The organism is Streptosporangium nondiastaticum (assembly GCF_003011965.1).
In the GTDB taxonomy this organism is placed as follows: Bacteria; Actinomycetota; Actinomycetes; order Streptomycetales; family Streptomycetaceae; genus Streptomyces; species Streptomyces nondiastaticus.
Genome location: NZ_PXWG01000010.1, coordinates 57,672 through 108,066 on the forward strand (window position 1 = coordinate 57,672; position 50,395 = coordinate 108,066).

At 73.3% G+C, this 50,395-nt stretch carries 43 protein-coding genes and 1 riboswitch (1 of these 44 running past the window's edge); of the genes, 31 read left to right on the forward strand and 12 right to left on the reverse strand.

The features are described 5' to 3' along the window. Positions 1-649: the start of a sensor histidine kinase gene (locus B7P34_RS07095; RefSeq protein WP_106674949.1), read on the reverse strand. The gene continues 980 nt to the left of window position 1, outside the view; 649 of the gene's 1,629 nt are visible here — the first part of the coding sequence; the start codon lies at positions 647-649; its stop codon lies beyond the left edge, outside the window. A gap of 230 nt (positions 650-879) precedes the next feature. On the opposite strand from B7P34_RS07095, the gene B7P34_RS07100 reads away from it, so the two are divergent. The 3 genes from B7P34_RS07100 (at position 880) to B7P34_RS07110 (ending at position 3,768) form a co-directional block, all read left to right on the forward strand. Then, positions 880-1,731, forward strand: a complete 852-nt coding sequence (locus B7P34_RS07100; RefSeq protein WP_106674950.1) for an ABC transporter ATP-binding protein — start codon at positions 880-882, stop codon at positions 1,729-1,731. Then, positions 1,721-2,590: an ABC transporter permease gene (locus tag B7P34_RS07105; RefSeq protein ID WP_106674951.1), complete on the forward strand. Its 870-nt coding sequence runs from the start codon at positions 1,721-1,723 to the stop codon at positions 2,588-2,590. Before B7P34_RS07100 ends, B7P34_RS07105 begins: the two co-directional genes overlap by 11 nt. A gap of 119 nt (positions 2,591-2,709) precedes the next feature. Then, entirely contained in the window at positions 2,710-3,768 is a 1,059-nt protein-coding gene (locus tag B7P34_RS07110; RefSeq protein WP_106674952.1) for an ABC transporter substrate-binding protein, read from the forward strand. On the opposite strand, the gene B7P34_RS07115 is transcribed toward B7P34_RS07110, so the two are convergent. Both B7P34_RS07115 and B7P34_RS07120 read right to left on the reverse strand, forming a co-directional pair. Next, positions 3,752-4,723: a sucrase ferredoxin gene (locus B7P34_RS07115; RefSeq protein ID WP_106674953.1), complete on the reverse strand. Its 972-nt coding sequence runs from the start codon at positions 4,721-4,723 to the stop codon at positions 3,752-3,754. The two genes, B7P34_RS07110 and B7P34_RS07115, sit on opposite strands and share 17 nt — an antisense overlap. Positions 4,724-4,821: 98 nt before the next feature. Continuing rightward, on the reverse strand, positions 4,822-6,084 hold the full coding sequence (locus B7P34_RS07120; RefSeq protein WP_106674954.1) for a citrate synthase family protein: 1,263 nt from the start codon (positions 6,082-6,084) through the stop codon (positions 4,822-4,824). Positions 6,085-6,197: 113 nt separating this feature from the next. Between B7P34_RS07120 and B7P34_RS07125 the strand changes: the two genes are divergently transcribed. Together B7P34_RS07125 and B7P34_RS07130 are read left to right on the forward strand one after the other, a co-directional pair. Continuing rightward, positions 6,198-7,346, forward strand: a complete 1,149-nt coding sequence (locus tag B7P34_RS07125; RefSeq protein ID WP_106674955.1) for a citrate synthase/methylcitrate synthase — start codon at positions 6,198-6,200, stop codon at positions 7,344-7,346. Positions 7,347-7,363: 17 nt separating this feature from the next. Next, a complete protein-coding gene (locus B7P34_RS07130) occupies positions 7,364-8,446 on the forward strand; it encodes a CobW family GTP-binding protein (protein ID WP_106674988.1) in 1,083 nt (360 codons plus the stop codon). A gap of 40 nt (positions 8,447-8,486) precedes the next feature. On the opposite strand, the gene B7P34_RS07135 is transcribed toward B7P34_RS07130, so the two are convergent. Continuing rightward, a complete protein-coding gene (locus tag B7P34_RS07135; RefSeq protein ID WP_106674956.1) occupies positions 8,487-10,943 on the reverse strand; it encodes a DNA gyrase/topoisomerase IV subunit A in 2,457 nt (818 codons plus the stop codon). 230 nt (positions 10,944-11,173) lie between these two features. On the opposite strand from B7P34_RS07135, the gene B7P34_RS07140 reads away from it, so the two are divergent. The 4 genes from B7P34_RS07140 to B7P34_RS07155 all read left to right on the forward strand — a co-directional run bounded on the left by B7P34_RS07140 (position 11,174) and on the right by B7P34_RS07155 (position 16,111). Next, a complete protein-coding gene (locus B7P34_RS07140) occupies positions 11,174-12,532 on the forward strand; it encodes a M16 family metallopeptidase (protein ID WP_223267586.1) in 1,359 nt (452 codons plus the stop codon). Beyond that, positions 12,529-13,935: a M16 family metallopeptidase gene (locus B7P34_RS07145; RefSeq protein ID WP_223267587.1), complete on the forward strand. Its 1,407-nt coding sequence runs from the start codon at positions 12,529-12,531 to the stop codon at positions 13,933-13,935. Before B7P34_RS07140 ends, B7P34_RS07145 begins: the two co-directional genes overlap by 4 nt. A gap of 215 nt (positions 13,936-14,150) precedes the next feature. Next, a riboswitch (cyclic di-AMP (ydaO/yuaA leader) is annotated at positions 14,151-14,306 on the forward strand. A gap of 13 nt (positions 14,307-14,319) precedes the next feature. Further along, entirely contained in the window at positions 14,320-15,129 is an 810-nt protein-coding gene (locus B7P34_RS07150) for a M23 family metallopeptidase (protein WP_106674959.1), read from the forward strand. Between the two features lie 301 nt (positions 15,130-15,430). After that, complete coding sequence (locus B7P34_RS07155) at positions 15,431-16,111, forward strand: GntR family transcriptional regulator (protein ID WP_223267588.1); 681 nt, start codon at positions 15,431-15,433, stop codon at positions 16,109-16,111. A gap of 188 nt (positions 16,112-16,299) precedes the next feature. Here B7P34_RS07155 and B7P34_RS07160 read toward each other — a convergent pair whose 3' ends face one another. After that, complete coding sequence (locus tag B7P34_RS07160; RefSeq protein ID WP_030368624.1) at positions 16,300-16,581, reverse strand: HPr family phosphocarrier protein; 282 nt, start codon at positions 16,579-16,581, stop codon at positions 16,300-16,302. A 107-nt stretch (positions 16,582-16,688) separates the two neighbouring features. Between B7P34_RS07160 and B7P34_RS07165 the strand changes: the two genes are divergently transcribed. The 4 genes from B7P34_RS07165 (at position 16,689) to B7P34_RS07180 (ending at position 22,437) form a co-directional block, all read left to right on the forward strand. Further along, positions 16,689-19,505, forward strand: a complete 2,817-nt coding sequence (locus B7P34_RS07165; RefSeq protein WP_106674961.1) for a bifunctional acetate--CoA ligase family protein/GNAT family N-acetyltransferase — start codon at positions 16,689-16,691, stop codon at positions 19,503-19,505. A gap of 383 nt (positions 19,506-19,888) precedes the next feature. After that, the gene (locus tag B7P34_RS07170; RefSeq protein ID WP_030368622.1) at positions 19,889-20,485 is read left to right on the forward strand and encodes a DUF5998 family protein; all 597 of its coding nucleotides are present in this window, start codon (positions 19,889-19,891) and stop codon (positions 20,483-20,485) included. Further along, entirely contained in the window at positions 20,485-21,678 is a 1,194-nt protein-coding gene (locus B7P34_RS07175) for an alkaline phosphatase family protein (RefSeq protein ID WP_106674962.1), read from the forward strand. The genes B7P34_RS07170 and B7P34_RS07175 overlap by 1 nt, the downstream gene beginning before the upstream one ends. A 69-nt stretch (positions 21,679-21,747) precedes the next feature. Further along, entirely contained in the window at positions 21,748-22,437 is a 690-nt protein-coding gene (locus B7P34_RS07180) for a thymidine kinase (RefSeq protein ID WP_106674963.1), read from the forward strand. Here B7P34_RS07180 and B7P34_RS07185 read toward each other — a convergent pair. Next, complete coding sequence (locus B7P34_RS07185; protein ID WP_106674964.1) at positions 22,412-23,215, reverse strand: VOC family protein; 804 nt, start codon at positions 23,213-23,215, stop codon at positions 22,412-22,414. The two genes, B7P34_RS07180 and B7P34_RS07185, sit on opposite strands and share 26 nt — an antisense overlap. A gap of 292 nt (positions 23,216-23,507) precedes the next feature. Between B7P34_RS07185 and B7P34_RS07190 the strand changes: the two genes are divergently transcribed. After that, a complete protein-coding gene (locus B7P34_RS07190) occupies positions 23,508-24,341 on the forward strand; it encodes a sulfurtransferase (RefSeq protein WP_106674965.1) in 834 nt (277 codons plus the stop codon). A gap of 482 nt (positions 24,342-24,823) precedes the next feature. On the opposite strand, the gene sepH is transcribed toward B7P34_RS07190, so the two are convergent. Then, on the reverse strand, positions 24,824-25,870 hold the full coding sequence (gene sepH / locus B7P34_RS07195) for a septation protein SepH (RefSeq protein WP_223267589.1): 1,047 nt from the start codon (positions 25,868-25,870) through the stop codon (positions 24,824-24,826). A gap of 381 nt (positions 25,871-26,251) precedes the next feature. Here sepH and B7P34_RS07200 point away from each other — a divergent pair, with 381 nt between their 5' ends. After that, positions 26,252-27,253 carry a hypothetical protein gene (locus tag B7P34_RS07200; protein ID WP_106674967.1) on the forward strand — a complete coding sequence of 334 codons (1,002 nt, stop codon included), beginning with the start codon at positions 26,252-26,254 and terminating at the stop codon, positions 27,251-27,253. A gap of 54 nt (positions 27,254-27,307) precedes the next feature. On the opposite strand, the gene B7P34_RS07205 is transcribed toward B7P34_RS07200, so the two are convergent. Both B7P34_RS07205 and B7P34_RS07210 read right to left on the reverse strand, forming a co-directional pair. Then, complete coding sequence (locus tag B7P34_RS07205) at positions 27,308-28,684, reverse strand: D-arabinono-1,4-lactone oxidase (protein ID WP_106674968.1); 1,377 nt, start codon at positions 28,682-28,684, stop codon at positions 27,308-27,310. Further along, the gene (locus B7P34_RS07210) at positions 28,614-29,915 is read right to left on the reverse strand and encodes an MFS transporter (protein ID WP_106674969.1); all 1,302 of its coding nucleotides are present in this window, start codon (positions 29,913-29,915) and stop codon (positions 28,614-28,616) included. Before B7P34_RS07210 ends, B7P34_RS07205 begins: the two co-directional genes overlap by 71 nt. A 142-nt stretch (positions 29,916-30,057) precedes the next feature. Between B7P34_RS07210 and B7P34_RS07215 the strand changes: the two genes are divergently transcribed. Continuing rightward, on the forward strand, positions 30,058-31,185 hold the full coding sequence (locus tag B7P34_RS07215; protein ID WP_106674970.1) for a ferrochelatase: 1,128 nt from the start codon (positions 30,058-30,060) through the stop codon (positions 31,183-31,185). A 115-nt stretch (positions 31,186-31,300) separates the two neighbouring features. After that, positions 31,301-32,101 carry an inositol monophosphatase family protein gene (locus B7P34_RS07220; RefSeq protein WP_106674971.1) on the forward strand — a complete coding sequence of 267 codons (801 nt, stop codon included), beginning with the start codon at positions 31,301-31,303 and terminating at the stop codon, positions 32,099-32,101. A gap of 91 nt (positions 32,102-32,192) precedes the next feature. Here the strand turns inward: B7P34_RS07220 and B7P34_RS37330 are convergent, their stop codons facing one another. Beyond that, positions 32,193-32,360: a hypothetical protein gene (locus B7P34_RS37330; protein WP_189382548.1), complete on the reverse strand. Its 168-nt coding sequence runs from the start codon at positions 32,358-32,360 to the stop codon at positions 32,193-32,195. A 360-nt stretch (positions 32,361-32,720) separates the two neighbouring features. On the opposite strand from B7P34_RS37330, the gene B7P34_RS07225 reads away from it, so the two are divergent. From B7P34_RS07225 to B7P34_RS07240, 4 genes are all read left to right on the forward strand, one after another. Then, the gene (locus tag B7P34_RS07225) at positions 32,721-33,374 is read left to right on the forward strand and encodes a response regulator transcription factor (protein ID WP_030368611.1); all 654 of its coding nucleotides are present in this window, start codon (positions 32,721-32,723) and stop codon (positions 33,372-33,374) included. Between the two features lie 5 nt (positions 33,375-33,379). After that, on the forward strand, positions 33,380-34,636 hold the full coding sequence (locus tag B7P34_RS07230) for a sensor histidine kinase (protein WP_106674972.1): 1,257 nt from the start codon (positions 33,380-33,382) through the stop codon (positions 34,634-34,636). Between the two features lie 398 nt (positions 34,637-35,034). After that, positions 35,035-35,331, forward strand: a complete 297-nt coding sequence (locus B7P34_RS07235) for a DUF4193 domain-containing protein (RefSeq protein WP_106674973.1) — start codon at positions 35,035-35,037, stop codon at positions 35,329-35,331. Positions 35,332-35,345: 14 nt separating this feature from the next. Beyond that, positions 35,346-36,155: a hypothetical protein gene (locus B7P34_RS07240; RefSeq protein WP_106674974.1), complete on the forward strand. Its 810-nt coding sequence runs from the start codon at positions 35,346-35,348 to the stop codon at positions 36,153-36,155. Between the two features lie 99 nt (positions 36,156-36,254). On the opposite strand, the gene B7P34_RS07245 is transcribed toward B7P34_RS07240, so the two are convergent. Next, on the reverse strand, positions 36,255-36,701 hold the full coding sequence (locus tag B7P34_RS07245; RefSeq protein WP_106674975.1) for a DUF3093 domain-containing protein: 447 nt from the start codon (positions 36,699-36,701) through the stop codon (positions 36,255-36,257). A gap of 59 nt (positions 36,702-36,760) precedes the next feature. Here B7P34_RS07245 and B7P34_RS07250 point away from each other — a divergent pair, with 59 nt between their 5' ends. The 8 genes from B7P34_RS07250 (at position 36,761) to B7P34_RS07285 (ending at position 45,754) form a co-directional block, all read left to right on the forward strand. Then, positions 36,761-37,345, forward strand: coding sequence for a PaaI family thioesterase (locus tag B7P34_RS07250; RefSeq protein ID WP_106674976.1), 585 nt, complete (start codon positions 36,761-36,763; stop codon positions 37,343-37,345). Then, a complete protein-coding gene (dut, locus tag B7P34_RS07255; protein ID WP_058042151.1) occupies positions 37,342-37,842 on the forward strand; it encodes a dUTP diphosphatase in 501 nt (166 codons plus the stop codon). The genes B7P34_RS07250 and dut overlap by 4 nt, the downstream gene beginning before the upstream one ends. A gap of 1 nt (position 37,843) precedes the next feature. Beyond that, positions 37,844-38,620, forward strand: a complete 777-nt coding sequence (locus B7P34_RS07260; protein ID WP_106674977.1) for a DUF3710 domain-containing protein — start codon at positions 37,844-37,846, stop codon at positions 38,618-38,620. A gap of 325 nt (positions 38,621-38,945) precedes the next feature. Continuing rightward, a complete protein-coding gene (gene kdpF / locus B7P34_RS07265; RefSeq protein WP_043188605.1) occupies positions 38,946-39,035 on the forward strand; it encodes a K(+)-transporting ATPase subunit F in 90 nt (29 codons plus the stop codon). 8 nt (positions 39,036-39,043) lie between these two features. Continuing rightward, a complete protein-coding gene (gene kdpA, locus B7P34_RS07270) occupies positions 39,044-40,735 on the forward strand; it encodes a potassium-transporting ATPase subunit KdpA (RefSeq protein WP_106674978.1) in 1,692 nt (563 codons plus the stop codon). Further along, positions 40,732-42,834, forward strand: a complete 2,103-nt coding sequence (gene kdpB / locus B7P34_RS07275; protein ID WP_106674979.1) for a potassium-transporting ATPase subunit KdpB — start codon at positions 40,732-40,734, stop codon at positions 42,832-42,834. The genes kdpA and kdpB overlap by 4 nt, the downstream gene beginning before the upstream one ends. A gap of 7 nt (positions 42,835-42,841) precedes the next feature. After that, positions 42,842-43,504 carry a potassium-transporting ATPase subunit KdpC gene (gene kdpC / locus B7P34_RS07280; RefSeq protein ID WP_106674980.1) on the forward strand — a complete coding sequence of 221 codons (663 nt, stop codon included), beginning with the start codon at positions 42,842-42,844 and terminating at the stop codon, positions 43,502-43,504. Between the two features lie 339 nt (positions 43,505-43,843). Then, positions 43,844-45,754, forward strand: coding sequence for an NAD(P)-binding protein (locus B7P34_RS07285; protein WP_223267590.1), 1,911 nt, complete (start codon positions 43,844-43,846; stop codon positions 45,752-45,754). A gap of 266 nt (positions 45,755-46,020) precedes the next feature. Here the strand turns inward: B7P34_RS07285 and B7P34_RS07290 are convergent, their stop codons facing one another. After that, a complete protein-coding gene (locus B7P34_RS07290) occupies positions 46,021-46,557 on the reverse strand; it encodes a GNAT family N-acetyltransferase (RefSeq protein ID WP_106674982.1) in 537 nt (178 codons plus the stop codon). A 252-nt stretch (positions 46,558-46,809) separates the two neighbouring features. On the opposite strand from B7P34_RS07290, the gene B7P34_RS07295 reads away from it, so the two are divergent. Further along, on the forward strand, positions 46,810-49,362 hold the full coding sequence (locus B7P34_RS07295) for a sensor histidine kinase (RefSeq protein WP_106674983.1): 2,553 nt from the start codon (positions 46,810-46,812) through the stop codon (positions 49,360-49,362). Between the two features lie 106 nt (positions 49,363-49,468). Next, entirely contained in the window at positions 49,469-50,158 is a 690-nt protein-coding gene (locus tag B7P34_RS07300) for a response regulator (RefSeq protein WP_030366096.1), read from the forward strand. Positions 50,159-50,395 lie beyond the last annotated feature (237 nt).

Here is a 50,395-nt window from a genome sequence, read left to right on the forward strand (position 1 = left end):
GCTCGTCCAGGAGGGCGGAGATCTCGGTGAGTTCGATGCCGTGGGTGCGCTTGCGCAGCCGGCGGGAGGCGGCGATCGCGGCGATCGCGCCCACGCCGAGGGCCGCGCCGGCGTACGTGAGGATGCCCGGCACGGCCCGCAGCAACAGGGCGTGCACGTCGTCGTAGGCGATGCCGACGGAGACGGCGCCGACGACGGCCCCCTCGCCGTCGCGCAGGGGCACCTTGCCGCGCGCGGAGCGGCCGAGCGTGCCGCTCCCGATGCCCGTCCACTCCCGGCCGCCGAGGACGCTGCCGGGGTCGGTGCTGACGCGCTCCCCGATCCGCTCGGGGACGGTGTGGGAGTAGCGGATGCCGCGGGTGTCGACGACCACGACGTAACTCGCGCCGGTGGCCAGCCGGATGCGCTCGGCGTCGGCCTGCACCGGCCCGCCGGGGGAGGGCGGACCGGCCAGCAGGCTCTGCGCGATGCCGGGCTGGGCCGCGGTGGCCCGGGCGATGGTCAGGGCCCGGTGCTCGGCCTGGTCGTCGAGCTGGGCGGCCAGGGGCGCGAGGAACAGGCCGGCGGCGAGCCCGGTGACCCCGGTGATGATCAGCAGCTGGACGAGCAGCACCTGGGCGAAGACGCGGCGCGGCCAGCGGGGGCGCATGCGGGTCCCCCTCCTGCCGGTCGTCGTGGTCCTCGTCGCGCTCCGGCGTCATCTTCCGTGGCGCCTTCGTCGCTCATTGTTGTTCTACCGCGCGCAAAACGAGCAGAACAGGGTTCGTGCACTCAAGCCGCACAGCGCTCACAAGGCTGTCTGTGCGCCACACGCCACATCTAGCCTCCAGCACCGGCCACCCCCTTGGCCGGAAACCTGCACAGGAGGAGGCGGCAAGCATGATCAGTGGCACCCCGCCGGGCCACGCTCCGGCGATCGAGCTGCGCGGCGCGAGCAAGGTGTTCCGTACGCCGTCGGGCGCCTCGCACACCGCCGTACGGGATCTCGACCTGACCGTGGGGCAGGGCGAGTTCGTGGCGGTCGTCGGCCCGACCGGCTGCGGGAAGTCCACCACGCTCACCCTGGTCAGCGGCCTGGAGGAACCGACCGAGGGCGACGTGCTGGTCGGCGGCGAGCAGGTGACCGGAATCCGGCCGGAAGTCGGCTTCGTCTTCCAGCAGGACGCCGTCTTCCCCTGGCGGACGGTGCTGTCCAACGTGACCGCCGGGCCGCGCTTCCGCGGCGTGCCCAGGGCCGAGGCGCGGGAGCGGGCGCGCGACTGGCTCGGCCGGGTGGGGCTCGCGGCCTTCGCCGACCGCTACCCGCACCAGCTCTCCGGCGGCCAGCGCAAGCGCGTCGCGCTCGCCCAGACCTTCGTGTGCGACCCGGCGATCCTCCTGATGGACGAGCCCTTCTCGGCGCTCGACGTACAGACGCGGGCCCTGATGTCGGACGAGCTGCTGGAGCTGTGGGGCGGCTCCCACGGCTCCCGGCCCGGCGGACGGGCCGCTTCCGTCATCTTCGTCACCCACGACCTGGAGGAGGCGATCGCCCTCGCCGACAAGGTCGTCGTCATGACCGCCGGGCCGGCGACCGTCAAACAGGTCTTCCCCGTGCGGCTGCCGCGCCCGCGCAAGGTCGAATCCATCCGCCTGGAGCCCGAGTTCGTGGAGATCTACCGCGAGATCTGGTCCTCCCTGGGCGAAGAGGTCCGCATCACCCGTGAGAGGGGTGCCTCCCGTGTCGCTTGAGTCCGTCGAATCCGTCGGCGCCCCCGCCGCCCTGGCCCTCGGCCGGACCTCGGCCCGCGCGAAGGCCGCGCGTCAGCGCAGGCTCACCGTGTACGCGGCGCGCGTGCTGGTCCTCGCCGTCGTGCTGGCCGCGTGGGAGCTGTCGGCCCGCAACGGCGTCATCGATCCGTTCAACTTCTCGATGCCGTCGAAGATCTGGGACCAGATCGTCCAGTGGACGCTCCACGGCACCGCGCAGGGCTCGCTCGGCGAGCAGATCTGGTACACGCTCTACGAGGCCCTGCTCGGCTGGGCGTTGGGTGTGACCGGCGGCGTGGTGCTCGGGACCGCGCTCGGCCGGGTGCGCTTCCTGGCCGACGTCTTCGGCCCGTACATCAAGGTCCTCAACGCGCTGCCGAGGATCGTCCTCGCGCCGATCTTCCTGATCTGGTTCGGGCTGGGTCCCGCCTCCAAGGTCGCTTCGGCGGTCGTCCTGGTCTTCTTCCCCGTGTTCTTCAACGCCTTCCAGGGCGCCCGCGAGGTGGACCGCAACCTGGTGGCCAACGCCCGCATCCTGGGCGCGAGCAACCGCCGGGTGACGCTGCAGGTCGTCATCCCCTCGGCGACGTCCTGGATCTTCACCAGCCTGCACGTGAGCTTCGGCTTCGCGCTCATCGGCGCGATCGTCGGCGAGTACATCGGCGCGACGAAGGGGATCGGCCTGCTGGTCTCCGCCTCGCAGGGCACGTTCAACACGGCCGGCGTGTACGCGGCCATGGTCATCCTCGCCGTCGTCGCGCTGCTCGCGGAGGGGCTGCTGACCTTCGCCGAGAAGCGGCTCTTCCGCTGGAAGCCGGGCGGTTCCGGGCCGGGGGAGTGACGGCACGCCGCCGCTCCGTCCCGCCCCGCTCGCACCCCCACCGCATCCTCACACCACCCCCCAGCACGTCCTGCACGTCCTGTTCGTCCCCCGCGAACCACCGACCGTAAGGAAGAGCGATGCGTACGTTCAGCAAGACCGCCGGAGCCCGCGCGGGCGCCGTCGCGGCCGTGATGTGCCTGACCCTGGCCGGGTGTGCCGACGAGTCGTCGACGAACAAGCCGAACCCGGCGCTGGAAGCGGCGAAGGGCGACATCGTCAAGATCATGGTCGGCGGCCTGGACAAGGTCATCTACCTGCCGGCGGTGCTCACCCAGCGGCTCGGCTACTTCCAGGAGGAGGGCGTCACCGTCGACCTGCTCACCGAGCCCGCGGGCGTCCAGGCCACCACCGCCCTCGTCTCCGGCGAGGTCCAGGGCGTCGTCGGCTTCTACGACCACACGCTCGACCTGCAGGTGAAGGGCAAGCAGGTGGAGTCCGTGGTCCAGCTCGCACAGACGCCGGGGGAGGTCGAGGTCGTCTCGAAGAAGGCCGCGGGCGAGCTGGCCTCGCCCAAGGACTTCAAGGGGAAGAAGCTCGGCGTCACCGGGCTCGGCTCCTCCACCGACTTCCTGACGAAGTACCTGGCGGTGAAGAACGGGGTGAAGGTCAGCGACTTCACGCCGGTGGCCGTCGGTGCGGGGCAGACCTTCATCTCCGCGCTCCAGCAGGGTTCCATCGACGGGGGGATGACCACCGACCCGACGGTCGCGCAGGTCCTCGCCAAGGACGCCGGCAAGGTGCTCGTCGACATGCGCACCCCCGAGGGGTCGCGGGCGGCGCTCGGCGGCCTCTACCCGGCGTCCAGCCTGTACATGAACACCGGTTGGGTCAACGACCACAAGGAGGTGGTGCAGAAGCTCGCCAACGCGTTCGTGAAGACCCTCGCGTGGATGTCCGAGCACACCCCGGAGGAGATCGCGGCCAAGATGCCCGACGACTACGCCAAGGGCGGCAAGGACCTCTACGTCCAGGCGATCAAGAACACCCTGCCGATGTTCACCAAGGACGGCGTGATGCCCGAGGACGGGCCCCGGACGGTCCACGAAGTGCTCAAGTCCTTCAACCCCGACCTCAAGGGCGCCACGGTGGACCTGCAGAAGACCTACACCACGGAGTTCGTCAAGAAGGCGGGCTGAAGGCATCCGGACGGGAGGGGCGCGGACCGATCAGTGCCTCCGCGGGGACGTCCGTACGGAGGGGAGTGACGGATATGACGTCCATCCGTGCGGGCGTGGCCGGAGCGCGTCCGCAGCTCTCCGGCCGGGCGGGCTCCGCGGCGCCCTGTTCGACGGCCACCTGCCAGGTCCGGCCGTCGGTGTGGGCGACGGCGACCGTCCAGTGCGGCGCCGCGCCCTCGGTGCGCGTCACGTCGAGGGCGTCCGCGTCCTCCTCGCCGGTCAGTTCGCGCACCGCCAGCTCGGCCGCCTGGGCCGGGCGCTCCCAGGCCGAGCGGCCGCGGCAGTCGCCGGTGACGATCCGGCGGTCGCGCACCGCCTCCAGGACGTCCTTGACGCCGTGGGCGGTGACCCGGCCGTACGCGTAGCCGTACGGGAGGACGAAGAGGGTCGGGGAGAAGCGGTGGCCGCCGATGTGGGTGACCTCCCACGCCTCCGCCCCGGACGCGGCCAGCTCGGCGGCGAGGGGGCGGCCCAGCAGGGCGCAGCAGCGGTCGCGCTTGCCGTTGGTGCACACGAACACCAGCGGGTCGCCGTCGTAGGCCTCCCACAGGCCGCCGTGCTCGCCCGCGCCGAGCGCGGCGAAGTCCAGCCCGGTCAGCTCCGCGGGATCGGCGATCGCAGCGGTGCGGATCCAGGAGCGGCCCGGGGCCGTGTGAGCGGCGAACACCCGGTGGGTGCCGGGCTGGTGGCAGTCGGCGTGCCGGCCGGGGCGGCGGATCAGCGCGATGCGGACGCCCGTGCCCTCCGCGGCCGCGTCCAGCGCCCGGCCGACATCGGGGTCGAGGTGGCTCGCGGTCAGTGCGTCCGCGCCCCAGGGCCCGGGCTGCTCGACGAGCAGCCACGTCCGCGCGGTGGCGGCGGTGCCGGCCAAGGGCTCGGCCAGCTGGCGGGAGGCGGTCGCGCACGTACTCACAAAGGTAAGCCTAACCTGAGCTGCCGGTGTTCGTGCGGCGGGACGGCCGGCACGGCCGAAGTCCGCGGGGTGGCCTGAAAGTGTCCCTCGGGAAGGCGTCAGGGCAGGGGCTGGGGCGGCGTGGGGCCGGAGTACTCGCCCGAGGGCCGCATCCGCATGGGGCGCTCCCCGTACTCCTCCAGGGCGTGCGCGATCCAGCCGGCCGTACGGGCCACCGCGAAGACGGTCTCCCCGGCCTCGGGCGGCATCTGCGCGGAGACGGACAGCACGGCCAGGGCCAGGTCCACGTTGGCGTGCAGGGGCACGTGCCGGGCCGCCGTCGCCTCGACCTCCCGGGCCGCGGCGAGGGCTCCGGCTGCGGCCGGCACGGCCTCCAGCCGGGCGAAGAGGGCCGTGGCGCGGGGGTCGGGCCCCTTGTAGAGGCGGTGGCCGAGGCCGGGCACGCGGCGCCCGCCGCGCAGGTGGTCGGCCACGACCGCGCCCGCGCTGCCCCGCTCCAGCACCTCGGTGAGCATCCGGTGCGCCAGCCCGCTCGCGGCGCCGTGCAGCGGGCTCTCCACGACGCCGAGGCCGGCCGTGACGACCGCGTAGGGGTGGGAGCGGGCCGAGGCGGCGACCCGCACCGCGAGCGTGGACGCGGCCAGGTCGTGGTCGATGAGCAGCACGAGGGCCGCCTCCAGGGCGCGCAGTGACGCCTCGTCGGGCGCCTGTGCGGTCAGCCGCGACCACAGCCGGCGGGGGAGCGGCCCGCCGCCGTCCTCCCGGGGCAGCGGCCCGGCGGCCGGGAGGGCGTCGACCAGCGTGGGGATCAGGCCGCGCGCGGTGCCGAGCACGGCCTGCGGCGAGAGGTCGAAGCGCAGCGGGTCGGCGGCGGCCGCCGCGATCGCGGCCACCCGCAGCCGGTCGGCGGGCCCGCCGTGCGAGGGCAGGGAGCCCACGGCGCGGAGCGCTGCGATCAGCGCGTCGTGCGGGGCGGTGAACCGCGTGCCGCGCCGCAGCCGGCCCGTCCACAGCCAGTCCGCGACCTCCTCGTAGGTGTACCGCTCCGCCAGGGCGGTGGCGTCCACTCCCCGGTAGTAGTACCGGTCCTTGTCGATGAGGGTGATGCCCGTACGGATCGCCGTCTCGCCGCCGAACGCCGTCTCGCGCCTGCCGCGCCGCAGGAGGGCGTCGACCTCGCGCGCGTCGAAGGTGCTGCCGCGCCCGCCGGGGCCGCGGCGGCTGCTGAGCTGGCCGCGGCTGACGTACGCGTAGACCGTCTCCGGCTTCACGCCCAGCCGCTCGGCGACCTCGCGCGTGGTCATCCGCCGGTCTTCCGCCCCGGCGCGCGCCTCGCCGCCGTCCGTTCTGTGGTCCGCCATGGGGCACACGCTATCCACCCTTCTATATTGATTCGAATCAATATTGACAAGTATTGAGTCAAGCATGGACAGTCGCATCAAGATTTGATCGATCACCTGCTGAGGAGGCAGCCATGCCGATCACCGATGTGCCCCGTGGACTGGCCGGCGTCGTCGTCACCGACACCGCGCTCGGCGACGTCCGCGGCCGGGAGGGCTTCTACCACTACCGCCAGTACTCGGCCGTCGAACTCGCGCAGACGCGCTCCTTCGAGGACGTCTGGCACCTGATGTTCCGCGGGTCCCTGCCGGACGCGCAGCAGCGCGCCCGCTTCGCCGCCGAGACCGCCGCCCTGCGCCGGCTGCCGCAGGAGGTGCGCGAGGCCCTGCCGGGCATCGCCCGCGCCGGCGCCCGCTCGGGCCCTCTCGCCGGACTGCGCACCGCGCTGTCCCTGCTCGGCGCCTCCGCCGGCCTCGGGCCCCTCTACGACACCGCCCCCGCCCGGCGCGAGGCCGACGCCCTCGCCGCCTGCGCCGCCGTCCCCACCCTGCTCACGGCCCTGTACCGGCTCGGGCAGGGCCTGGAGCCCGTCGAGCCGCGCGACGACCTGCCCCACGCCGCCAACTACCTCTACATGCTGACCGGGACCGAGCCCGACGCCCGGCGGGCCCGCGCCGTCGAGCAGTACCTCGTCTCCACCATCGACCACGGCTTCAACGCCTCGACGTTCACCGCCCGCGTCATCGCCTCCACCGGCGCGGACCTCGCCGCCTGCCTGTGCGGCGCGATCGGCGCCCTGTCCGGCCCCCTGCACGGCGGCGCCCCGAGCCGGGCCCTGGACACCCTCGACGCCATCGGCACGCCCGGCCGCATCGACTCCTGGATCCGCGAGCGCGTCCTCGCGGGCGACCGGATCATGGGCTTCGGGCACCCCGTCTACCGCACGGAGGACCCCCGCTCCCGGATGCTCCGCGGCATCGCCCAGGAGTTCGGCGGGGACCTCGTGGACTTCGCCGTCGAGGTCGAGGGCCGGGTGGAGGCGATCCTCGCCGAGCTCAAGCCCGGCCGGGAGCTCCACACCAACGTCGAGTTCTACGCGGGCGTCGTCATGGAGCTGTGCGGGCTGCCGCGCGAGATGTTCACCCCCACCTTCTGCGCGGCCCGCGTGATCGGCTGGAGCGCCAATATCCTGGAGCAGGCGGACGACTCGAAGATCATCCGCCCGGCGGCCCGGTACGTGGGCCCGCCCCCGCCCCAGCCGGTCCCTGCCGTGCTCGACTGACGATGGAGGCGCCCCCCGTGGCCAAGCGACAGATCCCGGTCATCGTTCTCGCAGGATTCCTGGGATCGGGCAAGACCACCCTCCTCAACCACCTCCTGGGGAGGAGCGGGGGCACCCGCATCGGGGCCGTCGTCAACGACTTCGGCAGCATCGAGATCGACGCGATGAGCGTCGCCGGCCAGGTCGACTCGATGGTCTCGCTGGGCAACGGCTGCCTGTGCTGCGCCGTCGACACCAGCGAGCTCGACGGCTTCCTGGAGAAGCTCTCCCGCCCCGCCGCCCGCATCGACGTCATCGTCATCGAGGCGAGCGGGCTGGCCGAGCCGCAGGAGCTCATCCGGATGATCCTCGCCAGCGACAACAAGGACATCGTCTACGGGGGACTCGTCGAGGTCGTCGACGCAGCCGAGTTCGCCGCCACCCGCGCCACCCACCCCGAACTCGACCGGCACGTGGCGATCGCCGACCTCGTCGTCCTCAACAAGGCCGACAGGATCGGCGACGAGGCCCGCCGGGACCTCCTGGGCACCCTGGCGGAGCTCAGCCCCGGCACGCCCGTCGTACCGGCCTCCTACGGGCGCATCGACCCGGAGCTGCTCTTCGACCGCAAGCCGCGCGAGGAGGACACGGCGGCCGTGCGGCAGCTGTCCTTCGAGGACCTGCACGACAGCGACGAGGACGACGCCCACGACGACGCCCCCACGTGCCACGACTGCCACGACGGCTGTGACCACGGCGGCCACCTGCACGCCGCCTACGAGAGCATCGAGTTCGTCTCCGCGGAGCCCGTCGACCCGCGGCGGCTGATGGAGTTCCTCGACAGCCGGCCGGAGGGCCTCTACCGCATCAAGGGCTTCGTGTACTTCGGCATAGCCGGGCACAAGCACAAGTTCGCCGTGCACGCCGTGGGCGACTTCCTGCGCTTCTACCGCTCCTCCTGGGCCCGCGCCGAGGAACGCCTCACCCAGCTCGTACTGATCGGCAGGGGAGTCGACGCCGGCGCGCTGCGGGCCGGTCTGGAACGCTGCCGCGTCACGGAGGGGGAGCCCCTCGCCGAGGAGCACGCCATGTGGGGAGTCCTGCGGTACGCGCAGGCCTGACGGGGGCGCCGCCGCACAGGCAGCGCCCCCGCCCTGCTGCTTACACCGGGCCCGCGATCGCGCTCACCGGCTTCGCCAGGGGCGTGCCCGAGCCGTCCCGGCGCGGGTCGGCCTCCGGCAGCTCCACCGGCGCGCCCTTCGCGTCCGCGGCGCGCGCCGGGGCGGCTCCCGCCCAGGCCATGACCAGGCAGTCCTCGCCCTTGAGGAAGCGCTGGCAGCGCACGCCGCCCGTCGCCCGTCCCTTGCGCGGGTACTGGTCGAACGGCGTCAGCTTCGCCGAGCCCTCCGTGGCACCGCCCATGCCGCCCCGCGCCCCGGCCCGGGTGAAGACCACCGCGTCCGCCGCGGGGTCGATGGCCGTGAAGGAGATCACCTTCGCGCCCGCGGACAGCTTGATGCCCGCCATGCCGCCCGCCGGGCGGCCCTGCGGACGCACCTGCGAGGCCTGGTAGCGCAGCAGCTGGGCGTCGTCCGTGAGGAAGACCAGGTCCTCCTCGCCCGTCCGCAGCTCGGCCGCCCCGACGATCCGGTCGCCGTCCTTGAGGGAGATGACCTCCAGCTCGTCCTTGTTGGCCGGATAGTCCGGGACCACGCGCTTGACGACGCCCTGCTCCGTGCCGATCGCGAGCCCCGGCGAGGACTCGTCCAGCGTGGTGAGGCAGACGACCGACTCGCCGTCCGCCAGGGACAGGAACTCCGCCACCGGCGCGCCGCCCGACAGGCTGGGCGCCGCCGCCGTCTCCGGCAGCTGCGGAAGGTCGATCACCCGCAGCCGCAGCAGCCGCCCGGCCGAGGTCACCGCCCCCACCTCGCCCAGGGCCGTCGCCGGCACCGCCGAGACGATCACGTCGTGCTTGACGCGCTTGGCCTCGCCCGCGGCCGGCGGGAACGGCTCGCCCGTGGCCGTACGGGCCAGCAGGCCGGTGGAGGACATCAGGACGCGGCACGGGTCGTCGGCGACCTGCAGCGGCACCGCCGACGCCGGGGCGCCCGCCGACTCCAGCAGGACCGTACGGCGGTCGGTGCCGAACTTCTTCGCCACGTCGGCCAGTTCGCCCGAGACCAGCTTGCGCAGCTCCGCGTCGGACTCCAGGATCCGCGTCAGCTGCTCGATCTCCTCGGTCAGCCGGTCGCGCTCGGACTCCAGCTCGATGCGGTCGAACTTCGTCAGCCGGCGCAGCGGGGTGTCGAGGATGTACTGCGTCTGCACCTCGGAGAGGGAGAAGCGGGCGATCAGAGCCTCCTTGGCCTGCGCCGCGTTCTCACTCGATCGAATGATCCTGATGACCTCGTCGATGTCGAGCAGCGCCACCAGCAAGCCCTCGACCAGGTGCAGCCGGTCGCGCCGCTTGCCGCGCCGGAACTCGCTGCGCCGCCGCACCACCTCGAAGCGGTGGTCGACGTAGACCTCCAGGAGCTCCTTGAGCCCCAGCGTCAGCGGCTGGCCGTCGACCAGCGCCACGTTGTTGATGCCGAAGGACTCCTCCATCGGCGTGAGCTTGTAGAGCTGCTCCAGGACGGCCTCGGGGTTGAAGCCGTTCTTCACCTCGATGACCAGGCGCAGGCCGTGGGCGCGGTCGGTGAGGTCCTTGACGTCGGCGATGCCCTGGAGCTTCTTCGAGCCGACCAGGTCCTTGATCTTGGAGACGACCTTCTCGGGGCCGACCGTGAAGGGCAGCTCGGTGACCACCAGGCCCTTGCGGCGCGCCGTCACGTTCTCCACGGAGACGGTGGCGCGGATCTTGAAGGTGCCGCGGCCGGTCTCGTACGCGTCGCGGACGCCGTTCAGGCCGACGATCCGGCCGCCCGTGGGCAGGTCCGGGCCGGGGATGAACTTCATCAGCGTCTCGAGGTCGGCGCCGGGGTGCCTGATCAGGTGCCGGGCGGCGGCGATGACCTCGCCGAGGTTGTGCGGCGGCATGTTCGTCGCCATGCCGACCGCGATTCCGGACGAGCCGTTGACCAGCAGGTTCGGATAGGCGGCGGGCAGGCTGACGGGCTCGCGCTCGCTGCCGTCGTAGTTCGGCGCGAAATCGACCGTGTCCTCGTCGATGGACTCCGTCATCAGCGACGTCGGCGCCGCCATCCGGGCCTCGGTGTAACGCATGGCCGCGGGCGGGTCGTCATTGCCGAGCGAGCCGAAGTTGCCGTGGCCGTCCACCAGGGGCAGCCGCATGGAGAACGGCTGCGCCATGCGCACCAGGGCGTCGTAGATCGAGGCGTCGCCGTGCGGGTGCAGCTTTCCCATCACCTCGCCGACGACCCGGGCGCACTTCACGTGGCCCCGGTCGGGCCGCAGGCCCATCTCGTTCATCTGGAAGAGGATGCGGCGCTGGACCGGCTTGAGGCCGTCGCGCGCGTCGGGCAGGGCCCGGGAGTAGATGACGGAGTAGGCGTACTCGAGGAAGGAACCCTGCATCTCGTCGACGACGTCGATGTCGAGGATGCGCTCCTCGAAGTTCTCCGGCGGCGGGGTCTTCGTGCTGCGGCGGGCCATCGCGGCTGCGGCTCCTTCGATCGATTGCCGAGGCAGGGTGCTGACGCGGACCATTGTGGACCGCGCCACTGACAACACCGGACACGACCCGTCCGTAAGGGGGCACCGCGCCGGGAACTTCGCCGGATGTCAGCGCGCTTGCATACAGTGACAGCACTGTTCATACGCGAGCCATCGCGCACGAGTCGTCGCGCACGGGCGCGAGATCTCAAGCGATCGAAGGGACGTACATGCCCATGGGTCACACGGCCACGCAACAGGCCGGTACCGGCGGCCTCACAGCGACCGAGCACCGCCTGGCCAACGGCCTGCGGGTGGTGCTCTCCGAAGACCATCTGACCCCGGTCGCCGCCGTCTGCCTCTGGTACGACGTCGGCTCGCGCCATGAGGTCAAGGGCCGCACCGGCCTCGCCCACCTCTTCGAGCACCTTATGTTCCAGGGCTCGGCACAGGTCAAGGGGAACGGCCATTTCGAACTGGTGCAGGGCGCCGGCGGCTCCCTCAACGGCACCACCAGCTTCGAGCGCACCAACTACTTCGAGACCATGCCGGCCCACCAGCTGGAGCTGGCCCTGTGGCTCGAGGCCGACCGGATGGGCTCCCTGCTCACCGCCCTCGACGACGAGTCGATGGAGAACCAGCGCGACGTCGTCAAGAACGAGCGCCGCCAGCGCTACGACAACGTCCCCTACGGCACCGCCTTCGAGCGGCTGACGGCCATGGTCTTCCCCGACGGCCACCCGTACCACCACACCCCGATCGGCTCCATGGCCGACCTGGACGCGGCCTCCCTGGAGGACGCCCGCGCCTTCTTCCGCACGTACTACGCGCCGGGCAACGCCGTCCTCTCGGTCGTCGGCGACATCGACCCCGAGCAGACGCTCGCCTGGATCGAGAAGTACTTCGGCTCCATCCCCGCGCACGACGGCAAGCAGCCCCCGCGCGACGGCAGCCTCCCCGACACCATCGGCGAGGAGCTCCGCCAGGTCGTCCGCGAAGAGGTCCCGGCGCGCGCCATGATGGCCGCCTACCGCCTCCCGCAGGACGGCTCCCGCGAGGCCGACGCCGCCGACCTGGCCGTCACCGTCCTCGGCGGCGGCGAGTCCTCCCGCCTCCACAACCGCCTCGTGCGCCACGACCGCACCGCCGTCGCCGCCGGCTTCGGCCTGCTGCGGCTCGCCGGCGCCCCCTCGCTGGGCTGGCTGGACGTCAAGGCCTCCGGCGGCGCCGAGGTCCCCGCCATCGAGGCCGCCGTCGACGAGGAGCTGGCCCGCTTCGCGGCCGAGGGCCCGACCCCCGAGGAGATGGAGCGCGCCCAGGCCCAGCTGGAGCGCGAGTGGCTGGACCGGCTCTCCACGGTCAGCGGCCGCGCCGACGAACTGTGCCGCTTCGCGGTGCTGTTCGGCGACCCCCAGCTCGCCCTCACCGCCGTGCAGCGCGTGCTGGACATCACCCCCGAGGAGGTGCGGCGCGTCGCCCAGGCCCGCCTGCGCCCCGACAACCGCGCCGTGCTCGTGTACGAGCCCACCGAGAGCGCGGCCCCCGCCGCCGACGAGAACGCCGACGCAGAAGAGGAGACGGCCAAGTGAGCGACGCCGTGGCCGCTGACCCCACCCAGCCTTCTATGGTCTTCCACCCGCGGCCCCAGGCCGGGCCCGCGGCCCCCTGGGCCTTCCCCGCCCCCGAGCGCAGCACGCTCCCCAACGGCCTGACGGTGCTGCGCTGCCACCGCCCCGGCCAGCAGGTCGTCGCCGTGGACATCGACGTCGTGGCCCCCCTGGCCGCCGAGCCCGAGGGCCTCGACGGCGTCGCCACGATCATGGCGCGCGCCCTGTCCGAGGGCACCGACAAGCACACCGCCGAGGAGTTCACGGCCGAGCTGGAGCGCTGCGGCGCCACCCTCGACGCCCACGCGGACCACCCCAGCGTGCGCCTCTCCCTGGAGGTGCCGGCCTCCCGGCTCACCAAGGCCCTCGGCCTCGTCGCCGACGCCCTGCGCGCCCCGGCCTTCCCGGACAACGAGGTCGAGCGCCTCGTGGGCAACCGCCTGGACGAGATCCCGCACGAGCTGGCCAACCCCTCCCGCCGGGCCGCCATGGCGCTCTCCAAGGAGCTCTTCCCGGCCGGCTCGCGGATGTCCCGCCCCCGCCAGGGCACCGAGGAGACCGTCGCCCGCATCGACGCCGCCTCCGTCCGCGCCTTCTACGAGGCCCACGTCCGGCCCGCCACCACGACCGCCGTGGTCGTCGGCGACTTCACCGGCATCGACCTCGACGCGGCCCTCGCGGACTCGCTCGGCGCCTGGACGGGCTCCCCGGCCGAGCCGTTCCCGCTCCCGCCGGTCACCGCCGACGACACCGGCCGCGTCGTCATCGTGGACCGCCCCGGCGCGGTCCAGACGCAACTCCTCATCGGCCGCACCGGCGCCGACCGGCACGACGCCGTGTGGCCCGCCCAGACCGTCGGCACGTACTGCCTGGGCGGCACCCTCACCTCCCGCCTGGACCGCGTCCTGCGCGAGGAGAAGGGCTACACCTACGGCGTCCGGGCCTTCGGCCAGGTGCTGCTGTCCACCCCGGAGGGCACCGGCGCGGCCATGCTGGCCATCAGCGGCTCGGTGGACACCGCCTCCACCGGCCCCGCGCTGCAGGACCTGTGGACGGTGCTGCGCACCCTCGCCGCCGAGGGCCTGACGGACGAGGAGCGCGACTCCGCCGTGCAGAACCTCGTCGGCGTCGCCCCGCTCAAGTACGAGACGGCGGCGGCCGTCGCCGGGACGCTGGCCGACCAGGTCGAGCAGCACCTCCCGGACGACTTCCAGGCGCGGCTGTACGAGCGCCTCGCCGCGACGGGCACAGTGGAGGCCACGGCCGCCGTCGTCAACGCCTTCCCGCCCGACCGGCTGGTGACGGTGCTCGTCGGTGACGCCGCGCAGATCGAGGAGCCCGTCCGGGCCCTCGGCATCGGCGACGTGACCGTGATCACGGGCTGAACCCCGGCGGCGGGCCGCTCCGCCGACCCGCCGTCAACCGGCAGGCACGCGCGCCCCAGAGGCGCGCGTGCCTGCCAAATGTCCGGTTTAGCGGAGTGGTTGCACGTCTGCACTGTGGCGTGGGACACAAAACAGTCCTTCTGTTTGCCGATCGAAAGTGACGGCGTCTAGCGTCGAAGCGTCTGTCCGTCAGATGTGCGTCGCATCCGCGGCCCGGGCAGACATCGCCGAGTCCCCGTACGGCGCGAGCCAGGGGAGCCGGGGACCCAAGTGTCCCTGGGGTGAATCGGGCCCCTTTCCGGAGGGATCCGTAGGAGACCTTCCTGCTCCGAACCCGTCAGCTAACCCGGTAGGCGAGAGGGAAGGAAAGGACCAGCCTCACCCATGGCGTTCACTCGTGCCACCGGGAAGCACCGCAAGCCGAGCCGCGCCGTTCGCGTCAGCGCGAACGCGGCGGGCATAGCCACCCTCGCCGCCACCGGTGTCGTCGCGGGCTTCGCCGCCCCGGCGCTGGCCGCCACCCCCGACGAGGTCCCCCACTCCACCGAGGACACGGGCCTGACCCAGGCCGTCGTCATCGGCGAGGACACCGCCGGCCGCATCGGCGAGCAGGCCCAGGTCCAGAGCAGCTCCGCCGCCGAGTCCTCCGCCGTCCACGAGGCCGAGGCCGCCGCCAAGCAGCAGGCCTACGACGTCAAGAAGGCCGACGACGAGGCCAAGCGCAAGGCCGAGGCCGAGCGCAAGGAGCAGGAGCGCATCGCCCGCGAGCAGGAGCGCAAGCGCCTCAACACCTTCGTCTCGCCGATCGCCGGCTCGTACGTCTCCACGTCCTACAAGGCCTCCAGCGGCCTGTGGTCCTCCGGCAGCCACACCGGTGTCGACTTCCACGCCGAGACCGGCACCTCGGTCCAGGCCGTGGGCGCCGGCACCATCGTCGAGGCCGGCTGGGGCGGCGCGTACGGCAACAACGTCGTCATCAAGCACAACGACGGCACGTACACGCAGTACGGCCACCTGTCCTCGATCGGCGTCTCCGTCGGCCAGAGCGTCACCGCCGGCCAGCAGATCGGCCTCTCCGGCGCCACGGGCAACGTCACCGGCCCGCACCTGCACTTCGAGGCCCGCACGGGCGCCGTCTACGGCACCGACATCGACCCCGTCGCGTACCTCGCCGAGCACGGCGTCTCCGTCTGACGCAGCACGGACCGCGCCCCGCGCGCCCCATCGCCTGACGAAGGCCCCGGCCCACCGGCCGGGGCCTTCGCCGTGCCCGGAACGCCCCGCGCGCCGGCCGCCGTCCGCCCCGTGTTGGCCAAAACATATCGATGACTTCCCGTGCGCCGTCGGAAATCGCGGGCCACTGCAATAGAGTCGCTGAACAAACGTCAATCGGCCGCGTTTCGCGGGGGTTATCCGGAGGTTCACCCATGCGGGGCCGTACGTGAACGGTGAGGGGACAGCGGCTCCGGAGAGCCGTCGCATTTCCGCGCACGCCGTGTGCACGGCGATTCGTGACGACATTGTTTCCGGCACGTTTCCACCCGGCAGCAGGCTCACCGAGGAGGTCCTCGCGCGCCGCTACGGGGTCTCCCGCGTGCCCGTGCGCGAGGCGCTGCGCACCCTCGCGTCGGAGGGCTTCGTGACCACCCGGCGGCACGCCGGCGCGTGCGTCGCCGAGCCCACCGAGCAGGAGGCCGCGGATCTGCTGGAGGTGCGCGCCCTGCTGGAGCCGCTGGGCGCCGCGCGCGCCGCTCAGCGCCGTACGGAGGCGCACCTGAAGGTGCTGCGCGGGCTGGTCAGGCTGGGCCAGGAGCGGGCTCGCGGCGGCCGTACGGGCGAGCTGCGGCCGCTGGGCGACTGGTTCGACGAGACGCTCGCCCAGGCGTCCGGCAGCCCCAGCATCGCGGGGCTGCTCACCCAGCTGCGGCTCAAGATCGCCTGGGTGTACGCGGCGGAGCCGCCGGTGCGGCCCGTCGACACGTGGGAGCTGCTCGGCGCCCTCGTGGACGCCGTGGCCCGCGGCGACGCCGAACGGGCCCGGGCGATCGCCGCCGCCCGCGCGGACCGGGCGCCGGGCGAATTCCGGCTGCGGCGCTCCGTGCCGGCGGCGCGGACGGCAACGGGGACGGCCCGGAATAAGGAGTCCGCCGTGAGAACAGTGATCGCCGGTTCCTGAAGTGCGCCCGCGCATATTTTGCGCCCGGAGTTCCGGAGTTACCGAAGGAAATGTTCTTCAGCTGAACTCGCGCCTATGGAATGGCATGCCGGCGTGGCGGAAATGCCATGGATTTCATCCGGGAACGACAACGGGGCCGCGGCGGCCTCCATCGGCCGCCGCGGCCCCGCCGCGCGGGATCCGTCGAATCAGACGGTCTCCGGGAGCTCCTCGAGGCCCTCGGCGACCAGCTTCGCCAGGCGGTCCAGAGCGGCCTCGGCACCCTCGGCGTCGCTCGCCAGGACGATCTCCTCGCCACCCTGGGCGCCCAGGCCCAGCACGGCCAGCATGGAGCCGGCGTTGACCGGGGTGCCGTCGGCCTTGGCGATCGTCATGGGGACGCCGGCGGCGGTCGCCGCACGGACGAAGATCGACGCGGGACGGGCGTGCAGGCCCTCGGCCCAGCCGACGGTGACGCGGCGCTCAGCCATGGTGTTGCCCTTCAGGTCGTAGGGGTTGTCTAGACCAGTGTCGCACGGTGCCGGGAGTGCTCCGGCGCCGCGCCCTCGTTGTCGGTGCCCGGCCTTACGCTGGCCCCATGCAGACGACGCCGGCGCAGCACGGGCACGAGCACGCGTACCCCGCCCACTGGGAAGCCGACGTCGTCCTGCGCGACGGCGGCACCGCCCACCTGCGCCCCATCACACCGGACGACGCGCAGCGGCTGGTGAGCTTCTACGAGCAGGTCTCGGACGAGTCGAAGTACTACCGCTTCTTCGCCCCCTACCCCCGCCTCTCCGACCGGGACGTGCACCGCTTCACCCATCACGACTACGTGGACCGGGTCGGCCTCGCCGCCACCGTCGGCGGCGAGTTCATCGCCACCGTCCGCTACGACCGCGTCGACGGCCGCGGCATGCCGGCGTCCGGGCCCGCCGACGAGGCCGAGGTCGCCTTCCTCGTGCAGGACGCCCACCAGGGCCGCGGCGTCGCCTCCGCCCTCCTGGAGCACATCGCGGCCGTGGCCCGCGAGCGCGGCATCCGGCGCTTCACCGCGGAGGTGCTGCCCGCCAACACCAAGATGATCAAGGTGTTCACGGACGCGGGCTACACCCAGAAGCGCAGCTTCGAGGACGGCGTCGTCCGCCTCCAGCTGGACCTGGAGCCCACCGACCGCTCCCTCGCCGTCCAGCGGGCCCGCGAGCAGCGCGCCGAGGCCCGCTCGGTCCACCGGCTGATCGCGCCCGGCTCCGTCGCCGTCATCGGCACCGGCCGCGCGCCCGGCGGCATGGGGCGCACCGTCCTGCGCAACCTCCTCGCCGGCGGCTTCACCGGCCGGGTGCACGCGGTCAACCACGCCTTCCCCGAGGACACCGCCCGGCTCGAACCCGAGGGCGTGCCCGCCCACCGCTCCGTCCTCGCCATCCCCGAGCCCGTCGACCTCGCCGTCGTCGCCGTGCCCGCCGAGCAGGTGCCCTCCGTCGTCGCCGAGTGCGGCGAGCACGGCGTCCAGGGGCTCCTCGTCCTCTCCGCCGGGTACGGCGAGAGCGGCGCCGACGGGCGCCACCGGCAGCGCGAGCTCGTGCGCCAGGCCCGCTCGTACGGGATGCGCATCATCGGGCCCAACGCCTTCGGGCTCATCAACACCGCCGCCGGCGTCCGCCTGAACGCCTCCTTGTCGCCCGAGCTGCCCGCCGCCGGCCGCATAGGGCTCTTCAGCCAGTCCGGGGCCATCGGCATCGCCCTGCTGTCCGGGCTGCACCGGCGCGCCGCCGGGCTCGTCGGCATCTCCAGCTTCGTCTCCGCCGGCAACCGCGCGGACGTCTCCGGCAACGACTTCCTGCAGTACTGGCACGACGACCCCGACACCGACCTCGTGCTCATGTACCTGGAGTCCATCGGCAACCCCCGCAAGTTCACGCGGCTCGCGCGGCGCACCGCCGCCCGCAAGCCGGTCGTCGTCGTCAAGGGCGCCCGGCACGGCGGCGCCGCGCCCACCGGGCACGCCGTGCCGAACACCCGGATCCCCGACGCCACTGTCTCCGACCTGCTCCGGCAGGCCGGCGTCATCCGCGTCGACACGGTCACCGAGCTCGCCGACACGGGGCTGCTCCTCGCCTCCCAGCCGCTGCCCGCGGGCCCGCGCGTCGCCATCCTCGGCAATTCCGAGTCCCTCGCCCTCCTCACCTACGACGCCTGCCTCACTGACGGGCTGCGGCCCCAGCCGCCGTACGACCTGACCACCGGCGCCCAGCCCGCCGACTTCCGCCGGGCGCTCGCCGGAGCCCTCGCCGACGAGGAGTGCGACGCCGTCGTCGTCACCGCCATCCCGTGGGTCGGGGACGCCTCCGCGGCGGACCTCGCCGGGGCGCTCCGGGAGGCCGTCGCCGCCTCGCGCGCCGCGAAGCCGGTCACCGTCGTGCACCTGGAGATCCCCGGGCTCGCGGAGGCCCTCGCGGAGCCGGCGGGTGCGGGTGCGGGTGCGGACGTGGACGCCTCCGCGGGCGCCGGGGGAGGGGCGGTGCGGATCCCCGCCTACCCCGCCGCCGAGCGCGCCGTACGAGCCCTCGCCGAGGCCGCGCGGTACGCACGCTGGCGGCGGCTGGCGGCCGAGCCGGGGCGGGTGCCGGAGTACGACGACATCGACGAGGCGGGCGCCGCCGCGGACATCGAGGTCCTCCTGGAGGCCCACGGGGCCGTCCTGGCACCGCCGCCCGAGGGGCCCCGCGCGGTCACCCTCTCCGCGCCCGACACGCAGCGGCTCCTCGCCCGGTACGGGATCGCCGTGCTGCCCGCGCTGCCCGCGCCCGACCCCGACAGCGCGGTCCGCGCGGCCGGGAGGCTCGGCTTCCCCGTCGCCCTCAAGCCCACCGCCCCGCACCTGCGCCACCGCGCCGACCTCGGGGGCGTCCGGCTCGACCTCGGCGGTGAGACGGAACTGCGCCGCGCGTACACCGAGTTGACCGAGCTCCTCGGCAAGCCCGAGGAGACCCGGCTCGTCGTCCAGTCCATGGCGCCGCGCGGGGTCGACACCGTCGTCCGGGCGGCGATCGACCCCGCGGCGGGCGCGGTCCTCTCCTTCGGGCTCGCGGGGGCGCCGTCCCTGTTGCTCGGCGACACCGCGCATCGGCTCGTCCCCGTCACCGACCGGGACGCGGCCGAGCAGATCCGCTCGATCCGCACCGCGCCGCTGCTGTTCGGCTGGCGCGGGGCGACGCCGGTGGACACGCGGGCGCTGGAGGAGCTCCTGCTACGGGTCTCCCGGCTGGTCGACGACCACCCGGAGGTCGTCGGCGCCGACCTCGAACCGGTGATCGTGGCGCCCCACGGCGTCCACGTCCTGGGCGCCACGATCCGCCTCGCACCGGCCCCGGCCCGCACGGACCTGGGCCCGCGCAGCCTGCCGGTGGTCTGACAGCAACAGACCACCGGGCGGCACCCGACGTGCGGGCGCTCGGCACCGCCGGGGTTTCCCGCCGTGGCGGAGGGAGGGGGCCGTAACGGCCCCGGCGCCCGTCCCCGCCGCGGCGGTGCTCAGCCACGATGGTGCGGTCCGGCGGTGCCGTCCCACCTCCGGTGTGGTTGCTCGGCCCCGTTCGCAGTTGGTTCGGCACCGCCGGTCCGCGCCGCGGGGGTTTCCCGCCGTGGCGGCGCAGAGGGAGACGCCGGGGCTCTCAGGCGGCCGGCCCGGGTGGAATGGAAGGCTCCGTGTGATGCCCGTCCCATCGGGGGCCGGCGGGCCGGGCCGGGGCGGGCGCATCGGGCGGGCGGGGGCCGTGGGCCCCTTAGGATGGGCTTATGGCGAAGACCGGTACGACGACCCAAGGGCTGCGCGCGGCGATCGAGCGCAGCGGCTACTACCCGGCCCTCGTGGCCGAGGCGGTGGAGGCCGCAGTGGGCGGGGAGCCGGTCGTGTCGTACCTGGTGCACCAGGAGACGACGTTCGACTCCAACGAGGTGCGCCGCCACGTCACCGTCCTCGTCCTCACCGGCACCCGCTTCATCGTCAGCCACACCGACGAGCAGGCCGCCGACGGCACGTCGCCGTCCCCGTACGCCACCACCTCCACGGAGTCCGTGAAGCTGGAGCGGATCTCCTCGGTCGTGCTGAGCCGCGTCGTCGCGAACCCCGAGTCGTACACGCCGGGCACCCTGCCCCGTGAGGTCGTGCTGAACATCGGCTGGGGCGCGGTGTCCCGGATCGACCTGGAGCCCGCGGCCTGCGGCGACCCCAACTGCGACGCGGACCACGGCTACACCGGCTCCTCCACGGCCGACGACCTGAGCCTGCGCGTCAGCGAGGCCGGCGACGGCCCGGACACGGTCCGCCAGACCCTGGCCTTCGCCCAGGCGCTCTCCGAAGCCACTGCGGCGACCGCGGCGACCGCCCGCTGATGTCCCATCCGATGACGGCGGGCTCCGCCTGGCACGAGCCCGCCCCTCTCGACCCCCGCACGGCCCCGCTGCCCCGCTACGGCACGGGCTCGCTGGCCGATCTCCTGCCGGCCGCCGTGGCGGGCATGGGGGTCCCGGGCTTCTCCACGGGCCTGGAGCTCACCCCGGCCGACCGCGTGTGCGTGTTCCTGATCGACGGCCTCGGCTGGGAGCTGCTGCGCGCCCACCCCGCCGAGGCGCCGTTCCTGCACTCGCTGACGACCGGCTCGAACCCGCTGACCGCGGGCTTCCCGTCCACCACGGCCACCTCCCTGGCCTCGGTGGGCACGGGCCTGCCGCCGGGCGCCCACGGCCTGCCCGGCTACACGGTGGCCGACCCGGCCACCGGGCAGCTGATGAACCAGCTGCGCTGGCGCCCCTGGACCGACCCGCACGCCTGGCAGCCGTACCCGACGGTCTTCCAGCTCGCGGACGCGGCGGGCGTGCACACCTGCCAGGTCTCCGCCCCGGACTTCCAGCACACCCCGCTGACGAAGATCGCGCTGAGCGGCGGCACCTTCCACGGCCGGCTCTCCGGCGAGGAGCGGATGGACTTCGCCGCCGACCGGCTCGGCGCCGCGGACCGCTCGCTCGTCTACACGTACTACAGCGACGTCGACGGCAAGGGGCACCGCTTCGGCGTCGACTCCGACGAGTGGCGCGGCCAGTTGATGTACGTCGACCGCCTCGCCCAGCGCCTCGCCGAGCAGCTGCCGCCCCGCTCCGCCCTGTACGTCACCGCCGACCACGGCATGATCGACATCCCGTTCGACCCGGAGTCGCGCATCGACTTCGACGAGGACTGGGAGCTCCGCGCGGGCGTCGCCCTGCTCGGCGGCGAGGCGCGCGCCCGCCACGTCTACGCCGTGCCCGGCGCCGCCGCCGACGTCCTCGCCGTGTGGCGGGAGGTGCTGGGCGAGCAGATGTGGATCGCGAGCCGCGACGAGGCGATCGAGGCCGGCTGGTTCGGCCGGCCCGGCGACGGCGTCGACGACCGCGTCTACGGCCGGATCGGCGACGTGGTCGCCGCCGCCCGCGACGACATCGCGATCGTCGCCACCGAGACCGAGCCGAACGAGTCCGCGATGGTGGGGCTGCACGGCTCCATGACGCCCGTGGAGCAGCTCGTGCCGCTCCTCGAAGTGCGACCCTGAACGTACGCACGCCGCACCGCACCCCTCCCCCCCACAACGCCCCGACCTATGAAAGGCATTGGCTTCCCCATGCCCGAGCTGGTGTTCTTCTCCGGAACGATGGACTGCGGAAAGAGCACCCTCGCTCTGCAGATCGAGCACAACCGCTCGGCCCGCGGCCTGCAAGGGATGATCTACACCCGCAACGACCGCGCCGGCGCGGGCAAGCTGTCCTCGCGGCTCGGCCTGGTCACCGACTCCGTCGAGGCGGGCGAGGGGTTCGACTTCTACGCGCACATCGTCGCCCACCTCTCCGCGGGCGGCCGCGCCGACTACGTCATAGCCGACGAGGCGCAGTTCCTCGACCCGGGCCAGGTCGACCAGCTCGCCAGGATCGTCGACGACCTCGACCTCGACGTCTTCGCCTTCGGCATCACCACCGACTTCCGCACCAAGCTCTTCCCCGGCTCCCAGCGCCTGGTCGAACTCGCCGACCGCATCGAGGTGCTGCAGGTCGAGGCGCTGTGCTGGTGCGGCGCGCGGGCCACGCACAACGCCCGCACGGTGGGCGGGCAGATGGTCGTCGAGGGCGCGCAGGTGGTCGTCGGCGACGTCAACCAGCCCGAGACCGTGGTCGGTTACGAGGTGCTGTGCCGGCGCCACCACCGCCGCAGGCTGACGGCCGCCGCGGCCCGCGCCGCGGCCCTCTCGCCCGACGTGCTGCCCGTGGACCCCGACTCCGCCGGCGCCCCGGTCAGCGGGCTGTCCGCAGCAGAGTGAAGACCGCCCCTTCCGGGTCGGCGACCGTGGCCACCCGCCCGGCCGGCCCCTCGTGCGGCGGCCGCAGCACCTGACCTCCCAGCTCCACGACCCGCAGCGCCGCGGCGTCGGTGTCCGCGACCTCGAAGTACGTCATCCAGTGCGGGCCCCGCTCGCGGGGCAGCTCCGCCCCGGCCCCGCGGATCGCCGCGACGGGCCGGTCGCCGATCTGCAGCGTCAGGTAATCGCTGGTCTCCGCGTCCGCCGGCTTCACGTCGTACCCGAACAGGGCCCGGTAGAAGCCGACGACGGCCGAGGCCCGGCGGGTCACCAGCTCGTGCCACGCGGGCGTGCCCGGCACGCCCGTCAGCTGCGCGCCCGTCAGCTCCTGGCCCTGCCACACGCCGAACGGCGCTCCCACCGGGTCGCAGGCGAGCACCAGCCGCCCCGCGTCCTCCGCGGACAGCGGGCCCACCCCGACCGTGCCGCCGAGACAGCGGATCCACTCCGCGGCCTCGTCGGCGTCGTCGCCGGCGAGGTACGTGGTCCAGGCCGTCGCCAGCCGCACGCCGGGCGCGAGCTCCCCGAGGCCGGCCACGTCCCGGCCGCCGACCGTGGCGCGGACGTAGGGCCCCAGCTGACGCGGTCCGGGGCTGTAGAAGGCCCAGCCGAACAGACCGCCGTAGAAGTCCTGGATCGACTCCAGGTCGTGCGCCAGGAGACTCGTCCAGCACGGGGTGCCCGGCGCGCGCCGGCCCTCACGTGCTCCTGGCCGGGGGGAGCCCCAAACCTCGGTCATGTCACTCTCTCCTCGGACCATCGTGGTGGCCGCGCGTCCCGCGCCGGGCCGCGGCGCGCGGGGGTGGTACGGGACGGGGCACGACCAGATGGTTGCACCACCTGCCGTCACGCGCCCCCCGGCCGCGCCGGGATTCCCGGGTTCCCGCAGGAGAATGCCCGCGATCGCGGGGCAGTACCGTTCCGGCGCCCGCACCGGCCGCGGCGGGCGGGCGCGCCCAGTATCGATCAGGTGTGCGCGGCCTCGCCAGAGGCCCGTTGACCGCAGGCCGGACTACGTCAGGATGGGGTCCATGAATGCCATCATCAGCGCAGTCGAACTCATGGACGCCTCGGCGAGCGGGCAGCCGCCGGTCCTGCTGGACGTCCGCTATCAGCTCGGGGGACCGCCCGGGCGACCGGAGTACGAGGCGGGGCACATCCCCGGCGCGGTCTACGTCGACCTGGAGGGCGAGCTCGCCGGGCCCGCGGGGAAGGAGGGCCGGCACCCGCTGCCGGACCTCGCGGTCTTCGGCGCGGCGATGCGCGCGGCCGGCGTCGGCTCCGGCGACGTCGTCGTCTACGACGGCGGTCAGGGCTGGGCGGCCGCGCGGGCGTGGTGGATGCTGCGCTGGGCCGGGCACCCGTCCGTACGCGTCCTCGACGGCGGACTCGCCGCCTGGCGGGCGCAGGGCGGGCCGGTCACGGACGATCCGACGGCCGTCCGCGAGGGCGACTTCGTCCCCGCGCCGGGGGCGCTGCCGCTGCTCGACGCGGACGGCGCGGCGGCGCTGGCCCGCCGCGGGCTGCTGCTGGACGCCCGGGCGGGGGAGCGCTACCGGGGCGAGGTGGAGCCGATCGACGCCGTCGCGGGCCACATCCCGGGCGCGGTCTCCGCCCCCACCACGGAGAACGTGGCCCCCGACGGGTGCCTGCGCCCCGCCGCGGAACTGGCGGCCCGCTTCGCCGCGCTGGGAGCCGTGGACGGCACCGAAGTGGGCGTCTACTGCGGCTCGGGCGTCTCCGCGGCGCAGGAACTGCTGGCGCTGGCCGTCGCGGGCGTACCGGCGGCGCTGTACGTCGGCTCGTGGAGCGAGTGGTCGTCCGACCCGTCCCGCCCGGTGGCCACGGGCCCGCAGCCGGGCTGATCCGACGCCCTCCGGACGGCGCGCCGACAGCCCCTCGCCCCGGTCCGAAGGGCGGTTCGCCGATCGGGCCGGTGCCTGATTCCGTGCCGGGGGCGGGATGGCACCGCCGGGAAGGACCTTTGCGGCCGGGCGCCGCTGCGGCGGGGGAGGGGTGCAGCGCACCCGCGTTTCCTCCCGCCGCGGCGGCGGGAAACCCCCGCGGCGCAGACCGGCGGTGCGGGGCGCCGTCATCCGCCTTGTGCCGTGGCTCGGAGGGGCTGCCGCTGCAGGCGACGTCGTGGGAGGGTGCCGCTGCGGCGGGGGAGGGGTGCCGGGCGGCCGCAACTTCTTCCGCCGCGACGGCGGGAAACCCCCGCGACGCGGCCCGGCGGTGCCGAGCCGGCCGTGCGTATGGTCTTCCGGCCGGCCTTCGGGCCGCGCGCGCTGCCGTCGGCGCCCCCGGGCCCGGCCGGGGGGCTGACAGGGAGTCACTGCCGTAGCGATTACTCCTGTTTCTTGCGGCGGGTGCCGAAGACGATCTCGTCCCAGCTGGGGACCGCCGCGCGGCGGCCCGGCCGGACCCCGTCCGCCTCGGCCTGACGGTCCGTCGTTCCGGTCAGCCGGTCGCGGTGGCCGGCCACGGACCGCGGCATGAGGACGTCCGCGTACGCGGCACCCGCACTCGCGGCCGGTGCCGGCGGCTCGACAGCCTCCGGCACCTCGGACGATTCGTCAGCGGCCTGCACGGCCGAGGCCGTTTCGGGCACGACCATGTCACCGCGGAAACTGGGCACCGCTTCGAGCAGGCTCGTCAGCGAATCCCGCTCTTTGCCGGGCTCCTCTGCGGACTCGGCCTCCGCCTCCGGCGGGGCCGGCGGGCCGGAGGACGCCTGCTGCCGGTCCAGCGACCGGTCGAGCGGCCGGTCCCGCGGCAGCCGCGCGATCCGGGGCACGAACGGGAAGCTCGGCTCGGGCGTGTCGTCGGTCTCGCCGATGAGCGCGCGGGCCTCGTCGTCCATCGCTTGAACGATCCGCCTCGGCGGGTCGTACGACCAGCTCGCCGCATGCGGCTCACCTGCCGCCCGGTAGACGAGCAGGACCTCCCACGTGCCGTCGTCCCGGCGCCAGGAGTCCCACTGCGCGGTGTCCTTCTCGGCCCCGCGCAGCATGAGCCGCTCGGCCACCGCCTCGCCGAGGAGCGGGCCGGTGTTCTCGCCGGGGCGGCGCACGGCCGTCTTGCGGGCGCGCTCGGCCATGAACGCGCGCTCGGCCAGCACCGGGCCCTCGAACCTGCGCACCCGCTCGACGGGGATCCCCGCGAGCTGCGCCACCTCCTCCGCGGAGGCTCCCGCACGTATGCGCGCCTGGATGTCGCGGGGGCGGAGATGGCTCTCCACCTCGATCTCGATCTGCCCCAGGCGAGCACGGTCGTTGCGCACGGCGGCGCGCAGCCGTTCGTCGATGGGGAGGGTGTACTCCGTGCTGTCCGCAGCCTTGAGCACCAGCCGTGTGCCGTCGTTGGAGACGGCCACGACACGCAGTTCGGGCATGGGGACCTCCCGGGTGGTGCCTGCCGACGTCACGTGCGTCGCTGCTTCCGCTAGTCGAGTGTGGCCTGCCCGGGTGCAGCCTGCCACAACATTGCCGAGTTGACGGGGGTGAGAGCCGCTGGGGCCCCGCCCGTTGGGTCCGGGCAGCCGGACGGGACACCGGGGCCAGGGCTCGCCACAGTACTCCATTCGGGCCACTGAGGGTGGAATGGCGCGCCATCGAAGTTCACGCGGGAGAAGGGAGTTGATCGTACCTATCGGGTGCGAAGCGGGTCGCACGGGTGTCGAGGTTCACACAATCGCCGGAATCGGAACTGTTCGTTACGCTCGAATGTCTCTTCTACCTGCAAGACGGACCCAAGGGCTACACAGAGGCAGGAGATGGACGACAAAGGCGAAAGCGAGGCAAAAGCGAAGAACAAGCGTCTGGACCTGAGCCTCGCGCAGGTCGCCGGCAGCGCCCTTGCGGCGGTGATCGCCGCACTGCTCGCAGGCAAGCTCGGGGTGTACGGCACGGTCATCGGCGCCGGTGTCGTGAGCGTCGTGGCCACCTCCGGTGGCACGATCTTCCAGCACTTGTTCCGGCGGACCGGCGAACAGCTCCGCGAGGCGACCGCGCAGTCGGCGAAACCGAGAATGCGGCAGGTTCCCGTGCAGGACGCGGGACGGGCGGTCAACCGCGCGGCCGCCGCGGACGGCGACGCGGCGACACGGCTGGTGCACACGGTGCGACAGACGCCGGAGCCCGGCAGCGCGTACGCGGGCGCGCGCCCTGGGGCACGCGCCGACGAACACTCCTTTGCGTACGGCGACGCGCACCCCGACGCACACCCGGGCCCGTACACCGACGCGTACACCCCGGCCACCACCCATGGCACCCGGGTGCGCGGCTGGAAGCGCCCCCTGATCGCGGCCGGCGCGGTCTTCGTCCTCGCCATGGGCACGGTCACCGCGGTCGAACTGGTCAAGGGTTCGAGCGCGGACGGTGGCGGCTCGACCACGGTCGGCCAGATCTTCGACGGCGGGAAGTCCCGGAACAAGCAGGACCCGACGCCCGAGCGGAACCCCGGCCCCGGCCGTTCCCACGACGGCGGCAGCGACAGCGGCGAGCGGCACCGCCCCGGCGGGGACACCGGCTCCACGCCGGACCCGGACGCGTCCGGCGAGGGCAGCGGCGGTACGGGCAAGCAGTCGCCGGAGCCGTCGACGTCCCCGTCCTCGGGCGGCTCCTCGCCGTCCCCCAAGCCGGATCCCTCGCCGAACCCGTCCACGTCCCCGGACGGCGGCACGGGTGGCGACGGCAAGGGCGGCACCACGAGCGGGGCCGGCACCACCGGTGGCCAGTCGACGCCCAAGCCGCCGGCGGGCGGCACCGTCTCGTAGCCACGCCCGGTACGGCCACCGGCACCGGCCTGCCCAGCAGCCGGCCGCGGGCCCCTACGCCCCCAGCACCCGCCGCAGATAGTCGTTGCCGAACACCCGCTGCGGGTCCAGCCGGTCCCGCAGCGCGGTGAACTCCTCGAACTTCGGGTACGCCGCCGCGAGGTGCCCCGCGTCGCGGCTGTGGAGCTTGCCCCAGTGGGGGCGTCCGCCGTGGGACGTCATGATCTGCTCGGCGGCCCGGAAGTACGCCTGATAGGGGACGCTCCTGTACATGTGTACGGCTATGTAGGCGGTGTCCCGTCCGTAGGCCGTGGACAGGGGGATGTCGTCCGCGGGAGCCGTGCGGACCTCGACGGGGAAGGCCACGCGCAGCCGCGAGCGCTCGATCGCGGCCCACAGCTCGCGCAGCGCCGGGACGGCGGCCTCCCGCGGCAGCGCATACTCCATCTCCAGGAAGCGGACGCGGCGCGGGCTGGTGAAGACCTTGTACGGGACGTCCGTGTAGGTGCGGGCGGACAGGGCGCGGCCGGCGATGCGGGCGATGCCCGGTATCGCGGCGGGGACGGCGCGGCCCACGGCGCACAGGGCGCCGAAGAGGCCGTTCGAGAGCAGTTCGTCCTCGACGAAGGCGCCGATCCGGCCGGGCGGGGCGGCGGGGCCCGCGCTGCGGTTGTTGCGCTTGGTGACGCAGCTGGTGGTGTGGGGGAACCAGTAGAACTCGAAGTGCTCGTTCTCGGCGACCAGCTGGTCGAACTCGGCCGTGACGCGGTCGAGCGGCATCGGCTCTTCGCGGGCCCGGAGCAGGAACTCCGGCTCCACGGCGAAGGTGAGCGCGGTGAGCACGCCCAGCGCGCCGAGCCCGAGCCGGGCGGCCGCGAAGACCTCCGGGTTCTCGTCCGCGGAGCAGGACAGCACCGAGCCGTCCGCGGTGACCAGCTCCAGGCCGCGGACCTGGGCGGAGAGGGAGGCCGAGGCGCGGCCGGTGCCGTGGGTGCCGGTGCTGACGGCGCCGGAGGCGGTCTGCTCCATGATGTCGCCCATGTTGGCCAGCGACAGGCCGTGCGCGGACAGCGTCTCGTTCAGCTGCCGGAGCGTGGTGCCGGCACCCACCGTCACGGTGCCGGCCGCGCGGTCGATCGCGCGGAGGCCCGCCAGGCGCTCGGGGCGCAGCAGCAGCCCGTCGGTGGCGGCCGCGGCGGTGAACGAGTGGCCGGTGCCGGCCGCCTTCACCTTGAGGCCGTCCGACGCGGCCCGGGTGACCGCCGCCGCGACCTCTCCCGCCGTCGCGGGGGCGACCGTCCGGGCGGGGCGGGCGGTGACGTTCCCCGCCCAGTTGCGCCACGCGGGCGATCCGGCCGTCCTAGGCGACGACGCCCTTGCTGTGCCCGTCCCGCTCTCCGTGCCGGCCGTCGTTCCGGTCGTCTCCGTCATGCGCGTCAGACCCTCCCCTCGCCTGCGGCACAGGTGCCCCCGGCCGCTGCTCTGCCTGCGTGCGGAGCCGGCGGTACCCCAGGAGCGCGACCGCCGCCGCGAGCGCCCCCGCCACCCCGGACACCGCGTACCCCGCGGCGGCGCCGCGGGCGTCGACCACCCAGCCGGCGGCCGACGACCCCAGCGCCACGCCGACCGCGAGCCCCGTGCTCGTCCAGGTCATGCCCTCGGTCAGCTGCGCGCGCGGTACGTGCTGTTCGACCAGGGCCATCGTCGTCACCATGGTCGGCGCGATCGACAGCCCCGAGACGAAGAGCGCCACGGCCAGGAACGGCAGGCTCCCGACCAGTTGGAGGGGGATCATACTCACGGCCATCGCACACACGCCCACGAGCCAGCGGCGGGCCATCTCCCCCTTGAGCGGCAGGAGTCCGAAAATCACCCCCGCCGCGCAGGAGCCCAGCGCGTACGTCGCGAGCACCAGGCTCGCCATGCTCTTGTGGCCCTGCTCCTCGGCGAAGGCGACGGTCACCACGTCGCAGGTGCCGAAGATCATGCCCGTGGCGACGAAGGTGGCCACGAGGACCTGCAGGCCGCGCGAGCGCAGCGCCCCGCCGCGCGCCTGCTCCCCCTGCGGGTGCGGCTCGGGCTCGGTGCCGCGCTGGGCGGTCAGCCAGAACACCCCGGCCGCCAGGAAGCAGGAGGCCAGCAGCGGACCCGCCTCGGGGAACCACTGCGTGCAGAGCCCGATCGACAGGATCGGGCCGAAGATGAAGCACACCTCGTCGACGACGGACTCGAAGGCGTACGCGGTGTGGAGCTGCGGGCTGCCGCCGTAGATGGCCGCCCAGCGGGCCCGCACCATGGAGCCCACGTTCGGCACGCACCCGGCGCACGCCGAGAAGAGGAACAGCGTCCAGTCCGGCCAGCGCTGCTGCGCACTGATCAGCAGCCCCGCGGCGGCGGCCAGGGTCAGGAGCGTCGCCGGGCGCAGCACCCGGCGCTGCCCGTGCCGGTCGACGAGCCGGGATATCTGCGGTCCGAGGACGGCGGCGGAGATGGCCAGGGTCGCCGAGAGGGCGCCCGCCAGGCCGTAGCGACCGGTGATCTGGGAGACCATCGTGACGACGCCGATGCCGAACATGGACAGCGGCATGCGGCCCAGCAGGCCGGCGGCCGAGAAGCTCTTGGTGCCGGGGGCGGCGAAGATCGCGCGGTACGGACTGGGCAAGGACGGCTCCCAGGGAGATCGGGGGCGGGACGGATCGAGGGTGCCGTAAGGGACGTAGGTGGCCGATACAGCTTACGTGGGCACGTTCGTGCGACGCACCGCCATTTCCTGCCTGTCAGTGACGAGTGGCAGGATCGGACCCATGTCGGATCAGCCAGCGCACGCCCCCTACGACGCCCTGCTGTTGCTCTCCTTCGGCGGTCCCGAGGGCCCGGACGACGTCGTCCCCTTCCTGGAGAACGTCACGCGCGGGCGCGGCATCCCCCGCGAGCGCCTCAAGGAGGTCGGGCAGCACTACTTCCTCTTCGGCGGCGTCAGCCCGATCAATGACCAGAACAGGGCGCTGCTCGGCGCCCTGCGCAAGGAGTTCGCCGAGCACGGCACCGACCTCCCGGTCTACTGGGGCAACCGCAACTGGGCGCCGTACCTGACCGACACCCTGCGCGAGATCGCCGCCGACGGCCGGCGCCGCGTGCTCACCCTCGCCACCAGCGCCTACGCCTCGTACTCGGGCTGCCGCCAGTACCGGGAGAACCTGGCCGACGCGCTCGCCGCCCTGGAGGCCGAGGGCGTCACCCCGCCCCGCGTCGACAAGCTGCGGCACTACTTCAACCACCCCGGCTTCGTCCGCCCCATGGCCGACGCCGTCCTCGCGGCCCTCGCCGAGCTGCCCGAGGCGGTCCGCGAGGGTGCCCACCTGGCCTTCACCACCCACTCCATCCCCACGGCCGCCGCGGACGCCTCCGGCCCGGCGGAGGGCCACGGCGACGGCGGCGCCTACGTCGCCCAGCACCTCGACGTGGCCCGCACGATCGCGGAGGCGGTCCGCGAGGAGACCGGCCGGGAGCACCCCTGGCGGCTCGTCTACCAGTCCCGCAGCGGCGCCCCGCACATCCCCTGGCTCGAACCCGACATCTGCGACCACCTGGAGGCCTCCCACGCCGCCGGCGTCCCCGCCGTCGTCATGGTCCCCATCGGCTTCGTCTCGGACCACATGGAGGTCAAGTACGACCTCGACACCGAGGCCGCCGCCAAGGCCGCGGAGCTCGGCCTGCCGGTCGCCCGCGCGGCGACCGTCGGCGCCGACCCCCGCTTCGCCGCCGCCGTCCGCGAGCTCGTCCTGGAGCGCGCCGCGACCGAGCGCGGCGAGCACCCCGAGCGGTGCGCCCTGGGCGCCCTCGGCCCCTCGCACGACCTCTGCCCCGTCGGCTGCTGCCCGGCCAGGGCCCCGCGCCCGGCCGCCGCCGGGGCCGACAGCCCGTACGCCTGACCCTCTGACCCTCCCGCCGTGATCCCAGCCCTCCCGCCGTGACCCCGGCACTCCGCCGCAATCCCGGCCCTCCCGCCGCAATCCCGCCCCATCCCGTCCAAGGAGCACCAGCACCGTGAGCGACACTCTGAAGGCAGAACTCCTGGCCGTGGCCCTTGAGGCCGCCGACCGTGCCGGGGCGCTGCTCCGCGACGGCCGCCCGGCGGACCTCGGGGTCGCCGCGACGAAGACCAGCCCGATCGACGTCGTCACCGAGATGGACATCGCCGCCGAGAAGCTGATCACCGGCTTCCTCGCCGAGCGCCGCCCGGCCGACGGCCTGCTGGGCGAGGAGGGCGCCAGCAGCGAGGGCAGCACCGGCGTCCGGTGGGTCATCGACCCGATCGACGGCACCGTGAACTACCTCTACGGCCTGCCGTCCTGGTGCGTGTCGATAGCTGCCGAGCTCGACGGCGAGGCCGTCGTCGGCGTCGTGGCCGCCCCGATGCGCGGCGAGACCTACCACGCCGTCCTCGGCGAGGGCGCCCACCTGGGCGAGCGGCGGCTGGCCGTACGGCCCGCGCCCGGCCTCGACCAGGCCCTGATCGGCACCGGCTTCGGCTACCTCGCCTCGCGCCGCGCCTCCCAGGCGGAGGTCCTGCGCTCCCTGCTGCCGCAGGTGCGCGACATCCGGCGCGGCGGGTCGGCCGCGATCGACCTGTGCGACGTGGCCTGCGGCCGGCTCGACGGCTACTACGAGCGCGGCCTCAACCCCTGGGACTACGCGGCGGGCGCGCTGATCGCCCGCGAGGCCGGGGCGCTGACGGGCGGCCGTCCGGGCGAGCCCGCCTCCACCGAGCTCACGGTGGCGGCCCCGCCGGCCCTCTTCGAGCAGCTGCAGGGGCGGCTGGAGGAGCTGGGGGCCTGGCAGGGCTGAGCACCGCCGCCGCGGCCCTCAGCCGCCCTCCTGCGGGCATGACGACGCCCCGGCCCCTCTCGGGTGCCGGGGCGTCGCCGCCGGGTCCGGATCAGGCAGCGGAGACCTTGACGCCGTGCTCGGCGGCCAGGCGGTGGAGATCGTCCAGGGCGGACTGCTCCACCTCGGCCGTGTACTCGTCGCCCAGCCTGCGGGCCTGGTCCCGGTCGCTGCGGGTGGTCTCTATGCGCTGCAGAATGCCAGCGGTGAACGCGTCCATGGTGCTGCGCCCCCTCGTCGTGGGTCGATGGCACGGGGGTGTGCCGACGGCGAATCGATCGCGCCCCTGCCCTGGCGCGGGCGGGCGTGCCGTAGTGGCGTGCCGCCACTGGGCGTGATCGCGGGTGTGCAGACGTCTTCCCCAGCCGCGTCCGCGGGGAAACCTCCCGTCCGGAACCAATCCCCGACCGGACCGGAAACCGCTCAGGGCCGCTGCCCGGCCGCGATCCGGAACGACCGGCCGGCCAGTCGGCCCCCGGCACCCCTTACAGCCGGTTTACCGAGGTTCGAGGCACCATGGAGGCACCCACAGGGGTATCTCCAGCCTGCCCGCCCGGGCCCAAAGGGAAGGATCAACGCCGTGCGCGTACTCGTCGTCGAGGACGAGCAACTGCTCGCCGATGCCGTCGCCACCGGACTGCGCCGGGAGGCCATGGCGGTCGACGTCGTGTACGACGGTGCCGCCGCCCTGGAGCGGATCGCCGTCAACGACTACGACGTGATCGTCCTCGACCGCGACCTGCCCCTCGTCCACGGCGACGACGTGTGCCGCAAGGTCGTCGAGCTCGGCATCCCCACCCGCGTCCTGATGCTCACCGCCTCCGGCGACGTCAGCGACCGCGTGGAGGGCCTGGAGATCGGCGCCGACGACTACCTCCCCAAGCCCTTCGCCTTCAGCGAGCTCACCGCCCGCGTGCGGGCCCTCGGCCGCCGCACGACCGTGGCCCTGCCGCCCGTCCTGGAGCGCGCCGGCATCAAGCTCGACCCCAACCGCCGCGAGGTCTTCCGCGACGGCCGCGAGGTCCAGCTCGCCCCCAAGGAGTTCGCCGTCCTGGAGGTCCTCATGCGCAGCGAGGGCGCGGTCGTCTCGGCCGAGCAGCTCCTGGAGAAGGCCTGGGACGAGAACACCGACCCCTTCACCAACGTCGTCCGGGTCACCGTCATGACCCTGCGCCGCAAGCTCGGCGAGCCCCCGGTGATCGTCACCGTGCCGGGCTCCGGATACCGGATCTGACCCTGATGTCCACCGCCCCCACCCCCGCGCCCGCACCCCCCGCAGCGCCCCCCAAGCCCACCTGGGACCCGCGGCAGCCCGTCGTGCGGCCCTTCCCCTGGCTGCGCCCCACCATCCGGATACGGCTGACCCTGCTGTACGGCGGGATGTTCCTGATGGCGGGCGTCCTGCTGCTGACGATCATCTACCTGCTGGCGGCCGACGCCCTCACCCAGGGCAACCAGCTGCCGTTCCGGATCCTCAACGCCAACGTCGAGACCAGCGCCAGCTGCCGGAGCCTGCCCCAGGGCTCCGCGACCAACAGCGACGCCTTCATGAACGGCCTGCGGCTGTGCATGGAGCACCAGCGCGCCATCGCCCTCGACGGCCTCCTCAAGCGCTCCCTGCTGGCCCTCCTGGGCCTCGCCGTGATCGCCTTCGCCTTCGGCTACGCCATGGCGGGGCGGGTCCTCTCGCCGCTGGGCAAGATGACGCGGACCGCCCGCCGGGTGGCCGCCACCGACCTCTCCCGGCGCATCGAACTGGGCGGGCCGGAGGATGAGTTGAAGGAGCTTTCCGACACCTTCGACGAGATGCTGGACCGGCTGGAGCGGGCCTTCACCGCGCAGCAGCGGTTCGTGGCCAACGCCTCGCACGAGCTGCGCACGCCGCTCGCGATCAACCGCACGCTGCTGGAGGTCACCCTCTCCGACCCCGGTGCGCCGCCGGAGCTCCAGCAGCTCGGCAAGACGCTGCTGGCCACGAACGAGCGCAGCGAGCAGCTGGTGGAGGGCCTGCTGCTGCTCGCCCGCAGCGACAACGAGATCGTCGACCGCAAGCCCGTGGACCTCGCCGAGGTGGCGTCCAGGGCGCTGGACCAGACGCGCTCGGAGGCCCAGGACAAGGGCGTGGAGCTGCGCGGCACGCGTCAGCCCGCGGTGGTCCAGGGCAACGGCGTGCTGCTGGAGCGGATCGCGCTGAACCTCGTGCAGAACGCCGTGCGCTACAACGCGCCGGACGGCTGGGTCGAGGTCACCACCGAGGCGCAGCCGGGCCAGGCGGTGCTGGTGGTGGAGAACACCGGCCCGGTGGTCCCGGCGTACGAGCTGGACAACATCTTCGAGCCGTTCCGCAGGCTCCGCACGGAGCGCACGGGCAGCGACAAGGGCGTCGGCCTGGGGCTGTCCATCGTGCGCTCGGTGGCCCGCGCGCACGGCGGGCGGATCACCGCGGAGCCGCGCGAGGGAGGCGGGTTGATCATGAGAGTGGTCCTGCCCACCTGAAAATTTCTGCGAGAATAGGGCGGCCGTAGGTTCGCTTTGGGCGGAATTTTCATGTTCCGCCCCTTGCTGTGGATGTGTGGAATCGCTCACACACGCAAACTTCCGGCCATCCACTCTCCGTGATCGCTGGACTCGCCGGAACGCCGGGAAAATGGGGGTTTCTGCTGGTCCTGATCACGGGAAGTACACGTGATGGCGCATCTGCACGCGGCATCCGGACCGTGTACGGTCCGGTTCGCCATCCATCCCCATCACCTCTTCAGGTGTGCGGTTGGGTGTCGATTGAGTAACAGACCTTGATGTGAGGCAAAATCTCCGCCTCGGGTCGGGCACAAGTCCGGCCTCTCACGCGTTACGTGCGCTGGAGACACCGCAGACACCCAGAGGGGGAGAGCGACATGGCAACGGACTACGACACCCCACGCAAGACCGACGACGACGTCGACTCGGACAGCCTTGAAGAGCTCAAGGCCCGCCGGAACGACAAGTCGGCGTCGAACGTCGACGTGGACGACTTCGAGGCCGCCGAGGGCATGGAGCTGCCCGGCGCGGACCTCTCCAACGAGGAGCTGGCCGTCCGGGTCCTGCCCAAGCAGGCCGACGAGTTCACCTGCATGAGCTGCTTCCTCGTGCACCACCGCAGCCAGCTGGCTCGCGAGAAGAACGGCCAGCCGATCTGCCGCGACTGCGACTGAGGACCGGGTCTGCGATGGCAGGCTCGACCCCGCTTTGGAAGCGGCGCTCCCGGCAGCCCGAGCTGACCACCGGGCCGGGCCGGGACGCCGCACGGCAGGACGCACCCGCCTCTGGTGACACGGCCGGCACTCACGTCGAGCGGGGCCGCACGGCCTCGCTCGCCGCTGCGGTCGGCCGTGGCGCCACCAAGGGCGGCCGGGGAGCACGGGCGGGTCTCACCGCCCTTGCCGACCGGATCATCGCGAACGCCCCGCGCATCCCGGTGCGCGACCTCGCGACGCTGCGGGCCCAGTTCCCGGGCCTCGGCCCGGAGGAGCTCGCCGACAAGCTGGTGGCCGGCGCGGCCAACGCCACGTCCACCGTCGGGGCCGGAGTCGGCGCCGCGGCGATGCTGCCGGTGCCGCCCGCGATGCCCGCCGAGCTGGCGGCCGAGATCACCGGCGTCGCCGCCGTGGAGTTCAAGCTGATCGCCGAGCTCCACGAGGTGTACGGCCTGCGGGCCCCCGGCACCCTCGGCCAGCGGTCCCTGGCCTATCTGGCCGCCTGGGCCGAAGAGCGCGGCATCGACGTCACGGCCCCCACCACGGTCAACGCGGCCCTCGGGGGCCAGCTGAAGCGCGAGCTGCGCCAGCAGATCCTCAAGCGCACGTTCCGCAATCTCCCCAGCCTCACGCCGTTCATGATCGGCGCGACCGTGGGTGCGGTGATGAACCGCCGCGACACCAGAAGGCTCGCGGCCAGGGTCCGCAAGGACCTGCGCGCCCGGCAGGTGCCGTGGGAAGCGCTCCCCGGGGGCCCGGAAGGCCCCCTCCCGCTCGTGTAGCGGCCTGCGGGCCGGGCCCGGACGCCCGGCCCCCGGACCGCCGGAGAGTCCCTGAACGAGCCTGTGGCGCAGCCGCCCGTCAGGAAGCCGGTACGCCCGTCAGGAAGCCGTTACCGCCGTCAGCGCGGCGGCCAGGCGCTCGGGAGAGCGCGTGGAGAGGTAGGCGTAGGGCGTCGGGTCGGACGGGTCGGTGATCTCGACCCGGAGCGCCGTGGGCACGTACCCCCGCAGCAGCATGAAGGCGCGGGTGTCGGCCTTGTACGTGCGCCAGGCGCGGGCCTCCTCGGCGTCCAGCACCTGCGGCGTCCCCAGCGCTTCGAGGGGGATCCGGGCGTCGCCCGCGATCAGCGTGCCGCCCACCACGCGGATGCGCACCGAGCCGTAGGAGCTGACGGCCACCGCCGCGAGCGCGCCGCCGCCCACGAGACCGCCGAGCATCGGCACCGTGCCCAGGGGCAGCAGGATCAGCGCCATCGCCACCCCGGCCAGAAGCGCGATGAACCACCAGGAACGGGGCGCGGTGAGACGTTCTTCGTAAGCCTGCATGGGCCCAAGCTTGACACGAGCGGGACCGGGCCCGGCCCTCGCGGGTAAGGTCAGCCCCTGTGAGTGGACGAACGACAGCGCTGACGCCGCCGGAGGGGGCCGTGCCCCCGGTGCGGCACCCCGACGCGCCCGCGCCCGGCGAGACCATCGGGTCGCACTACGAGTACTGCTTCGGCTGCGGCCCCGGCGTCCCGCACGGGCTGCACGTCGATGTGCGGGCCGGCGACGGGGTGTGCGTCACCGCGGAGTTCCGGGTGAAGGACGCCCACCAGGGCGCCCCCGGCCTCGCCCACGGCGGGGTGCTGGCGACGGCGCTGGACGAGACGCTGAGCGCGCTGGGCTGGATGCTGCGGGTGATCGCGGTGACCGGCCGGCTGGAGACCGACTACCTGCTGCCCGTGCCGGTCGACACCGTGCTGCACCTGCGGGCCGAGGTGAAGGCCGTGCACGGCCGTAAGATCTACGCCGCGGCCACCGGCCGGATCGGCGGGCCCGAGGGCCCGGTCGCGCTCCGTGCCGAGGCGGTGTTCGTCGAGGTCAAGGTCGACCACTTCATCGAGCACGGCCGTCCCGCAGAGATCCAGGCCACGCTGGCCAACCCCGACCAGGTGAAGGTCGCGCGAGCTTTCGAGGTGAACCCGTGACGCGTCAACCCTTGGACGTCCTCATCCGCCGAGTGGACCCCGAGGTGCCCCTCCCCTCCTACGGCCACCCCGGCGACGCCGGCTGCGACCTCGTGACCACCGAGGCCGCCGAGCTGGCCCCGGGGGAGCGGATGGTGCTGCCGACGGGCGTCTCCATCGCGCTGCCGGACGGCTATGCCGCCTTCGTGCACCCGCGTTCGGGCCTCGCAGCCCGGTGCGGAGTCTCCATGGTGAATGCCCCAGGGACCATCGATGCCGGGTACCGTGGAGAGATCAAGGTGATTGTGGTCAATCTGGACCCGCGGGAGACCGTCAGGTTCGAGAGGTTCGACCGCATTGCCCAGTTGGTCGTCCAGCAGGTAGAGAAGGTCCGCTTCCACGAGGTCGCGGAGCTTCCGGGCTCGGCACGGGCCGAAGGGGGCTTCGGGTCCACCGGTGGCCACGCTGCCGTGGGGTATGGATTCGCTTCGGTCGCCAGCGACCGGGAAGGACAGTGACGTGTTCGGTCGTCGCCGCAAGCGCAGTGAGGACGTGGCCCGGGACTCCCGTCCCGACGACGTGACCTCCGAGGAGTTGGCCGAGGAGTCGCCGGCCGCGTCGGACTCCGCGGCCGAGAGCCGTGTCCGGCTGGAGCCGGAGCCGCGCCCCGACGGGCCGTGGGACCTCTCCGAGGTCCGCGACCCCGCCGAGGGCCGGGTCGACCTGGGCGGCCTGTTCGTGCCGGGTGTCGAGGGCATGGAGCTGCGCGTGGAGGTCGCGGGTGACGCGATCGTCGCCGCCACCGTCGTGCTCCGCGACAGCGCCGTGCAGCTGCAGGGCTTCGCCGCCCCCAAGCGCGAGGGCATCTGGAGCGAGGTCCGCGAGGAGATCGCCTCCGGCATCACCCAGCAGGGCGGTGTGGTGGACGAGGTCCAGGGCCCGCTCGGCTGGGAGCTGCGGGCCCAGGTGCCCGTGGCGCTGCCGGACGGCACGCAGGGCGTGCAGATGGTGCGCTTCGTCGGGTGCGACGGGCCGCGCTGGTTCCTGCGCGGTGTGATCTCCGGCCAGGGCGCAGTGCAGCCGCAGACCGCGGGTCTGCTGGAGCAGATCTTCCGGGACACCGTCGTCGTCCGCGGCGAGTCCCCGATGGCTCCGCGCGACCCGATCGTCCTGAAGCTGCCCGAGGACGCCCAGATGGTCGCCGAGGGCCTGCAGCAGCAGGACGACGACCGCTCGCGCTTCGCGGGCGGCGTGGACCGCCTGGAGCGCGGTCCGGAGATCTCCGAAGTGCGCTGACACCACGCCCGCAGCCACCGGCGAACACCCTCGCCGGCGGCTGGATTACGGCCTTCCGCTGGGCCGCAACCCCTGACCGGGGTTGCGGCCCAGCGGCGTTTTTGCAGGTCAAAGGCGTATCCGTATGGATTCCATCAAGGGGGCGCTAATGGCCGTATAGAGCGCGTCAACGGAAGCCCCGGAGCGGGCCGCGAACGGTTTCCTGTGATGGTCCGTTCCTGTCCGAACCTCTCTAGGAGCACACGATGGCCGACGTGGCCTTCGTCGTCACCACGATCGCGGTCTTCGCGCTGGTGGCTCTCGTCGCCAAGGGGGTGACGAAGCTGTGACCGCCGAGAACATCGTCGGCCTGGTCGTGGCCGTCGCCCTCCTGGGCTACCTGATCCTCGCCCTCGTCTTCCCGGAGAGGTTCTGAGCACAGATATGAGCCCCGTACTCTCCGGAGTCCTCCAGCTCCTCGCGCTCATCGCGGCGCTGGCGCTGTCCTACCGCCCGCTCGGCGACTACATGGCCCGCGTCTACAGCTCCGAGAAGCACCTGCGCGCCGAGAAGCTGATCTACCGCACGATCGGCGCCGACCCGGACGCCGGGATGCGCTGGCCCGCGTACCTGCGCGGGATCCTGGCCTTCTCCGCCGTCGGCGTCCTCTTCCTGTACCTCCTGCAGCGGATCCAGGGCATACTTCCCGACTCGCTGTCGCTCGGCTTCACCGCGATCAGCCCGGACCAGGCGTTCAACACCGCCGCCTCGTTCGTCGCCAACACCAACTGGCAGTCGTACTCGGGCGAGCAGGCCATGGGCCACGCCGTCCAGACGCTCGGCCTCGCCGTGCAGAACTTCGTCTCCGCGGCTGTGGGCATGGCCGTCGCGGTCGCGCTGGTCCGCGGCTTCGCCAGGTCCCGCACCGGCGAGCTCGGCAACTTCTGGGCCGACCTCGTGCGCGGCACCGTCCGCATCCTGATCCCGCTCTCGGTGATCGGCGCGATCGTCCTCGTCGCCTGCGGCGCGATCCAGAACTTCTCGGGCATCCACGAGATCGGCCGGCTCACGGGCGGCACCCAGCAGGTCAACGGCGGCGCCGTGGCCTCGCAGGAGGTCATCAAGGAGCTCGGCACCAACGGCGGCGGCTACTTCAACGCCAACTCCGCCCACCCGTTCGAGAACCCCAACGCCTTCTCCAACCTCTTCGAGATCTTCCTGATCCTCGTCATCCCCTTCGCGCTGACCCGGACCTTCGGCAAGCTCGTCGGCAACGTCCGGCAGGGCTACGCGATCCTGGCCGCGATGGGCGTCATCTGGCTCGGCTTCACCGCCCTGATGATGTGGACCGAGTACGCGCACCACGGCCCCGCGCTGCAGGCCGCGGGCGGCGCGATGGAGGGCAAGGAACAGCGCTTCGGCGTCGGCGCCTCGGCCATCTTCGCCACCACCACGACGCTCACCTCGACCGGTGCGGTGGACTCCTTCCACTCCTCCTTCACCGGCCTCGGCGGCGGCCTCACGCTGCTGAGCATGATGCTCGGCGAGATCGCCCCCGGCGGCGTCGGCTCCGGCCTCTACGGCATGCTCGTCATGGCGATCATCGCGGTCTTCATCGCGGGCCTGATGGTCGGCCGGACGCCCGAGTACCTCGGCAAGAAGATCGGCACCCGCGAGATCAAGCTCGCCGCGTGCTACATCCTCATCACCCCGACCCTGGTGCTGGGCTTCACCGCCCTGTCCATGGCGCTCTCCTCGCCGCCCGAGTCGATCCTGAACGTCAAGGGCAACTCGGTGGACGGCAGCGGCGCCCACGGCTTCTCCGAGGTCCTCTACGCGTTCACCTCCGGCGCCAACAACAACGGCTCCGCCTTCGCCGGCCTCAACGCCAACACGCCCTGGTACAACACCACGATCGGCCTCGCCATGCTGCTCGGCCGCTTCCTGCCGATGGTCTTCGTCCTGGCGCTGGCCGGCTCGCTCGCCGAGCAGACGCCCGTCCCCGAGACCGCCGGCACCCTGCGCACGGAGAAGCCGCTCTTCGCCGGCCTGCTCGTCGGCGCGATCCTCATCATCACCGGCTTGACCTACTTCCCGGCCCTGGCCCTTGGCCCGATGGCGGAGGGACTCTCATGAGCACGACCACCCCTGTCCGTACGCCGTCCGAGGAGGACGTCCAGCCGCAGGGCTCCCCGGAGTCCGGCCGGGTCTCCGGCGGCCTCTTCGACCCCGCGCAGCTGCTGAAGTCGCTGCCGGACGCCTTCCGCAAGCTCGACCCACGGGTGATGGTCAAGGCCCCGGTGATGTTCGTGGTCCTGATCGGCTCGGTGGTCACCACCGTGCTGGCGCTGAAGGACCCCGGCTCCTGGTTCGGCTGGGCGATCACCGTCTGGCTGTGGCTGACCGTCCTCTTCGCCAACCTGGCCGAGGCGGTCGCCGAGGGCCGCGGCAAGGCCCAGGCCGACACCCTGCGCAAGGCCAAGACCGACACGGTGGCGCGCCGCCTGAACGGCGACACCGAGGAGTCGGTGCCCGGCACCGAGCTGCGCGTGGGCGACCTGGTCGTCTGCGAGGCCGGCGACATCATCCCGGGCGACGGCGACGTCGTCGAAGGCGTCGCCTCGGTCGACGAGTCGGCCATCACCGGCGAGTCGGCCCCGGTCATCCGCGAGTCCGGCGGCGACCGCTCGGCGGTCACCGGCGGCACCAAGGTCCTCTCCGACCGCATCGTCATCAAGATCACGACGAAGCCCGGCGAGACCTTCATCGACCGGATGATCAACCTGGTCGAGGGCGCCGCCCGGCAGAAGACGCCCAACGAGATCGCGCTGAACATCCTGCTCGCCTCGCTGACGATCGTCTTCCTGCTGGCCGTCATCACGCTCCAGCCGTTCGCGATCTACGCGGGCGCCGAGCAGTCGATGATCATCCTCGCGGCGCTGCTCGTCTGCCTCATCCCGACCACCATCGGCGCCCTGCTGTCCGCCATCGGCATCGCGGGCATGGACCGGCTGGTGCAGCGCAACGTCCTGGCGATGTCCGGGCGCGCGGTGGAGGCCGCGGGCGACGTCTCGACGCTGCTGCTCGACAAGACCGGCACCATCACCTACGGCAACCGCCAGGCCGCCGAGTTCGTGCCCGTCAAGGGCACCATGGCGGCCGAGGTCGCCGACGCCGCCCAGCTCTCCTCGCTCGCCGACGAGACGCCCGAGGGCCGCTCGATCGTCGTCCTCGCCAAGGAGAAGTACGGCCTGCGCGAGCGCCACGAGGGCGAGCTCGTGGGCGCCGAGTGGATCCCCTTCACGGCCCAGACCCGGATGTCCGGCGTCGACGTGGACGGCCGCAAGGTCCGCAAGGGCGCGACCGGTTCGGTCATCGCCTGGGTCGAGGAGCAGGGCGGCCGCGTGGCCGAGGATGCCCGCAAGCTCACCGACGACATCTCGCAGGCCGGCGGCACCCCGCTGCTCGTCGCCCTGGAGGACGACAAGGGCGCGCGCGTCCTGGGCGTCATCCACCTCAAGGACGTCGTCAAGGAGGGCATGCGCGAGCGGTTCGACGAGCTGCGCGCCATGGGCATCAAGACCGTCATGATCACGGGCGACAACCCGCTGACGGCCAAGGCCATCGCGGAGGAGGCCGGCGTCGACGACTTCCTCGCCGAGGCCACCCCCGAGGACAAGATGGCGCTCATCAAGCGCGAGCAGGCCGGCGGCAAGCTCGTGGCGATGACGGGCGACGGCACGAACGACGCTCCCGCGCTGGCGCAGGCGGACGTGGGCGTGGCCATGAACACCGGCACCTCGGCCGCCAAGGAGGCCGGGAACATGGTGGACCTGGACTCCAACCCCACCAAGCTCATCGAGATCGTCGAGATCGGCAAGCAGCTGCTCATCACCCGCGGCGCCCTGACGACCTTCTCGATCGCCAACGACGTCGCCAAGTACTTCGCCATCATCCCGGCGATGTTCGCGGTGGCCTACCCCGGCCTGGACAAGCTCAACATCATGAGCCTGACCTCGCCCGAGTCGGCCATCCTCTCGGCGGTCATCTTCAACGCGCTGATCATCGTCGCCCTCGTGCCGCTCGCCCTCAAGGGCGTGCGCTACCGCCCGATGAGCGCGGACGCCATGCTCCGCCGCAACCTCTTGATCTACGGACTGGGCGGTCTGATCTCCCCGTTCATCGGCATCAAGATCATCGACATGCTCATCTCCCTCATCCCTGGCATCGGGTGACGACACCATGAACAACTCCGTACGCAGCACGGCCCGCCTGGTCGGCGCGGGGCTCCGCGCCCTGCTCGTCCTCACGGTGGTCTGCGGGGTGATCTACCCGCTGGTCGTCACCGGCATCGCCCAGGCGGCCTTCCACGGCAAGGCCAACGGCTCCGAAGTCACGGTCGACGGCAAGTCGGTGGGCTCCGAGCGGCTCGGCCAGAGCTACAACCTCCCCGGCAAGAAGGACAAGGACGGCAACCCGCTGCCGGACCCCAAGTACTTCCAGCCGCGCCCCTCGGCCGCCGGTCCGAACGCCGAGAACACGCAGTACAAGCTGATCGTCTCCGGCGCCTCCAACCTCGCCGCCGACAGCAAGACCCTGCTCGACGCCGTCAAGCAGCGGCGGGCGGACGTCGCCGCGTTCAACCACGCCGACCCCTCGGCCGTGCCGGTGGACGCGCTGACGGCCTCCGCCTCGGGCCTCGACCCGGACATCTCGCCGGCGTACGCCCGCCTGCAGGCCAAGCGCGTCGCCGAGGCCAACGGCCTGCCGGCGGCCACGGTCGAGAAGCTGGTCGAGGACCACGTGGACGGCCGCGTCCTCGGCTTCATGGGCGAGGAGCGCGTCAACGTCCTGAAGCTCAACGTCGCCCTGCGGGAGCTGGCCGGGGCCGGTGGGAAGCGGTGACGGCTGTACGGCTGGTGTGACGGTCGGTTGTGCGGCTGGTGTGACGGTCGTACGGCTGGTGTGACGGTCGGCCGGGGCCGGCAGGAATGACGGCCGTACGACAGGGGTGACAGTCGGCCGTACGGCTGGTGTGACGCCCGTACGGCCCGAGGCCGCAGCCCGGCTTCCTCGTCAGGAGGGGCCGGGCTGTCGTGCGCCCGCGGCGCCCCTCGCCGGACCGCGGGGGAGGGGCGGCTTCCGGTGGATGGTGGCGCGGACTCCGCTTCCACCGGGCCGAATGTCCTGCATGTCCGTGGCAATTCCGGTGAATGTTCGACCGGTGCAGGGCAGTCTGACAGTGTGGCCACACTGAACCAGCAGCCCCAAGTCACCTCGCCCGCACCGCACATGGTGGTGTGCGGTGACGACGGGCTCGCGCACCGGCTCGCAGCCGAGCTCTCCGGCGTGTACGGCGAGCGCGTCACCGTCGTCCTGCCGCCGGCGGGCGAGGCCCGGCGGCGCCCCGCGCCCATGGTCGGCCGCGCCGCGGCCCTCTTCGGGCGCGTCACCGGAGTCGTCGGCCGCGCCGGCGGCCCCGACCGCAACGGCGCCGCGGCGGCCGGCAGCGGTCTCGTCCGCGTCGTGGAGGCGGCCGAGCCCGACGAGGACGCCTTCACCGAGGCGCAGGTGGCCCGGGCCACGGCCCTCGCCCTCGTCTACGACGACGACGAGACCAACGTCCAGGCGGCCCTCCTCGCCCGCCGCCTCAACCCGCGCGTCCGGCTCGTCATCCGCCTCTACAACCGGCGGCTCGGCCAGCATCTGGAGGAAGTCCTCGACCAGGCCGCCCTGCTGGCCGCCGCCACGCAGGACGCCGAGCCCGTCACCGACGCCACCACCACCGTCCTGTCGGACGCGGACACCGCCGCCCCCGTCCTCGTCACCGCCGCCGTCTCCGGGCACAGCCGGGTCTTCGACGTCGGCGGCAGACTGCTGAGAGCCGTCGAGCGGCCGCCCGCGGCGGAGGACGCCGCACGCCCGCAGGAGCTGTGCACCGTCGCCCTCCTCGCCCCGGCCCAGCGGCCCGCCGGCGCGTACGGGCCCGAGGCCGACGGGCCCCTGCTGCTGCCCGGCGCCGTGCCGCCGCCCGGCGCGGAGGGGCGCTCCCGGGTCGTCCTGGAAGCCGTCCCCTTCGACGTGCCGTCCGGGCCGCCCGCCCGGCCCATGGTCCGCGGCCTGCCCCTCGGCTCGTTCTTCTCCCGGCGCCTGCGCTGGGCCCTCGCGCTGCTGACCGCCGCCGTCTGCGGGCTCGCCGTCGCGTCCTGGAGCGTCAGCAGCAACAACCCCACCCACGCCGTCTACCTCTCGCTCCTCGACCTCTTCGCGATCAACGAGCCCGCGATCCGCGAGGGCCACGGCCGGCAGATCCTCCAGCTCCTCTCCGGCTTCACCGGCCTGCTCCTGCTCCCCCTGCTCGTGGCCGCCGCGCTGGAAGGGCTCGGCACCTTCCGCTCCGCCTCCGCCCTGCGGCGCCCGCGGCGCGGCCTCTCCGGCCACGTGGTGCTGCTCGGACTCGGCAAGATCGGCACCCGTGTGCTGGCCCGGCTCCGCGAGCTCGGCATCCCCGTCGTCTGCGTCGAGCGCGACCCGCAGGCCCGCGGCGTCGCGCTCGCCCGCGCGCTGCGCGTGCCCACGATCATCGGCGACGTCACCGAGGAAGGCGTGCTGGCGGCCGCCAAGATCGGCCAGAGCGGCACGCTCATGGCGCTGACCAGCAGCGACATCACCAACCTGGAGGCCGCCCTGTACGCGCGGACCGTCAAGCCCGACGTCCGCGTGGTCATGCGGCTCTACGACGACCGCTTCGCCAAGGCCGTCTACCGCACCCTGCGCGACACGTACCCCCGGGCACGGACCCGCAGCCGCAGCGTGTCGTTCCTCGTCGCCCCGGCCTTCGCCAGCGCGATGATAGGACGTCAGATCCTGGGGGCGGTGCCGGTGGAACGGAGCGTCGTCCTCATCGCAGCCCTTGAGGTCGTCGGCCACGCCGGCCTGGAGGGCCGCGCCGCCGCCGACGCGTTCGCGCCGGGCGCGTGGCGGGTGCTCGGCCTGACCATGGTCCGGCCGGACGCGTCCGGCCGGCAGACGGTCCTCCTGCGGGACCTCCCCGGCGACTACGTACTGCGCGGCCAGGACCGCGTCCTCGTCGCCGCGACCCGCCAGGGCCTGGCGGACCTCTTGGGCCGCCGCCCGGTCCCACGCCCTCGCTGACGCATCGGCCGCCCTCCGCCGCGGGCGCCGGCCCCGGCGACGTACTCCGCCGCGGTGGAGGGGGTGTCGGCCCCGCCGAGTTCCTCCGCCGCGGCGGTGCTCAGCCCCCGCGGTGGTGTTCGGCGGTGCCCTGCGGCCTGGGGCCGGTTCGGCGCCGCCGGGTCGCGGTCATGCGGCTGAGCGCCGTTGCGGCGGGGAGAAGGGGTTGGGGCTCCGGCGGCCCGGGCTCCGGGCCGGTGGTGCGCCTGTCGGCGCGGGACGTGGGGCTACCACACGTCCCCGGGGCGCCAGTCGCAGGCCAGCGCGCCGTCCAGGTCCAGCGCCGCGCCGAGCGGGAGGACGTAGATGCAGCCGTCCTCCTCCTCCGTGCGCCGGAGGCCCTGCGGGGAGACCACTGACGACGGGCCGCGCCACCGCTGCCAGCCGCGGCCCTCGTACAGCGGCACCGCCTCGTCCGCCGCGCCCAGCGCGCCCACCTCGTACGCCCCGTCCCGCAGGACCCGCTCCAGCGCCTCCATGACGGCCGATGCCACGCCCTGCCGGCGCCGGTCCGCGCGGACGGCGACCGCCTCCACGTAGCCGGCCCGCAGCGCGCGCCCGCCGTGCAGGAGCCGGCGCTGCACGAGTGAGCCGTGGCCTATGAGCTCGCCGCCCTCCCGGACGAGGGCGTGCATGCCGCCGACGGTGTGGTCCCAGTCGTCGTCGGAGAAGTCCCCTTCGAACGCGTCGTCCATGAGGGCGCGGATCGCGGTGAGTTCCTTGCCGGTCAGGTCGGAGGTGTGGGCCGTGCGGATGTCGGTCATGCCGCCATCATGCCGCCCGGCGCCGCCCCGCCTCCCGGCCCGGGGCCGTACGGAGCCCGAGAGGGGCATGGCAAAGGACACGGCACACCGCGTCAGAGCTGCGTCAATACCGCGCCCCGCACCCCCGCACGCCCCATATGTCCGAAAGTTTGGCCGTAAGGTCGGCCGTACGCGGCAGTGCGGGCACATCGGCACTGCCGGCCGTCACGGAGCGGCCGGACACCACCGCGTGGCGTGAAAGACAATGGGGCCATGGGACGCGGCAAGCTTCGGATCTACCTCGGCGCGGCACCGGGCGTCGGCAAGACGTACGCGATGCTCTCCGAGGCCCACCGCCGCGTGGAGCGCGGCACGGACGCCGTGGTCGGCTTCGTCGAGCACCACGGTCGGCCGCGCACCGAGGTGATGCTGCACGGCCTGGAGGAGGTGCCCCGCAAGGAGATCGCCTACCGCGGGACGGCCTTCACGGAGATGGACATCGACGCCGTCCTGGCCCGCCGCCCGGCCGTCGTCCTCGTCGACGAGCTCGCCCACACCAACGTGCCCGGCTCGCGCAACACCAAGCGCTGGCAGGACGTCGAGGAACTGCTGCAGGCGGGCATCGACGTCGTCTCCACGGTCAACATCCAGCACCTGGAGTCGCTCGGCGACGTCGTCGAGTCGATCACCGGCGTCCGGCAGCAGGAGACCGTGCCCGACGAGGTGGTGCGCCGCGCCGACCAGATAGAGCTGGTCGACATGTCGCCGCAGGCGCTGCGCCGCCGCATGGCGCACGGGAACATCTACAAGCCCGACAAGGTCGACGCGGCCCTCTCCAACTACTTCCGGCCCGGCAACCTGACCGCGCTGCGCGAGCTCGCGCTGCTGTGGACGGCCGACCGCGTCGACGAATACCTGCGCCAGTACCGCACCGAGCACAGCGTCTCCACCATCTGGCACGCCCGCGAGCGCATCGTCGTGGGCCTCACCGGCGGCCCCGAGGGCCGCACGCTGATCCGCCGCGCGGCGCGCATGGCCGCCAAGGGCTCCGGCAGCGAGATCCTCGCCGTCTACATCGCCCGCAGCGACGGGCTCACCTCGGCGTCGCCGAAGGAGCTGGCCGTCCAGCGCACCCTGGTCGAGGACCTCGGCGGCACCTTCCACCACGTGATCGGGGACGACGTGCCCGCCTCGCTGCTGGAGTTCGCCCGCGGAGTCAACGCCACCCAGATCGTGCTGGGCTCCAGCCGCCGCAAGACCTGGCAGTACGTGTTCGGCCCCGGCGTGGGCCAGACCGTGGCCCGCGACTCCGGGCCGGACCTCGACGTGCACATCGTCACGCACGAGGAGGCCGCCAAGGGCCGCGGCCTGCCGGTGGCGCGCGGCGCCCGCCTGGGCCGCGGCCGCATCGTGGCGGGCTGGCTCGTGGGCGTGGGCGGCCCCGCCCTGCTCAGCCTGCTGCTGACGCACATCGGACCGGACCTCGGCCTCGCCAACGACATGCTGCTGTTCCTGTGCATGACGGTGGCCGCGGCCCTCCTCGGCGGCCTGCTGCCCGCCCTCGCGTCCGCGGCCTTCGGCTCGCTGCTGCTGAACTACTTCTTCGTCGAGCCCCTCCACCAGTGGACGATCACCGACCCGAAGAACATCGTCGCCATCACGATCTTCGTCTTCGTCGCGGTGTCCGTGGCGTCCGTGGTGGACCTGGCCGCGCGCCGCACCCACCAGGCGGCCCGGCTGCGGGCCGAGTCCGAGATCCTCTCCTTCCTGGCGGGCAGCGTCCTGCGCGGCGACACCAGCCTGGACGCCCTGCTGGAGCGGGTCCGGGAGACCTTCGCGATGGAGTCCGTGGCGCTGCTGGAGCGCGCCAGCGAGGTCGACCCGTGGACGTGCGCGGCCAGCGTCGTGACGAGCTCGGGCAAGCCCCTGCTGCGGCCCGAGGACGCCGACGTCGACATGCCCGTGGGCGACAACATGGCGCTGGCCCTCTCCGGCCGCGTCCTGCCCGCCGAGGACCGCCGCGTCCTCGCCGCCTTCGCCGCGCAGGCCGCGGTCGTCCTGGACCGGCAGCGGCTGGTCGGCGAGGCCGAGCGGGCCCGCCGCCTGGACGAGGGCAACCGCATCCGCGTGGCCCTGCTCGCCGCCGTCAGCCACGACCTGCGCACCCCGCTCGCCGCGATCAAGGCCGCGGTGACGTCCCTGCGCTCGGACGACGTGGCCTGGTCCGAGGAGGACGAGGCCGAGCTGCTGGCGAGCATCGAGGACGGCGCGGACCGCCTCGACCACCTCGTCGGCAACCTCCTCGACATGTCGCGGCTGCAGACCGGCACCGTCACCCCGCTGATCCGCGAGATCGACCTGGACGAGGTCGTGCCCATGGCTCTGGGGGGCGTCCCCGAGGGCAGCGTCACCCTCGACATCCCCGAGTCGCTGCCGATGGTCGCCGTCGACCCGGGCCTGCTGGAGCGCAGCGTCGCCAACGTCGTCGAGAACGCCGTCAAGTACAGCCCCGGCGGTACGCCCGTCCACGTGGCCGCCAGCGCCCTGGGCGATCGGGTGGAGGTCCGGGTGGCCGACCGCGGCCCCGGCGTCCCCGACAGCGCGAAGGACCGCATCTTCGAGCCCTTCCAGCGCTACGGGGACGCCCCGCGGGGGGCCGGCGTGGGTCTCGGCCTGGCCGTCGCCCGGGGCTTCGCGGAGGCCATGGGCGGCACCCTCGCCGCCGAGGACACGCCCGGCGGTGGCATGACCATGGTGCTCACCCTGCGGGCCGCCGCGGGGGTCGCCCCCGTCCGCGCGGACCTTCCGGCGCAGGCCACCTCGTGAGACATTCCCCGCGCACCGGCAGACCAGCAGTCGCAAGACCAGCAGTCGCAGTCCCCGACCCCGGGCCCCGCGGAGGGGCCCGCACGACCAGCAGAGGTGGTTACCGATGAACCGGGTGCTCGTGGTGGATGACGAGCCGCAGATCGTCCGCGCCCTCGTGATCAACCTCAAGGCGCGGAAGTACGAGGTCGACGCCGCGCCCGACGGCGCGACCGCGCTCCAGCTCGCCGCCGCCCGCCACCCCGACGTGGTCATCCTCGACCTCGGCCTGCCCGACATGGACGGCGTCGAGGTGATCAAGGGGCTGCGGGGATGGACCCGGGTCCCGATCCTGGTCCTCTCCGCCCGCCACACCTCCGACGAGAAGGTCGAGGCGCTGGACGCCGGCGCCGACGACTACGTCACCAAGCCGTTCGGCATGGACGAGCTGCTGGCCCGGCTGCGGGCCGCGGTGCGGCGCGCCGAGCCGACGGGGCCCGCGGCCGCGGGGGACGACGCGATCGTCGAGACGGAGGTCTTCACCGTCGACCTCGCGGCGAAGAAGGTCAACCGCGAGGGGCGGGACGTCCGGCTGACGCCGACCGAGTGGCACCTGCTGGAGGTCCTGGTACGCAATACGGGGCGTCTCGTGAGCCAGAAGCAGCTGCTCCAGGAGGTCTGGGGCCCCTCGTACGGCACGGAGACGAACTACCTGCGGGTGTACATGGCCCAGCTGCGGCGGAAGCTGGAGCGTGACCCTTCGCACCCGAAGCACTTCATCACGGAGCCGGGGATGGGGTACCGGTTCGAGATGTGACGGGCGGTTCCGGGCGGTCGGCCGGGGGCCCGGGGGTTGTCCCCGGGAGGTGCGGTATCGCGGAACCGGGGATGGGGTACCGGTTCGAGATGTGACGAGCGGCTCCGGGCGGTCGGCCGGGGGTCCGGGGGTTGCCCCCGGGAGATGCGGCATCACGGAACCGGGGATGGGGTACCGGTTCGAGATGTGATCCCGGGGCTCCGCCCCGGACCCCGGTCCTCAATCGCCGGACGGGCT

What these genes read in the sequence shown, in the direction of transcription:
- B7P34_RS07100 (WP_106674950.1), top strand. Translation starts at nt 880, where the DNA reads ATGATCAGTGGCACCCCGCCGGGCCACGCTCCGGCGATCGAGCTGCGC.
- B7P34_RS07110 (WP_106674952.1), top strand. Translation starts at nt 2,710, where the DNA reads ATGCGTACGTTCAGCAAGACCGCCGGAGCCCGCGCGGGCGCCGTCGCG.
- B7P34_RS07120 (WP_106674954.1), bottom strand. Translation starts at nt 6,084, where the DNA reads ATGGCGGACCACAGAACGGACGGCGGCGAGGCGCGCGCCGGGGCGGAA.
- B7P34_RS07125 (WP_106674955.1), top strand. Translation starts at nt 6,198, where the DNA reads ATGCCGATCACCGATGTGCCCCGTGGACTGGCCGGCGTCGTCGTCACC.
- B7P34_RS07135 (WP_106674956.1), bottom strand. Translation starts at nt 10,943, where the DNA reads ATGGCCCGCCGCAGCACGAAGACCCCGCCGCCGGAGAACTTCGAGGAG.
- B7P34_RS07140 (WP_223267586.1), top strand. Translation starts at nt 11,174, where the DNA reads ATGCCCATGGGTCACACGGCCACGCAACAGGCCGGTACCGGCGGCCTC.
- B7P34_RS07150 (WP_106674959.1), top strand. Translation starts at nt 14,320, where the DNA reads ATGGCGTTCACTCGTGCCACCGGGAAGCACCGCAAGCCGAGCCGCGCC.
- B7P34_RS07160 (WP_030368624.1), bottom strand. Translation starts at nt 16,581, where the DNA reads ATGGCTGAGCGCCGCGTCACCGTCGGCTGGGCCGAGGGCCTGCACGCC.
- B7P34_RS07165 (WP_106674961.1), top strand. Translation starts at nt 16,689, where the DNA reads ATGCAGACGACGCCGGCGCAGCACGGGCACGAGCACGCGTACCCCGCC.
- B7P34_RS07170 (WP_030368622.1), top strand. Translation starts at nt 19,889, where the DNA reads ATGGCGAAGACCGGTACGACGACCCAAGGGCTGCGCGCGGCGATCGAG.
- B7P34_RS07175 (WP_106674962.1), top strand. Translation starts at nt 20,485, where the DNA reads ATGTCCCATCCGATGACGGCGGGCTCCGCCTGGCACGAGCCCGCCCCT.
- B7P34_RS07180 (WP_106674963.1), top strand. Translation starts at nt 21,748, where the DNA reads ATGCCCGAGCTGGTGTTCTTCTCCGGAACGATGGACTGCGGAAAGAGC.
- B7P34_RS07185 (WP_106674964.1), bottom strand. Translation starts at nt 23,215, where the DNA reads ATGACCGAGGTTTGGGGCTCCCCCCGGCCAGGAGCACGTGAGGGCCGG.
- B7P34_RS07190 (WP_106674965.1), top strand. Translation starts at nt 23,508, where the DNA reads ATGAATGCCATCATCAGCGCAGTCGAACTCATGGACGCCTCGGCGAGC.
- sepH (WP_223267589.1), bottom strand. Translation starts at nt 25,870, where the DNA reads ATGCCCGAACTGCGTGTCGTGGCCGTCTCCAACGACGGCACACGGCTG.
- B7P34_RS07200 (WP_106674967.1), top strand. Translation starts at nt 26,252, where the DNA reads ATGGACGACAAAGGCGAAAGCGAGGCAAAAGCGAAGAACAAGCGTCTG.
- B7P34_RS07205 (WP_106674968.1), bottom strand. Translation starts at nt 28,684, where the DNA reads ATGACGGAGACGACCGGAACGACGGCCGGCACGGAGAGCGGGACGGGC.
- B7P34_RS07215 (WP_106674970.1), top strand. Translation starts at nt 30,058, where the DNA reads ATGTCGGATCAGCCAGCGCACGCCCCCTACGACGCCCTGCTGTTGCTC.
- B7P34_RS37330 (WP_189382548.1), bottom strand. Translation starts at nt 32,360, where the DNA reads ATGGACGCGTTCACCGCTGGCATTCTGCAGCGCATAGAGACCACCCGC.
- B7P34_RS07230 (WP_106674972.1), top strand. Translation starts at nt 33,380, where the DNA reads ATGTCCACCGCCCCCACCCCCGCGCCCGCACCCCCCGCAGCGCCCCCC.
- B7P34_RS07235 (WP_106674973.1), top strand. Translation starts at nt 35,035, where the DNA reads ATGGCAACGGACTACGACACCCCACGCAAGACCGACGACGACGTCGAC.
- B7P34_RS07240 (WP_106674974.1), top strand. Translation starts at nt 35,346, where the DNA reads ATGGCAGGCTCGACCCCGCTTTGGAAGCGGCGCTCCCGGCAGCCCGAG.
- B7P34_RS07245 (WP_106674975.1), bottom strand. Translation starts at nt 36,701, where the DNA reads ATGCAGGCTTACGAAGAACGTCTCACCGCGCCCCGTTCCTGGTGGTTC.
- kdpA (WP_106674978.1), top strand. Translation starts at nt 39,044, where the DNA reads ATGAGCCCCGTACTCTCCGGAGTCCTCCAGCTCCTCGCGCTCATCGCG.
- kdpB (WP_106674979.1), top strand. Translation starts at nt 40,732, where the DNA reads ATGAGCACGACCACCCCTGTCCGTACGCCGTCCGAGGAGGACGTCCAG.
- kdpC (WP_106674980.1), top strand. Translation starts at nt 42,842, where the DNA reads ATGAACAACTCCGTACGCAGCACGGCCCGCCTGGTCGGCGCGGGGCTC.
- B7P34_RS07290 (WP_106674982.1), bottom strand. Translation starts at nt 46,557, where the DNA reads ATGACCGACATCCGCACGGCCCACACCTCCGACCTGACCGGCAAGGAA.
- B7P34_RS07295 (WP_106674983.1), top strand. Translation starts at nt 46,810, where the DNA reads ATGGGACGCGGCAAGCTTCGGATCTACCTCGGCGCGGCACCGGGCGTC.
- B7P34_RS07300 (WP_030366096.1), top strand. Translation starts at nt 49,469, where the DNA reads ATGAACCGGGTGCTCGTGGTGGATGACGAGCCGCAGATCGTCCGCGCC.